Source organism: Roseivirga sp. BDSF3-8 (assembly GCF_041449215.1).
Taxonomy (GTDB): Bacteria; Bacteroidota; Bacteroidia; order Cytophagales; family Cyclobacteriaceae; genus JBGNFV01.
In genome coordinates this window covers 2,460,788-2,518,458 of the sequence record NZ_JBGNFV010000001.1, presented here as the reverse complement: position 1 = coordinate 2,518,458, position 57,671 = coordinate 2,460,788, and the positions used below count along the sequence as shown (strand labels likewise).

At 46.7% G+C, this 57,671-nt stretch carries 45 protein-coding genes and 1 tRNA gene (2 of these 46 running past the window's edge); 15 read left to right on the top strand and 31 right to left on the bottom strand.

Annotated elements, in window-relative coordinates:
• From AB9P05_RS10460 to AB9P05_RS10440, 5 genes are all read right to left on the bottom strand, one after another.
• Positions 1-1,274, bottom strand: the 5' portion of a protein-coding gene (locus tag AB9P05_RS10460) for a geranylgeranyl reductase family protein (RefSeq protein ID WP_371911346.1). It extends 67 nt beyond the left edge of the window; 1,274 of the gene's 1,341 nt are visible here — the first part of the coding sequence; it begins with the start codon at positions 1,272-1,274; the stop codon falls past the left edge of the window.
• Complete coding sequence (locus tag AB9P05_RS10455) at positions 1,237-1,737, bottom strand: O-acetyl-ADP-ribose deacetylase (protein ID WP_371908773.1); 501 nt, start codon at positions 1,735-1,737, stop codon at positions 1,237-1,239. The genes AB9P05_RS10460 and AB9P05_RS10455 overlap by 38 nt, the downstream gene beginning before the upstream one ends.
• 29 nt (positions 1,738-1,766) lie before the next feature.
• The gene (locus AB9P05_RS10450; RefSeq protein ID WP_371908772.1) at positions 1,767-2,333 is read right to left on the bottom strand and encodes a GNAT family N-acetyltransferase; all 567 of its coding nucleotides are present in this window, start codon (positions 2,331-2,333) and stop codon (positions 1,767-1,769) included.
• Positions 2,334-2,502: 169 nt separating this feature from the next.
• Positions 2,503-3,411 (bottom strand): alpha/beta fold hydrolase, encoded by a 909-nt coding sequence (locus tag AB9P05_RS10445; protein ID WP_371908771.1) that lies wholly within the window; start codon positions 3,409-3,411, stop codon positions 2,503-2,505.
• 92 nt (positions 3,412-3,503) lie between these two features.
• Positions 3,504-3,827: a hypothetical protein gene (locus AB9P05_RS10440; protein ID WP_371908770.1), complete on the bottom strand. Its 324-nt coding sequence runs from the start codon at positions 3,825-3,827 to the stop codon at positions 3,504-3,506.
• A gap of 335 nt (positions 3,828-4,162) precedes the next feature.
• Here AB9P05_RS10440 and AB9P05_RS10435 point away from each other — a divergent pair, with 335 nt between their 5' ends.
• Both AB9P05_RS10435 and AB9P05_RS10430 read left to right on the top strand, forming a co-directional pair.
• Positions 4,163-5,971 (top strand): hypothetical protein, encoded by a 1,809-nt coding sequence (locus AB9P05_RS10435; protein WP_371908769.1) that lies wholly within the window; start codon positions 4,163-4,165, stop codon positions 5,969-5,971.
• Positions 5,972-6,114: 143 nt separating this feature from the next.
• On the top strand, positions 6,115-6,492 hold the full coding sequence (locus AB9P05_RS10430) for a hypothetical protein (protein WP_371908768.1): 378 nt from the start codon (positions 6,115-6,117) through the stop codon (positions 6,490-6,492).
• Positions 6,493-6,651: 159 nt separating this feature from the next.
• Here the strand turns inward: AB9P05_RS10430 and AB9P05_RS10425 are convergent, their stop codons facing one another.
• The 5 genes from AB9P05_RS10425 to AB9P05_RS10405 form a co-directional block, all read right to left on the bottom strand.
• Positions 6,652-7,170 carry a hypothetical protein gene (locus AB9P05_RS10425; protein WP_371908767.1) on the bottom strand — a complete coding sequence of 173 codons (519 nt, stop codon included), beginning with the start codon at positions 7,168-7,170 and terminating at the stop codon, positions 6,652-6,654.
• Positions 7,171-7,631: 461 nt separating this feature from the next.
• On the bottom strand, positions 7,632-7,799 hold the full coding sequence (locus AB9P05_RS10420; protein WP_371908766.1) for a hypothetical protein: 168 nt from the start codon (positions 7,797-7,799) through the stop codon (positions 7,632-7,634).
• A gap of 78 nt (positions 7,800-7,877) precedes the next feature.
• Complete coding sequence (gene purE / locus AB9P05_RS10415) at positions 7,878-8,435, bottom strand: 5-(carboxyamino)imidazole ribonucleotide mutase (protein ID WP_371908765.1); 558 nt, start codon at positions 8,433-8,435, stop codon at positions 7,878-7,880.
• On the bottom strand, positions 8,432-9,571 hold the full coding sequence (locus tag AB9P05_RS10410) for a 5-(carboxyamino)imidazole ribonucleotide synthase (protein WP_371908764.1): 1,140 nt from the start codon (positions 9,569-9,571) through the stop codon (positions 8,432-8,434). The genes purE and AB9P05_RS10410 overlap by 4 nt, the downstream gene beginning before the upstream one ends.
• 70 nt (positions 9,572-9,641) lie before the next feature.
• Positions 9,642-9,887 carry a DUF3253 domain-containing protein gene (locus tag AB9P05_RS10405; RefSeq protein ID WP_371908763.1) on the bottom strand — a complete coding sequence of 82 codons (246 nt, stop codon included), beginning with the start codon at positions 9,885-9,887 and terminating at the stop codon, positions 9,642-9,644.
• A 70-nt stretch (positions 9,888-9,957) separates the two neighbouring features.
• Here AB9P05_RS10405 and AB9P05_RS10400 point away from each other — a divergent pair, with 70 nt between their 5' ends.
• The 5 genes from AB9P05_RS10400 (at position 9,958) to AB9P05_RS10380 (ending at position 20,601) form a co-directional block, all read left to right on the top strand.
• Positions 9,958-11,025, top strand: a complete 1,068-nt coding sequence (locus tag AB9P05_RS10400; protein WP_371908762.1) for a PA0069 family radical SAM protein — start codon at positions 9,958-9,960, stop codon at positions 11,023-11,025.
• Between the two features lie 53 nt (positions 11,026-11,078).
• Entirely contained in the window at positions 11,079-12,641 is a 1,563-nt protein-coding gene (locus AB9P05_RS10395; RefSeq protein WP_371908761.1) for an MFS transporter, read from the top strand.
• Between the two features lie 104 nt (positions 12,642-12,745).
• The gene (locus AB9P05_RS10390; protein WP_371908760.1) at positions 12,746-17,689 is read left to right on the top strand and encodes a CheR family methyltransferase; all 4,944 of its coding nucleotides are present in this window, start codon (positions 12,746-12,748) and stop codon (positions 17,687-17,689) included.
• 96 nt (positions 17,690-17,785) lie between these two features.
• The gene (locus tag AB9P05_RS10385; RefSeq protein WP_371908759.1) at positions 17,786-18,718 is read left to right on the top strand and encodes a chemotaxis protein CheB; all 933 of its coding nucleotides are present in this window, start codon (positions 17,786-17,788) and stop codon (positions 18,716-18,718) included.
• Positions 18,719-20,136: 1,418 nt separating this feature from the next.
• The gene (locus AB9P05_RS10380; RefSeq protein WP_371908758.1) at positions 20,137-20,601 is read left to right on the top strand and encodes a chemotaxis protein; all 465 of its coding nucleotides are present in this window, start codon (positions 20,137-20,139) and stop codon (positions 20,599-20,601) included.
• A 97-nt stretch (positions 20,602-20,698) separates the two neighbouring features.
• On the opposite strand, the gene AB9P05_RS10375 is transcribed toward AB9P05_RS10380, so the two are convergent.
• From AB9P05_RS10375 to AB9P05_RS10365, 3 genes are all read right to left on the bottom strand, one after another.
• A tRNA-Val gene (locus AB9P05_RS10375) sits at positions 20,699-20,773 on the bottom strand.
• Positions 20,774-20,825: 52 nt separating this feature from the next.
• Complete coding sequence (locus tag AB9P05_RS10370) at positions 20,826-21,530, bottom strand: TetR/AcrR family transcriptional regulator (protein ID WP_371908757.1); 705 nt, start codon at positions 21,528-21,530, stop codon at positions 20,826-20,828.
• A gap of 134 nt (positions 21,531-21,664) precedes the next feature.
• Positions 21,665-21,895, bottom strand: coding sequence for a hypothetical protein (locus AB9P05_RS10365; RefSeq protein WP_371908756.1), 231 nt, complete (start codon positions 21,893-21,895; stop codon positions 21,665-21,667).
• A 221-nt stretch (positions 21,896-22,116) separates the two neighbouring features.
• Between AB9P05_RS10365 and AB9P05_RS10360 the strand changes: the two genes are divergently transcribed.
• A complete protein-coding gene (locus tag AB9P05_RS10360; protein ID WP_371908755.1) occupies positions 22,117-23,160 on the top strand; it encodes a TrkA family potassium uptake protein in 1,044 nt (347 codons plus the stop codon).
• Positions 23,161-23,476: 316 nt separating this feature from the next.
• On the opposite strand, the gene AB9P05_RS10355 is transcribed toward AB9P05_RS10360, so the two are convergent.
• The 3 genes from AB9P05_RS10355 to AB9P05_RS10345 are packed head-to-tail and all read right to left on the bottom strand — an operon-like array spanning position 23,477 to position 26,124.
• The gene (locus AB9P05_RS10355) at positions 23,477-24,175 is read right to left on the bottom strand and encodes a DUF554 domain-containing protein (RefSeq protein WP_371908754.1); all 699 of its coding nucleotides are present in this window, start codon (positions 24,173-24,175) and stop codon (positions 23,477-23,479) included.
• Between the two features lie 19 nt (positions 24,176-24,194).
• On the bottom strand, positions 24,195-25,877 hold the full coding sequence (locus tag AB9P05_RS10350; protein ID WP_371908753.1) for a FeoB small GTPase domain-containing protein: 1,683 nt from the start codon (positions 25,875-25,877) through the stop codon (positions 24,195-24,197).
• A 7-nt stretch (positions 25,878-25,884) separates the two neighbouring features.
• Positions 25,885-26,124, bottom strand: coding sequence for a ferrous iron transport protein A (locus AB9P05_RS10345; RefSeq protein WP_371908752.1), 240 nt, complete (start codon positions 26,122-26,124; stop codon positions 25,885-25,887).
• Between the two features lie 167 nt (positions 26,125-26,291).
• Between AB9P05_RS10345 and AB9P05_RS10340 the strand changes: the two genes are divergently transcribed.
• Positions 26,292-26,492 carry a hypothetical protein gene (locus AB9P05_RS10340; RefSeq protein ID WP_371908751.1) on the top strand — a complete coding sequence of 67 codons (201 nt, stop codon included), beginning with the start codon at positions 26,292-26,294 and terminating at the stop codon, positions 26,490-26,492.
• Positions 26,493-26,500: 8 nt separating this feature from the next.
• On the opposite strand, the gene AB9P05_RS10335 is transcribed toward AB9P05_RS10340, so the two are convergent.
• Together AB9P05_RS10335 and AB9P05_RS10330 are read right to left on the bottom strand one after the other, a co-directional pair.
• Positions 26,501-28,993 carry a bifunctional UDP-N-acetylmuramoyl-tripeptide:D-alanyl-D-alanine ligase/alanine racemase gene (locus tag AB9P05_RS10335; protein ID WP_371908750.1) on the bottom strand — a complete coding sequence of 831 codons (2,493 nt, stop codon included), beginning with the start codon at positions 28,991-28,993 and terminating at the stop codon, positions 26,501-26,503.
• Positions 28,994-28,997: 4 nt separating this feature from the next.
• On the bottom strand, positions 28,998-29,861 hold the full coding sequence (locus AB9P05_RS10330) for a GNAT family N-acetyltransferase (RefSeq protein WP_371908749.1): 864 nt from the start codon (positions 29,859-29,861) through the stop codon (positions 28,998-29,000).
• Positions 29,862-30,256: 395 nt separating this feature from the next.
• Here AB9P05_RS10330 and AB9P05_RS10325 point away from each other — a divergent pair, with 395 nt between their 5' ends.
• Positions 30,257-30,736, top strand: coding sequence for a hypothetical protein (locus tag AB9P05_RS10325; RefSeq protein WP_371908748.1), 480 nt, complete (start codon positions 30,257-30,259; stop codon positions 30,734-30,736).
• 146 nt (positions 30,737-30,882) lie between these two features.
• Here the strand turns inward: AB9P05_RS10325 and AB9P05_RS10320 are convergent, their stop codons facing one another.
• The 3 genes from AB9P05_RS10320 to AB9P05_RS10310 form a co-directional block, all read right to left on the bottom strand.
• Positions 30,883-31,605 (bottom strand): HisA/HisF-related TIM barrel protein, encoded by a 723-nt coding sequence (locus tag AB9P05_RS10320; protein ID WP_371908747.1) that lies wholly within the window; start codon positions 31,603-31,605, stop codon positions 30,883-30,885.
• A 179-nt stretch (positions 31,606-31,784) separates the two neighbouring features.
• Positions 31,785-32,480, bottom strand: a complete 696-nt coding sequence (locus tag AB9P05_RS10315) for a response regulator transcription factor (protein WP_371908746.1) — start codon at positions 32,478-32,480, stop codon at positions 31,785-31,787.
• The gene (locus AB9P05_RS10310) at positions 32,473-33,933 is read right to left on the bottom strand and encodes a sensor histidine kinase (protein WP_371908745.1); all 1,461 of its coding nucleotides are present in this window, start codon (positions 33,931-33,933) and stop codon (positions 32,473-32,475) included. Before AB9P05_RS10310 ends, AB9P05_RS10315 begins: the two co-directional genes overlap by 8 nt.
• A gap of 135 nt (positions 33,934-34,068) precedes the next feature.
• On the opposite strand from AB9P05_RS10310, the gene AB9P05_RS10305 reads away from it, so the two are divergent.
• Together AB9P05_RS10305 and lysA are read left to right on the top strand one after the other, a co-directional pair.
• A complete protein-coding gene (locus tag AB9P05_RS10305; RefSeq protein WP_371908744.1) occupies positions 34,069-34,884 on the top strand; it encodes a hypothetical protein in 816 nt (271 codons plus the stop codon).
• Between the two features lie 112 nt (positions 34,885-34,996).
• Positions 34,997-36,229: a diaminopimelate decarboxylase gene (gene lysA / locus AB9P05_RS10300; protein WP_371908743.1), complete on the top strand. Its 1,233-nt coding sequence runs from the start codon at positions 34,997-34,999 to the stop codon at positions 36,227-36,229.
• Here the strand turns inward: lysA and AB9P05_RS10295 are convergent.
• The 3 genes from AB9P05_RS10295 to AB9P05_RS10285 form a co-directional block, all read right to left on the bottom strand.
• Positions 36,208-37,614, bottom strand: a complete 1,407-nt coding sequence (locus AB9P05_RS10295) for an exonuclease domain-containing protein (RefSeq protein ID WP_371908742.1) — start codon at positions 37,612-37,614, stop codon at positions 36,208-36,210. The genes lysA and AB9P05_RS10295 overlap by 22 nt on opposite strands.
• A gap of 48 nt (positions 37,615-37,662) precedes the next feature.
• Complete coding sequence (locus AB9P05_RS10290) at positions 37,663-39,180, bottom strand: ATP-binding protein (protein ID WP_371908741.1); 1,518 nt, start codon at positions 39,178-39,180, stop codon at positions 37,663-37,665.
• Between the two features lie 221 nt (positions 39,181-39,401).
• On the bottom strand, positions 39,402-42,311 hold the full coding sequence (locus AB9P05_RS10285) for a UPF0182 family protein (protein ID WP_371908740.1): 2,910 nt from the start codon (positions 42,309-42,311) through the stop codon (positions 39,402-39,404).
• A 555-nt stretch (positions 42,312-42,866) separates the two neighbouring features.
• On the opposite strand from AB9P05_RS10285, the gene AB9P05_RS10280 reads away from it, so the two are divergent.
• On the top strand, positions 42,867-46,097 hold the full coding sequence (locus AB9P05_RS10280; protein WP_371908739.1) for a PKD domain-containing protein: 3,231 nt from the start codon (positions 42,867-42,869) through the stop codon (positions 46,095-46,097).
• A 114-nt stretch (positions 46,098-46,211) separates the two neighbouring features.
• On the opposite strand, the gene AB9P05_RS10275 is transcribed toward AB9P05_RS10280, so the two are convergent.
• A complete protein-coding gene (locus AB9P05_RS10275; protein WP_371911331.1) occupies positions 46,212-47,735 on the bottom strand; it encodes an IS1182 family transposase in 1,524 nt (507 codons plus the stop codon).
• A 144-nt stretch (positions 47,736-47,879) separates the two neighbouring features.
• Positions 47,880-48,767: a DUF4382 domain-containing protein gene (locus AB9P05_RS10270; RefSeq protein ID WP_371908738.1), complete on the bottom strand. Its 888-nt coding sequence runs from the start codon at positions 48,765-48,767 to the stop codon at positions 47,880-47,882.
• Positions 48,768-49,020: 253 nt separating this feature from the next.
• Between AB9P05_RS10270 and AB9P05_RS10265 the strand changes: the two genes are divergently transcribed.
• Complete coding sequence (locus tag AB9P05_RS10265) at positions 49,021-49,623, top strand: hypothetical protein (protein WP_371908737.1); 603 nt, start codon at positions 49,021-49,023, stop codon at positions 49,621-49,623.
• A gap of 51 nt (positions 49,624-49,674) precedes the next feature.
• On the opposite strand, the gene AB9P05_RS10260 is transcribed toward AB9P05_RS10265, so the two are convergent.
• Positions 49,675-50,718 (bottom strand): T9SS type A sorting domain-containing protein, encoded by a 1,044-nt coding sequence (locus tag AB9P05_RS10260; RefSeq protein ID WP_371908736.1) that lies wholly within the window; start codon positions 50,716-50,718, stop codon positions 49,675-49,677.
• A gap of 1,187 nt (positions 50,719-51,905) precedes the next feature.
• On the opposite strand from AB9P05_RS10260, the gene AB9P05_RS10255 reads away from it, so the two are divergent.
• Positions 51,906-52,967 (top strand): methyltransferase, encoded by a 1,062-nt coding sequence (locus tag AB9P05_RS10255; protein ID WP_371908735.1) that lies wholly within the window; start codon positions 51,906-51,908, stop codon positions 52,965-52,967.
• A gap of 98 nt (positions 52,968-53,065) precedes the next feature.
• Here AB9P05_RS10255 and secDF read toward each other — a convergent pair whose 3' ends face one another.
• The 4 genes from secDF to AB9P05_RS10235 form a co-directional block, all read right to left on the bottom strand.
• On the bottom strand, positions 53,066-56,152 hold the full coding sequence (gene secDF / locus AB9P05_RS10250) for a protein translocase subunit SecDF (RefSeq protein WP_371908734.1): 3,087 nt from the start codon (positions 56,150-56,152) through the stop codon (positions 53,066-53,068).
• Between the two features lie 110 nt (positions 56,153-56,262).
• Complete coding sequence (locus AB9P05_RS10245) at positions 56,263-56,649, bottom strand: hypothetical protein (protein ID WP_371908733.1); 387 nt, start codon at positions 56,647-56,649, stop codon at positions 56,263-56,265.
• A 46-nt stretch (positions 56,650-56,695) separates the two neighbouring features.
• Entirely contained in the window at positions 56,696-57,388 is a 693-nt protein-coding gene (locus tag AB9P05_RS10240) for a TrkA family potassium uptake protein (protein ID WP_371908732.1), read from the bottom strand.
• Positions 57,385-57,671, bottom strand: the end of a protein-coding gene (locus tag AB9P05_RS10235) for a uridine kinase (RefSeq protein WP_371908731.1). 343 nt of this gene lie beyond the right edge of the window; only the last 287 of its 630 coding nucleotides appear in the window; the start codon falls outside the window, past its right edge — the gene reads right to left on this strand; the stop codon is at positions 57,385-57,387. Before AB9P05_RS10235 ends, AB9P05_RS10240 begins: the two co-directional genes overlap by 4 nt.

The following is a 57,671-nucleotide window of genomic DNA, read 5'->3' as shown; positions in this document are numbered from 1 at the left end:
ATGTCCATGTCGGTCAACATAGCCGTAATGAGAGAGCGGAGGGCAGGATTGCGGGCTGCCTTTTTGACGACCAGGTCAAAGAGAAAAGGAAAACGGAGCATCTGCTGCATTCGCCGGCTCAGCGCCAGTTCTTTGCCCATACGGCGATAAATTTCCTTATCGTAACTCTTAAGAGCAGCGGCGCCGAATTGCTGAGTATCGAAAGTTTGCCGGATAGTATCTGCGGCTACCCTTCCGCTACGAATGGCATTACCGATGCCCTCTCCGGTGAAGGGGTCAATAAGGGATGCGGCATCCCCACATACGACATACCTGTAGCCGCTCAGTGGGCGTTTTTTACTACCCACCGGCAAGCCCCAGCCTTTGGGTGTCTCTAAAGCCCGTGCCCGGGAAAAGCGATGTGCCACCCCGGGATGTTCTTTGATAATATGATCGAGCAGTTGACGCAGGTTGACCTTGTTCTTTCTAACGGCAGCACTCAGCATGCCCAAACCTACATTAGCGCGGCCATTAGGCATAGGAAAAATCCAGAAGTAGCCCGGCAATACATCATGAAGAAAGTGAAGCTCAATAAAGGGCCGGGTAGCAGGAAAAGTAACTCCCTCCCAATACTGCCTGATCCCTGCACAATAATGGTCATGCTCTACTTTCATGCCTGCCACTGAGCGGGCCAGGCGGGACTGTGCGCCATCTGCCAGTACAAGAAAGCGGGTGTGTATCACTCCTCTGTTGGTCGTAATTGCAAAACCATCCGCAGTTTGCCCGGCTTCAAGGGCCTCAGTACCCTCTTTTACCTCTATTTCAGTCTGCTCTTTTACCTGGCGCAGGAGAAAGTTGTCAAAATGTTGCCGGGCCATGACGTAGCCGGGTGCGCTAAGCACATCCCCTGCTTTATGAGGCACCTTGACGGGAACCTCCAGACGGTGTCCTGCTGGCGAGACAAAGGTTATGCCGTGCATACCGGTTTTGCGGGTAGCCTGGCTAAAGGGAAGTGTGAGCCCCTCCTCTCGTTCTGAAAGTAATCTTAGCTGATTAATAACATCAGGGCTAAGGGCATCACCACATATCTTATCCCGGGGAAAAGTAGCTTTATCAATGAGGCCTACCTGCAGGCCGCTATTCTTCAGACTGAGCGCACAGGATGTACCCGCAGGGCCGGCACCACTGATTAGTACGTCGTAAGTAATATCCTCCATCAGGAAGGGGGCTATAAATGAAACAGGGTCAGAAAAAAAATCAGATGAGCTGGCGATAAATGGACTCGTTTTCCTCATCAAAGCAGACAAATACGACCTGTTCCGGCAGTTCATGCTGGCTGAGGTATTCTTTTACGGTACTTACGGCTATTTCTGCTGCCTGCTCTTTGGGGTAGCCATATATGCCGGTACTGATATTAGGGAATGCTACAGTCCGGGCCTTTTTCTCACGGGCACGTTCCAGGCTGTTAAAATACGCTGCCCGCAGCAAATCAGGTTCGTCCTTGGTACCTCCGTTCCATACCGGGCCCACCGTATGTATAACCATGTCAGCGGGGAGGTTACCTGCAGTGGTAACGACTGCCTCACCGGTTTTACAGCCATTGATCATCCGACATTCTTGCAGTATAGCGGGGCCTCCGGCACGATGAATGGCCCCATCTACTCCACCCCCGCCAAGCAGGGAAGTGTTTGCTGCGTTGACGATGGCATCGGTTTTTACTTTGGTGATGTCTCCCTTGAGTATACTGATCTTGCCCATGCCGTAATTTGCGACATTATCAGCATAAACTAAAATATATACTTCATGTAATGCCGTATAGAGGGGTCATGGGGGTAGCCCTGGCGAGGTGAAGCGGGCATTTTGTAAAATCCATAGTTTTCCACCAGGCGGACGGCATCTTCAAGGTGTGCACTAAGCTCGAGGTAACACCGGCGATACCCTGACTCTCTTGCGCCATTGATGGTATGATCCAGCAGTTGCTGTCCGTAGCCTTTGCCGCGAAGGTTTGCCCTGAGAAACAGGGGCTGTAACTGGCATACCTCACCGAAGCCTATCTCCAGCGGAGTAAAGCCGACCAGCCCGACCACCTCATTGCAGAGGTCAAATAAATAAAAACCGGCCCTGGCGTAGCCGTCTTCCAGCCAGTAGCGCACGGTACGCCCTATATTCAGTTTGCTTGCATGCTGGATAGGCAGCTCATCTTCTGCCTCGCGAATGATCTTTTCTACAGCCACCCTATCGGTCATGCGATAGAGCCGTATGCTACCCGGTTTTTCATGTTTGTGGTTCGGTAGCGACACGTGAGAGCCGGAGAGGCCCGACGTGTGATTTAGTGGTAGTTCCGGGGAAAACATTGTCTCGTACTTTTCAAGCCCTACATATCAGTCTTTTGGTAGCCAGTTACGTTTTATAATAGCCATAGCAGATAGTAACCTGCTGCACAATAAATATTTACGCACAGAATGACATGGGGTAAAATAATTTCTATACGGGGCTGCAGGAGGTGATGACTGGTAGTAAGGATCAGCCTGAATGCCTCCTGAGCCACTCTTCAACTTCCGGAAAGTGATCATGGGCCGCATCCGGGTGGGTGAGCATATTGATGTGGTCGTAATCGTGCCGGTTGCCATTGTCACGGGACAGCAGCATAAACTCGTGGGGGTGTGGGCCTACCTCTTCCACCAGTCGCCGCACATCGTGTGGGTGGCCGAGGTATTCGTCATTTATGGCGGCTATGTGCATGATGGGGGGTAGTGACACCTTACGTATGGCGGCAGTATAGTCAAAGCCGTCGTCAAAATCGACCCAGGGGCCCTGCACCCAGCGACGGGTCTCCCGGTGCAGTTTACTGCTTTCATTATCGCTACCGAATTTCATCTTCCTGGCAGGCAGGTACCCGTACCAACGCTTGACCAGGGCGGCTCCTATAGTATACAGAATGTCTACATGAAAGAATTTCTTCCAACTAAAGATCTTAATCTGTCTTTTGGTACCAAAAAACACAGCCGAAGCAGGCTTAATATCAGAAAACCGTGCCATAAGGGATAGTAGCATCACGCCACCCCAGCTATGGGCTACCCAATGCACAGGCGACAGCGGACGCTGGGTATTTATGTAATCCAGCAGGGCAGGTACCTCTTGCTTTATGGCATCCATAAGCCCGTAGGGCGATCCTCTGCGTGTGGGTGGGGTGCTGTTCCCTTTGCCACGAAGATCACACACAAACACATCAAAGCCGCGCTTTGCCAGCCAGGGGGCAAGGCCTTTACCGCTTTTGCTATAAAATATCCGGCCGTTTTCAATACTGCCATGTAACATGAAAAGGACGGGGCCTGCCGGGCTGCCTTTGAAACGGCGCATATATAGGGTGTCTGTTCCCAGTGTTAGGTAGTGATCTTCCAGTTGAGGGGAGGCCGTGTCTTGTGCATCCATGGCCTTAAAGATAGCGGACTGCAGAGGATATCAGAGACAGGGCATAAAAAAAGGCACGCTTAGGTGCCTTTTTGAGATAAGATTCGAGAAATCTACTGCTGGTAATAGGTAGTGATGTTAAGGGTTTGGTCGCTGCCGATATAGCCGGTAAAGGCGGTGGCACTACGGGCGTAAACTCCCTCGGCCGAAATCCGGTAGTTGCCAGGTTGCAGTTCCAATGTCCGGTCCCGGGTATCGGTAATAACTTCGCCGGTATCAAGATTTTCGGCTGTGATATACAACTGCTCGTTTACCGGTTCACCACTATAGTAGTCGGATACATTTACCTGAACGGTAACTTCGCTGGTACCTGCCATTAGGGGGGTGATGGCTAATAGCATGAAGAGGGAAAGGGTGATAGAAATAATCTGTCTCATGGGTTTTACTTTTACTGGTTAAACAACATCCCGGATGAAGGCAGAAGGTGGGACAACACCGTCGTACTTAAAAAACCATTCCGTGAATGGTATCACGCTTCTACCGGAAAGCCCGGGCTTCAGATATATGTACCGATAATAACGCGGCCGGGTTTGGGGGGCTTGAAGGGCCTGAACCGAAGATTATGCAGGTTTCCGGTAGTGTGCGCTCCTATTCCTATGTTTGTTAACAGATGAAGAGGGGTATTTAATAAAAGCGTAATTTGGCAGCCGGTGTAAATCATCCGGCTTGCCTGGCTTAGAAGGCTGGCGATCACTGAATAAGCTGCGACATAATGACACAGAGCGAAATAAATAAGGACAGTATAACCTACTTCACCGGGAACCAGAAGGCTTATAACGAAGTAGCGGACAAGCTAAACCGGCAATACAATCAACTAAGTATTGCCCGGGCACTATTTTTTTTGGTAATGATGGTAGGGTTCATCTACCTGGTGGATACGGGGCAGGTACTGCTCTTATTGGGGACCCTGGTGGCTTATTTCTTTGCCTTCGGGGCGCTGATCAACTGGCACCACAAAGTGCGCTTCCGCCGGGATCATGCCCGCGCCAAAGCGGAGATATGCGGACAGGAGCTACAGCGCCTGGACCTACGATTTGAGGGGTTGGACGAGGGCATGGAGTATCTGGATCAGGGGCATGCGTATGCTTATGACCTGGATGTATTCGGACGAAAATCACTATTTCAATGGCTAAACCGCACGGTGACCAAAATGGGGCGCGACGGCCTGGCCGGGGCGCTGCTTACCCCATCAGGCCGGAAAGAGGTGGCCCTGAGACAGGAGGCTGCCCGCGAACTGGCAGAGATGCCTGAATGGAGGCTTGAATTCGGGGCCTTTGGCTGGCCTTACAGGCGGGAGGTGCAGGATACGGCACCCTTTCTGCAGTGGATGCAGGAAGAGGATGAGCCACTGCCGGGATGGATACGGGTAGTGAGTTATGTACTGCCCTTACTGACGCTTTCGGCTATCATCGGTTTTTTCACAGGTATCTTACCTGCTTTTGTACCCCTACTATTCCTTGTGCTATCCGGAGGGCTTATCAAAAGGGGCCTGAAGCAGGTACAGGACACAGAGGAATACACGGTGGCAAGCCTAAAGGCGATGGAGGGCTATGAAAAACTGATCCATCATACATTGCAGGCGGAGTATAGTAGCGAACGCCTCCGGGTAGCTGTCGCAAAGCTGCAGGCAGGGGATGGGGCTGGTCCTGCGATACATAAGTTAAAACGCCTGTTCAGCTACATGGAGAGCAGACGAAACTTCTTCTATCAGCTATTAAATGCGGTGTTTCTGGTGGACATCCATTTGTTGCAGGGATTCAGAGGGTGGAAAAGGCAGCACCGTTCCTATATAGGCGGGTGGCTGGAGGCCATAGGCACTTTTGACTTTCTCTCTTCTCTGGGAGGGGCGTCCTTTGCCCAGCCGGAGCTAACATGGCCGGAGGTGGCTGACCGGGAGTATGTAACGGAGGGCAGGCAACTGGGACACCCGCTGATTGCTGCAGAGGCGCGGGTGAACAATGATTTCAGCTTTAGCGGACAGGGCTCAGTGCTGCTGGTGACAGGTAGTAACATGAGTGGTAAGAGCACCTTCCTGCGTACGGTGGGGCTTAATGTGGTGCTGGCCCTCGCAGGAGCGCCGGTATGTGCCTCAAGTTTGCACACTGGGGAGATACAGGTATTTACCAGCATGCGTACCCAGGATAACCTGGAGGAGAGCGTATCGGGCTTTTATGCAGAACTGAAGCGGCTACGCCAGTTGCTGGACTTGCTGAAGGAGACGGACAGGCCGGTGCTGTTCCTGCTGGATGAGATACTTAAAGGCACAAATTCCGAAGACAGGCATAAGGGGAGCGAAGGCCTTATCCGTCAGCTTAGCCGTATGCAGGGCTTTGGGATGGTGAGCACACATGACCTGACTCTGGGGCACCTGGAGGAGAGTATGCCTAACCTGAAAAATGTGAGTTTTAACAGCCGGATAGAAAATGGCAAACTGATTTTTGACTATACGCTGACACCGGGTCTGTGCCGCAGCTTTAATGCGAGTAAATTAATGGAAGATATAGGGATTGAAGTGGCTTAAGCTTACATTATTTTATATATCAGAGTATTAATACATCCTAATAACTCATCCTAGCAATTTTTTTCACATTTAAATTGTATTAATGAATGGGTTTTCACATTTTATAAAAAGAAAAACTTATTAAAAAACAAACCACTGTAAAGATGAAAAAGACTTTATTTGCTTTTCTTTTTATTATCTCAGGCATTTGCTTTACCTCCGAAGCATACAGCCAGGGAATCCTACAATACAGATACTCAATTAAGCATATCGGTGACGCCTGTGTAGATAGGTTTTACATATATGATGGTGCACAGCAACAGGAAGCCACAGGGCTAAGTTATGTTAGCTGGTCCATTTCTGATTATGGTTATAGTAGCTACCCTCATAGTCCTAATAAAACGCGTACCGACTTCTACATCCCAAGAGAAGACATGGAGGGTAGAGATGCCGTTATTAGAGTCACCTTTAAAGACTCTAATAACGTTAGTTACTCCCTATCCTACAATTACTATATCCGCGCTTACTTTGCTTGCCCGTAATATAGACATTTATAATAGGTGACTAAAGGCTGCCTTGTTACGCACAAGGCAGCCTTTCCTGCTTAATGATTTAGACAAGGCAATGATTATGAATACAAGCAGAAAGCTGGAGCTGATACTGCAGGTACATCCCAAAGCGGCAATAGTAAGGCTCCTATGCTAATCCTTACGAGGGGCCTTATTAAAGCGCTTATACATTTCCATATCGAAAAACCCTACTGAAACAAGGTTACTGATGTCTATGACAAGGTCGGATCGTATATCACTAATATTCATGATCCTGCCTTCCATCAAATACTCTGAATAAACTGAAAGGTACTGTGTGGTGAAAATAAGGCGTTTGGTTTTCTCGTTTCTGTAGCCGCTAAAGGCAGGGATAATACGGGTATAGTTGGACACATTAGGAACAGGCAGCTCTTTTACCCATCCGATATAAAACTTACCATTGTCCAATGTAAACTGAAGTAGTTCTTCATCCGAAAAAGAGGTTTCCAGCATAAGCTCCAGCTCATTTCCATTGAATTTGATGGCTTTTTTTATGGCATCTTTTTCAGACAAAAGGAGGTTGGCTATTTCAGAAAAGACCACGGCTATTACTAAAGAAGCAGTAGCTGTACCGATAAACTTTTCTTTTACAGGGAGTAATCCGTATACGTTATTTATTAGCTCAGGAGCCATATGCTTTGTAGCATAGCGCAAAACAAAAGCTATTATAAGGCACAATAGTCCGAGCAGGACACTATTGAATAACAGCTTTTGCCGGTCTAGTCTCTGATGCAAAAAACGCAGGTATTTATAACGGACGAGTATATAATATCCGCCAACTAAGCATAGCCGTCAAGTTAAGGGTGTAAATGGCTTGAAAATAGCACATTAGCAATTTTCCACACTCGGGGAGCCTAGCCCACAAATTAAGAGAGGAGTACACTGAAGTGATTACTCTCTTGCCACTTACTGCATGTACCACCGGAATGCCGGACCACCCCGAAAGTCGGACCTCTCCTATTACCACAGGAGGGGAATTGGTGCTTAGCTTGACGGCTATGGCCAACTAAGGGAAGAATCAATAAGTTGTAATACAATGAGCCGGTTGAATATGAGCGGATTTTACTTTAAAGAAAAATAGAGTAAAAACAGGCTTAATGGGCAGCCGCCTGCTGATCTCTGATAATATCTTTATAGATATCGGATTCCATTAATTCACGAATGGTTTCCTGTATCTTTCTCTGACTGAAAAAGTCCTCTGTCGTCTTATACAATCTGCCACCCGCCGTACTGCGCTCGATACTTTTCTTCTTATCAGACATACGCATATTTTATTAAATAAACGAAGGAGCCATACAATATGTTACTAACATAATTAGCTACGGCAATAAATACAAGCGCTATACATTACCGCTTCCTATAAACCCGATCTTGCGGCCTTTGTAGCCATTTTCCTCAATCTGGCCGGCACTTTCAAGTACCTTATCGCGCATCTTATCTTTAAAGTTCTGCAGGTTATCAGCTACGGTCTTATCTGTAGCCCCTACTATCTGGGCGGCGAGTATACCGGCGTTCTTGGCTCCGTTCAGTGCGACGGTAGCTACGGGTACTCCGGCGGGCATCTGTAGGATTGACAGCACGGAATCCCAGCCGTCGATGGAGTTACGGCTTTTGACCGGAACGCCTATTACGGGCAGGGTGGTGAGGGAAGCCACCATGCCTGGCAGGTGGGCGGCCCCTCCGGCTCCTGCGACAATAGCCTGCAGACCGCGTCCCCGTGCCTGCTCTGCATACTCAAGCATGCGGTGGGGGGTACGGTGAGCTGATACGATAGATACTTCAAAGCTAACGCCGAGCTCTTCGAGCACTTTGGCGGCCTCGGTCATGACGGGCATATCGGACTGGCTGCCCATGATGATGCCTACTTTGGGCTGTTGGTCTTTGGATGGCTTACTCATGCGATTATGCGTATTAGATCTTTTACTTTACGTGCGGTTTTGCGAAGGTTTGCCTCATCTGTATCTACCACGGTCACGTGGCCCATTTTCCGAAAAGGCTTGGTGGTCTTTTTACCATAAAGGTGTACGTATACGCCAGGTATGGCCAGGGCTTCTTCCAGTCCCTCTACGCGTGCCATACCGGTGTGGCCGTCTTCCCCAAGCAGATTTACCATAGCGGAAGGTACGCGGCTGGCGGTATGACCGAGGGGCAAGCCGAGTATGGAGCGCAGATGCTGATGGTACTGGCTGGTGATATTAGCTTCGATGGTCTGGTGGCCGCTGTTGTGAGGACGTGGGGCGACTTCGTTTACCAGCACCTGGCCGTCTTTGGTCACGAACATCTCTACGGCAAGGAGGCCGACCATATCCAGCTCCGTAATTACTTTTTTGGCTATTTCAGAGGCCTGATTGGCTATGGTATCTTCAATTTGGGCAGGGGAGAAAAGGAACTCGACCAGGTTGGCGGTAGGATGAAAGGCCATCTCTACTGCCGGAAATGTGCTTACTTCGCGGTGTTCGTTTCGCGCGACGATCACCGATATTTCCTTATCAAAATCAATGAGGTCTTCCAGGATGCCGGGATCATCGAACCCTTTGGCCAGATCTTCCTCAGTGCGAAGTACCTGAACGCCGCGGCCATCGTATCCGGCGCGGCCCAGCTTATTTACAGTTGGAAGGCGGTAACTGTGCTTTCGCACATCATCAGCATTTTCTACAAGTACAAAGGGAGCAGTAGGGATACCTTTTTCTAGGTAAAACTGCTTCTGCAGCCTTTTATCCTGTATAAGGGAAATGACTTTGGGCTGAGGAAATACCTTTACGCCTTCGTCACTCAGCTTTTGCAGGGCCTGGGTATTAACATTCTCTATCTCAATTGTGATGAGATCACATTTTTTACCGAATTCATATACGGTATCAAAATCTGTAAGGGCTCCCTGGGTAAATTCCTTAGCAAGGTGAGCGCAGGGGGCATTCTCTGCAGGGTCGAGGATGTGAATATCTACATTCCAGTCGGTAGCGGCCTGTATGAGCATGCGGCCAAGCTGACCACCCCCTAATATGCCTACTGTGAAGTCCTGATAAAAACCAGCCATAAATACTAAAAAAACGGGTTAAGTGTCCGGCTGGTAAAACTACGTAATTACGTGAGATAAAGAAACGCATTCAGGGAGCCTTTCTGAGCCTGATGGGGCCGGAGGCCTGAGCCGGATCTACCTGCTTTCCTTTTTGCCAGACCTGCAGCTTCCCCTCTGCTTCGAGTATGAATGCTTCCTGCCGAACCGCCGGCATGAGTTCCCGCCAATCCTGAGGGGACAGGGCGCGGGCTACTTCACTGGGACAAAAAGTACTGTCATCCCCTCTGGCCACTGCCATGGTGCGGATGGCAGCACGGATCTTTTCGGTATTCATATGCACAAAAACCCGTTGAGTCTCATTAAGTTATTGCTATTTATTTTAGCTTTTGCTAAATTTGTTGCTTATGGAGACAGGGGATTATGTAAAAGGCAGAGGTGCCCAGTTCAACCCGGCTAACCCGTTTAGCCGGCATGCCTATGTAACGGAGCACGAGGAATGCCTTGACGAACCTCTGCAGCAAGCTCCCAAGAGGGAGGTATTCCTTGAAAATGCCAAGAAGGTGGTGAATAAAGTTACCAGCCCGGATCTATCTATGATGTACTCGATAAATCCCTACCAGGGATGTGAGCATGGGTGTATTTACTGTTATGCACGCAACAGCCATCAATACTGGGGATTTAGTGCGGGCCTGGACTTTGAAAGTAAGCTTGTGGCTAAAAAAAATGCGCCTGAGCTCCTGGAAAAGTTTTTACAAAACCCAAGATGGAAGCCCTCTCCTGTATCTCTCTCGGGCAACACGGACTGCTATCAACCACTGGAACGTGAGATGCGGCTTACACGGGGCTGCCTGGAAGTGCTGCTGAAGCATCGCCACCCGGTAGGCATGATCACAAAAAATGCCCTGATACTACGGGACCTGGACTTGCTAAAGGAGCTGGCAGCCCAAAATCTGGTACACGTTTACATCAGTATCACTACGCTGGATGAGGCCATCCGGCAGAAAATGGAACCCCGAACGGCAAGGGCGGGCAAACGGCTGGAAGTCCTGCGTAAACTCACTGAGGCAGGGGTGCCTTGTGGCGTTATGGCTGCCCCGATCATTCCGGGGCTAAACAATGCCGAAATACCGGCCATACTGGAGGAGGCTGCTAAGGCGGGGGCTCTTACGGCTGGCTATACAATTGTACGGCTGAATGGCAGCGTAGGTCCTATCTTCAAAGACTGGCTTGAAAAGAACTTTCCTGACCGGGCGCAGAAAGTCTGGAACCAGATATGTGCCATGCACGGGGGTAATGTGAACGATAGCCAATGGCGCCGCAGGATGCATGGGGAGGGGCATTTCGCCGAGCTAACGGCCAGCATGTTTCGCCACGCAAAGGCGCGCTATATGAAAGAACGACACATGCCGGACTACAACACCGGCGCGTTCATCCGGCCGGGAAAGGCTGACGGCCAACTTTCTCTCTTCTAATCTTGGTATTCGCGATTAAAAGGCGAACTTAAGTCTTTACTCAACCCTGTATCATGAGCAATTCCCCCACTTCCGGCCACAGGCCTGTTAGCCGGGAGGAGGAAAAGTATGTGCTGATAGCCACTATTCTGGCTTCAAGCATGGCTTTTATCGATTATTCAGCCCTTAATGTGGCCCTTCCCTCTCTGCAGCGTGAGCTGAACGTGGGTGGTAAGGAATTGCTATGGATTGTGAATGCCTATGCCTTATTTTTATCTTCTCTGCTTCTCGCAGGTGGGGCTATGGGTGACCTTCTTGGTCGAAAGAAAATCCTGATAGCCGGCATAATTACCTTTGTGATCGCCTCGATTTTGTGTGGCCTGGCTCCGGATGCTACTTTCCTGATAATAACGAGAGGCATACAGGGGGTAGGTGCGGCTCTGATGGTGCCTGGCAGCCTGTCTATCATTTCTGCGGTAATTCAAAGGGAGCGGCGAGGGCAGGCATACGGGACCTGGTCCATGTTCAGTGCGCTTACCACAGTAGCGGGCCCGGTGCTAGGCGGATGGCTGGCAGGGGCAGGCCTGTGGCGGGCGATTTTTTTCATAAACGTACCCCTGGGCATACTGGCCGCTTTCATTCTCTGGAAAAAAATACCGGAAACATCTGATCCGAATGCAAAAGCCCCGGATATAAAAGGGAGCCTTATGGCAACTCTGGGGTTATGCGGACTAACCTATTCATTTATAGAAGCACCGCAACGTGGATGGGAAAGCCTTTGGATAATCGGGGCTCTGGCTACAGGCCTAACTGGCTTAGTCTTATTTATCAGGCAGGAGCTACTCTGTCCCCATCCCATGGTGCCTCCCTCCTTATTTAAGAGCAGGACATTTAATGGCGCCAATGTACTCACCTTTTGTGTATACGGTGCCTTAAGCGTAGTGATGTTCTTCCTGCCGCTGAACCTGATCCAGGTACAGGGATATCCTGAAAAGATGGCCGGGCTGGCGATTCTTCCTTTTGCCTTATGCATTGCTTTTACTTCCCGATGGGCGGGCGGGCATACGGACCGCACGGGGCCTCGTATATTCCTGACCCTGGGTCCGCTGGTAGCAGGGGCAGGATATGTATGGCTGTCCTTTGCGGGCCTTACCAAAGGACCGGAGGCCTACTGGACTCACTTTTTCGGGCCTGTAGTACTTATGGGTACGGGCATGGGACTGACGGTGGCCCCGCTTACCACTACGGTGATGACAGCAGCTGATGATGCCGTAGCCGGTGCTGCCTCAGGGGTAAATAATGCGGTTAGTCGCACGGCTGGGGTACTGGCCATCTCGATACTGGGGGCACTGGCGCTGGTTCAATTTGAGAATATACTGATGGCCCGGTTACAGCCTCTTGCTCTGAGCGACTCCCTGATGATGGCAATGAAGGGGGAGGCTTCTGAACTGGCAGAAGCCAGGGTACCAGAAGGCATTAATGAGGATCTGGCCAGTAAGATCCGCCTGGAGGTAAGCAGCGCATTTGCCCGTACGTTTTCCACGATCATGCTTATATCAGCAGGCATGGCTACCTCTGGCAGCCTCATAGCATTTATAAGCATACAAAATGGCAAGAAGCCGCGCTCAGGCCCATAAGCATACTTAGTGCAAATGTAAGGTAAACTGAGCCTTGTTTACTTTCCTTTATGCATTATTTATCTTTACACTACCTTAGAATAAAAATTTGACAAGTTTTTTCCATGGAAAATAATGAACCATTTATTGTCGGCATTGGCGCATCTGCCGGGGGCTTAAAGGCCCTGGAGAAGCTAGTGTCCGGCTTACCCGTTAAAAGGGATAATATTGCTATTGTAATAGCGCAGCACTTAAGCCCGGATTATGAAAGCAAAATGGTTCACCTGCTGCAATCACATGCTAAATGGCCAATAGTTAAGGCGGAGAATGATCAGCCACTGGAAGGAGGTAAAATATTTGTTTGCCCTTCTGATCGCGAAATATCAGTGGTAGGTAACACGCTGTGCCTTACGAATGAACACGAACCGCGGCAACCCCGCCCTTCAATAAACAGGCTGTTTCATTCCATTGCGGTGACTGCGGGAAAAAGGGGATTAGGTGTATTGCTAAGCGGAACGGGCAGAGACGGTACTGAGGGGTTTAAACACATAAAGGAAAGCGGCGGATATACCATCATACAGAACCCGGAAGAAGCCGCTTATGGCCAGATGCCTTCCAGTGCCAATGATGCTGGCTATGTGGATGTAGTGACCGATGCGAAGGGAATAGGGAATGAAATACATAAGTATGTAACCAATTATAAAACTGTAACCCAAAACGGGGATGAGGAAAAAGACCAGAACCTTAAAAGTATACTGAGGCTACTGGCAAACAAGACGGGGACAGATTTTGAAAGATATAAGAGCAGTACTATAAACCGCCGTATCTTGAAGCGCCTGGATGCACTGGCAATACCCGATATCGAAAAGTACCTCATGTATATACGGAAAAATCCGGCGGAACTGGATTTGTTATATGAGACGGTATTAATCGGGGTAACAGAGTTTTACCGTGACCGGGAAGCGTTTGATGACCTGGAAAAGTATCTTAAAAAGGCGCTTGATCAAAAGCCTGCGGAGGCTAATGTGAGAATATGGTCGGTAGGTTGCGCTACCGGAGAAGAGGCATATAGCGTAGCTATCATGCTGCACGAGCTATTGGGCGATGACTTACATGGTAAAAAGGTCCAGATTTTTGCGACAGACATAGACGAGCATGCCCTTGCCTTCGGCAGGCGAGGCATCTTTGATAAGAACCAGGTAGCCAACTTTAGCCAGGAGCTGCTCGAAAGGTACTTTAACCTTGATAGTGGTAAATATGAGGTGAAAAAGCGGATAAGGCAGATGGTGCTGTTCTCTAAACATGACATCACGGTAGACCCGCCCTTTGTACGCCTGGACCTGATCACCTGCCGCAATTTACTGATCTACTTTAAGGATGAGTTGCAGCGTGAAGTAATGTCTTTATTTCACTATGCGCTTAATGAAAAGGGCCTGCTGCTGCTGGGAAAATCGGAAAGCATATCTCAGCTTACAAACCTTTTTGGTGTAGAAGAAAAGAAACAGAAGATCTTCCGTAAGAAATCGGATGTGCAGATCAATACCTTAAGCCTTAATGCATTCAAAAAGGCGGGTAAGCGAAAGGAAAGCCGGAGCACTAAGGCAAATCATGAGATGTCTCTGGAGGAGATCGCTCAGCAAACGCTGATTCATACCTACGAACACCCTTACATCATACTCGATGAATCTATGGAGGTGGTCTATATAAAGGGCAAAATGCAGCCTTACGTGGACCTGAGCGAAGGGGCGTTGAATGCCAATGCGCTTAAGGTCATCCAAAAAGACCTGCATATAGAACTAAGGGCTGTTTACAACAAATCGAAACGGGATAAAAAAACGAAAAAAACGAAGGTTTTCCGTTTTCAGGCGATGCAGGGTGAGATCCTGGTGAGACTTACTGCCAAGCCCCTGATTTACCCTAAAAATGAGAAGGACTACTTTATGGTGATCTTTGAAGAGATAGACCAGGAAGCACGCTATCCTTTCTCACTGGATAAGGTAGAGCAGGATGAAAACATCAATGCTATCCGGGTGATCGAACTGGAGCAGGAACTTGAGGCGACGAAGGAGCACCTGCAGACTTTTACAGAAGAGCTGGAAACGAGTAACGAGGAGCTGCAGTCACTGAATGAAGAACTGCAGTCTACAAACGAAGAACTGAAGTCTTCAAACGAAGAGCTGGAAACAAGTAATGAGGAATTACAATCAGCCAATGAGGAGCTTCAAACGGCTAATACAGAGCTAGGCCTGACGAATGAAACTCTGATAGAAAAAGAAGCCGCCCTGTCTGAAGCAAAACAGGAACTGGAGACCATAAAAGAACGCTTTGAGGTAGCTCTTCAAAATTCTGACATATTTATTGCCTATCAGGATAAGGACCTACGCTATGAGTGGATTCATAATAAGTCTACAAAGTTTGCGAACGTGGAAGTAATCGGGCAGACTGACCAGTCGCTGATTGAAGAGAATGCAGAAATCATTCAGTTCAAGCGTGAGGTAATGGAAAGGGGTAAGACGAATAGGCAGACATTTCACTCAAACGACTCCTATTGGGACACTACCTCAAATCCTGTATTTGAAAACGGAAATGTAATAGGCATACGAACAGTGGCCATTAATATAACCAAGCAGATAAAAAGCCGACAGATGCTTGAGCGCCAGGATAGTATTACAAAAAGTATAGCAAAAGAGAACAATGAGAGCATACTGGCGATAGACCCTGACTATAATATCCTGATCGCAAACGCTTCATTCAAACTTCTGGTAGAAGCCACCATCAACCACTCTATTAGATCTAATGACAATGCCCGGCAATTTTTGGAACACTTTCCGGACCCGTCCACAAAGACGACAGGCTTATTCAGGGAGGCGTTTGAGGGTAAAAAGATATTAATTGAAAGCAAAGCCTTACGCCTGATTAATGGTGAAGAACATTACTATGACATCAGGATAGCCCCTGTAAAGGACCCGATGGGTAAAATCATAGGGGGCGCAATGGTATGCCATGATGTGACGGGGCGAGTACAGATGGACATACAGGTAAGGGAGGTATTGCAGCGAAGTGCGAACCTGACCGGGGATGAATTCTTTAAAGACCTGACGAGTCAGCTATGCCATATTTTTAAAGTGAAGTATGCCTACGTGGGCATCATGGACAAAAAAAATAATGATATAACAACGAAAGCACTTCGGGTGAATGGTAAACTGGCCCAGAACTTTACGTATGCATTACCTGCCTCACCGTGTGAACGTGTCTCCATCAATGAACATGGTAAGTATATAGATGGGGTGAGGGAAAAATTTCCGGAGGACCCTAAACTACAGCGATGGAACGCCCAAAGCTATATGGGTGTGCCTATAAACAGCCCGCTTACGGGTGAAATACTGGCTATCCTGGTAATGATAGATGACAAGCCGTTTACCTCTCCCTTTCACTACGACCATATACTACGGATATTAACCTTGCGGGCGGGGGCAGAGCTGGAAAGGCAAAATAATGAGAACCGGATACGAAGCAAAGACAAGCAACTACAGCGAATAACGGAAAATGTGCCTGAAGTAATTTATGAATATGAGGCACATGATGTGGATCACGCTAAAAGTAAATTCACTTATCTGAGCCCCTCTATTAACTGGATATTTGAGACAACCGCGGAGGAAATATTAAAAGATTCACAAAAATTCTGGAACAGGCTGCATGAAGAGGATGTACAATCGCTAAAAGATACTATCCGGGAAAGCGAAAAAAGCCAGACCTCCTTTAGCTGGGAGGGCCGTGTGGTAAGGAGGGAAACCAAAGATATACGCTGGATAAAGGTGGTTTCACAACCGGAAAAGGAGCGGGACTCTACTATGTACCGCAAATGGCACGGAATCATAGAGGATATAACGGAGCTAAAAAATACACAACTGGACCTGATAGAGGCGAGGGAAAAAGCACTCTCTGCTATCCGGGCGAAAGAGGAGTTTTTGGCCACGATGAGTCACGAGATAAGGTCTCCGCTACATGCTATACTGGGGCTGTCGGGTATATTGCTTAAGGAAGAGCCCAGGCCGGAACAGGAGGAGAACCTGAGGGCACTGAAATTTTCATCGGAAAGTCTGATGCACCTGATAAATGACATCCTGGACTACAGCCAGATAGAAGCAGGTAAAGCGAAGCTGGAGGTGGGGCCTTTTTCTCTAAGACAACTGGTAGAGAGCCTGGAACAGGCACACTTGCCGGTGGCAAAAGAGCTAGGAAATACGATAACCACGGATGTAGGTGAAGATGTGCCGGACATAGTCCGGGGCGACCAAATGAAGCTGGCCCAGGTGCTAAACAACCTGGTGAGCAATGCAGTAAAGTTTACCAATGAGGGCCGCGTAGAGGTAGTCATAAGCCTGAAGAAGAAAGAAAAGGAACGCGTTTATCTGCTATTCCGGGTCGTGGATACGGGTATCGGGATACCCAAAGAGTTACAATCAGAGGTATTCGAAAAATTCAGCCGTGTATCTACACCAGGTAAGAAGGTAAAAGGGACTGGTCTGGGCCTGACTATCACTAAAAAGCTGCTATCGATGATGGATAGCACTATCCACCTGAAAAGCGAGCCGGGTAAGGGCTCGGAGTTTTTCTTTACCGTGCCGCTGGAACTGGAAGACAAAACCCAAGGGGCGTTGGATGAACCTGCCGATACGCCCTCACTAGAAGGCCAGAACATGTCTATACTGGTGGTGGAGGACATGGAGATAAACCGCATGGTACTTATCCAATTTATGAAGAAGTTCTGGGGCGTGGAGGCAGATGAGGCTGAAAATGGAAAGATAGCCCTGGAGATGATCCGCAATAAGGACTATGATGTGGTACTGCTGGATGTACGCATGCCGGTGATGGATGGCTATGAATGTGCCGAGGCAGTAAGGGAAATGGGGGGTAAATATGCTGACCTGCCTATAATAGCTCTTACGGCTGACTCACAGGACCGGGTAACCTTGCTGGATAAAGGAAACTTTACGGACATACTTACTAAACCTTATGCCCCCGAAGACCTTTATAATAAATTGACCGCTTTTCACAAAAAGAAGTAGTAAAGGCATGGGTATAGCAGAGGGTCCCCCTTACATTATAAAGAGGGTGCCGGCTCCCCTGAGCCTTATTAGGCCAAAAGCACAAACATACATTCTATGTCAACTGAGCAAATCCAAGAGCGTAATCGGGCCACAGAAAACCATAAGATCATTGTGGTAGGGGCCTCTATGGGAGGGCTTAATGCCTTTAAAGGCCTGCTTAAACAAGTGGATGCATCCTGGCCAGTCAGCTTATTTTTCGTGCAGCACATACACCCGGACCATAAGAGCATACTGCAGGAGCTCATGTCAAAATTCACAAAGCTGAAGGTGGTGCAGGTGACTGATAAGGCGGTGATAAGGCCGCACTGTCTCTATCTTCCTGTCCCGGATAAGCACCTCTTTATCTACGATGGTCACGTATACTCAGTAAGTGCTCCCAAAGAAAATAGCGCCAGGCCCAGTGTAAACATACTCTTCAGGTCGGCGGCAGTAGCTTACAGGGAAAGAACGATAGGGATACTGCTGAGCGGGCTACTGACAGACGGAACGCTGGGAATGAAAGCGATACAGGATTGCGGTGGCCTGACCATGGCCCAGCACCCGGAAGAGGCGGAATTTCCTGAAATGCCGCTGAACGCCATCAAAGAAGGATATGCGAGCCATAGCCAGGAGATAGCGAGTATCAATAAAGTACTGAAAAAGCTGATATTTGAGCCGGTGGATATACTGGGGAACAGGAAGATTCCGGAAATACTGGTACGACAGGTAGAGGCAGTAGCAAACTTTTCCAGCCAGGTTAATGAACCACAGGAGGAGCCTGCCATCACGCTAGAATCGCCAGATACGGTGGAGTATTCGCTACTGAACGTAATTACACTTATGCAGGAGCGTACTAACATGCTTTATAATCTTGCCGAAAAGGAAAAAATGACCGGGCGTCAGCAAATGGCTAAACACTACCTGAGTAAGGCTAAAGAGAGTAGTTTCCATACGGAAAACCTGAGGAGGCATGTGGAAGCCATGACAAGCACCAAAAAGACGGCCTGACTGAAGGGGAAGAGTAAGATGGGTGCCTTTTTAATGGGTGAATTTTGAATGAGTGATTGAGTGAATTATTGAGTAATAGAATAATTGAATTATAGAATAATATAGACGGAGGTGCTGGTCGGAAGATGGGTGCCTTTTTTAATGGGTGAATTTTGAATGATTGATTGAGCGAATGATTGAGTAATAGAATAATTGAATTATAGAATAATATAGACGGAGGTGCTGGTCGGAAGATGGGTGCCTTTTTTAATGGGTGAATTTTGAATGATTGATTGAGCGAATTATTGAGTAATAGAATAATTGAATCATAGAATAATATAGGCGGGGGTGCTGGTCGGAAGATGGGTGCCTTTTTTAATGGGGGAATTTTGAATGATTGATTGAGTGAATTATTGAGTAATAGAATAATTGAATTATAGGATAATATAGACGGAGGTGCTGGTCGGAAGATGGGTGCCTTTTTTAATGGGGGAATTTTGAATGATTGATTGAGTGAATTATTGAGTAATAGAATAATTGAATTATAGAATAATATAGACGGAGGTGCTGGTCGGAAGATGGGTGCCTTTTTTAATGGGTGAATTTTGAATGATTGATTGAGTGAATTATGAGGGGCTTGGCAATGTTGATGGCGGGGATATAGGAATAGTTCAATTCAGGGACCTTGAAGGAGAAGGAGCGAAGGCAGGGCGAAGGAAGGATAGACTGAAGTAAGACTCATAGCGAAGGAGAAGCGAAGCAGAAGCGTGGGATAAGCGAAGCAGAAGCGAAGAATAATAAGAGGAAATAATGCGGATTTTCTTGAGAAGAAGGGATTGATAGATTCTTTCGGTACGGTAAAAGTGCAAAAATAGTTGATGATTTACAATGACAGGAAGAGCTTGAATGACGTGGTAAAGCAGGAGTCCACGGAATGATAGAATGATTGAATTGACGAGTACATAGAGTTTTGAGTGGTGAGTGTTTAGTTATGAGTTGAGAGGTATGGTGTGTACCGGTAGAGGGCGATTAATCGCGGCTTGCGGCGCATAGCAGGGGGGGACAATGAGTGAATTACAGGGTAAGAATAATAAATAGTTGGTGGTCTGCTTGAGGGAGGGACTCGCGTAAGAGAGGAACAATAAGGGGGTATATGATATAAGTCTGTGGTTTAATTACAGGATTTTAAAATACACTATTGAACATACTGTCGGTGGCTTAAAAAATATAAATATGTAATTGGGTTTACTAAATGCTTTCTATTACGTACGTATCTGTAGAACATTTAAAGAAAAATTGTCATATAAAAAATTGGGCTTATGAGGGTTTTCACTAAAATAAGATGGGCGGTAAGTATCTTATTAGTTTTTCTTATAGTACTTATGACCAATCTGATTGATAGAGATAACTTTAATCGCCTGAGTTACTCGGTTACGACCATGTATGAAGACAGGATCGTGGCCAGCGATATTTTATTTGATATATCCAGGATAATTCAGGAAAAAGAAATCGCTTACACATGCCTGGAAGAAGACTCTCAGAAAAGCCAAAACAGCAAACAGAACGAGAAGCTCCGTGCTCTAATAGAAAAGTACAGTCTAACCAAGCTAACTGAAAAAGAGACGTTTGCATTTAATTTACTTCAGGAAAAATTGATGTCACTTGAACAAATGGAAGATTCTGATGATGCTTCAAAAGAAAGTATTCTTGAAATCATTGAAAAGATAGACGAACATTTACACGACTTATCTAAGATACAATTACAGGAAGGAAGGCGCCAGGTTTTTATCAGCAAGGAGGCTAAAGACACTATTAACTTATTCACGCAGGCTGAAATCATTTTTTTAATAGTGATGGGTATAATGATTCAGATAATCATTCTGTATAAGCCAAAGGGCTGGTAAGATTATGCATCTCTCAATTAACAGGCGTTGGAGTGTCTTGATCTGATGAGGTAATAGCTAACAAAAAACCCCGGTTTGGGACGACCGGGGTTTGATGTGGGGTTTAAGGGATTCGAACCCATGACCTCTGCCCTGTCAAGGCAGCGCTCTAAACCAACTGAGCTAAAACCCCTGGAATTTTGGAAACAATAGACTGCAAAAGTAATCAGGTATAGGAAATTACCTTAGTCTTTGCCCTCTTTTTTTTCTACAGAAAGCAGATTAAATACCATATATTCGAGGTATCCGGCTACGGCCTCGTTCCCTTCGGTGTCTACCTTAAGCTCGGTGAGGGAGGGTAAATGATGGGAGAAAAAGATTTGCTGATGGGCGGACTCGATCATGGTGCTGGTCATGGCCCGCGGATAAGCAAAATCTGGATTTACCTCTGAAACAATCGCAGAAAGTTTATTACACAAAGACTTATAGCTCTTGAAAAAACCTTCTTTATTATCCTGATCAACTTCTTTGGTAAGGTAGCTCTTGCTGCTTTCGGAAACTACGATACGGTGCAGGGCTGTCTCGTCAATATGTGAGAACTGAGGGTCAAAGCTGCTACTTTCAGCCAGTACACGCAGGGCTATCTTTAATCTGCGGGCCGGGTCTTCGATATTGTGAGTCTGATAATCCACCTGATACTCGAGCCAGCTCCAGTACCAACTGACAAGATAGGTGAGTAGCTTGTGCTTATTTTCAAAATAGCGGTATACTGAAGCCTCGGTGCTGGATATCTCCCGGGCGAGCTTTTTGAAAGTGAACTGTTCGAACCCAATACGATCTATGAGTTTGATCCCATGGTCCACGATGCGCCGCCCCAGTTCGGTATCTTCCGGATTTTTGAGGTAAAGTTTTTCATTTACCCTGATCTGGATCATGGCGAATCCATTCATTGCTTCTCAGGTTTATGTATAGTAAAGATATTCCATTACAAAAGTAATGCTATTATTTTAACGTACGCAGAGAAGAAACGTTTGGTTCGGAAAAAAGAACAGGAATAAAAAAAGCGGCTGCTGAGCCGCTGTGTTTAGTATGAAAAGTTTTCTGTTTCCTCACGGGTGAGAACTGAGCCTCCCGAACCACCTGGCCCTGGCCAGCAGACCCCGGGGGGTAAGTCTATTTTAGGGGTATTTTCTACTTCAAGGCCCCCATCGTCACCGTCATCGGGAGGCAGCTTTATGTTTTTCTTCTTTAGCAACTTTACCATCAGGTATACCATGATCACATAAACGACCCCGCATAAAAAAATATTTAACATATAATTCTCCATGGTTTGATACCGAAAAAATTCCTGTACTGGATTAACGGGCTCACGCGGCTGAATGTTTTACAGGCTGATGGGCCTGTGACCATTGGCTACTGAGTATGTGGCAGGGACACTTGCCTGGGAGACCGGAAGCCACCTATACATAGGCAAATTGAGTGCATATTTTTGCCAATTTATCCCTATTATAGACCCCCGAAAACAGTACCGGCACCTTGCTTAAAGAATTTTTTTACAATAAAAACTTCAGGCGACTGATCTACGCAATCCTATTGCTCTTTTTGAGCCTTCTGGTAGGGTGTGCGGGATATTGTTTTATAGAAGGGTACTCGCTGCTGGAGGCATTTTACATGTCGATGCTGACGATGTCTACGGTGGGCTTTAACGAAGTGCGGCAACTGAGCCAGGCCGGACAGCTGTTTACCAGCCTGTATATACTGGCAAACATTATCATATTTGCTTACGCGGTGTCTGTTATCGCAACCTTTATTTTTGAGGGAGAGCTTCAAAAAATCTTTAAAACGATAATAAGTGACAAAAAGGTGAGAGAACTGGAAAACCACATCATTGTATGCGGCCTTGGGCGTAATGGACTCAAAGCCTGCGAAGAATTGCGCAGGAGCGACCAGCCTTTTGTCATAATTGAAAATGATGAGGACATAGTAGACCGTGTGGCTGTACCTGAGAACTTTCCGTGCGTGCCGGGAGATGCCACTTCGGATGAGGTACTTAAGTCTGCAGGTATAGAGAAGGCCAAATGCATAATTACGACTCTGAGTAAGGATGCAGACAATGTCTTCATTTCACTGACGGCACGTGAGCTCAACCCATCGATATACATCATATCACGTTCATCGGAAGAAAGCTCTGAAAAGAAACTTCTTCGGGCCGGGGCTGATCGGGTAGTAATGCCTGACGCACTGGGAGGCCTTCATATGGCTCAACTGGTGACGAAACCTTACGTAATTGAATTTCTGGACCTGCTGAGTGGCGTAGGGGGCTATACAGAAAAACTGATGCTGGAAGAGGTAGGGTACCATAACGTGCTGCATAGCTACCGTGATAAATCTATCAGTGAGCTGGATGTAAGAAAGAACACGGGGGCCACTATCATAGCCATCACTGACCGAAGCCGTAACGGATTTCAGTTTAATCCTTCCGGAAGTACGAGAATCACAGAAGGGGTGGTGCTTATTATTCTGGGAAAGAAGGGGGAGATCGACGGTTTTCGGAAACACTATACAAACATAAGTGTTTGAATTCTCATTTTGCTATAGATTTATTCAGCATTTTATCATTTTGATACGACCCTGAGGAGTGCAATTGCCCCCTATGGGCCTGAAAGGGGGTTTTTCAATTGTGGCACGGGATGTGTTAATAGTATAGGCGAATAGCGAAGGTATTTTTTAAACGTTATCGTTACTTATTTTTTAAACTGACTGTTTTTATTTTTTAACAGGATATAGTCCGGGTAGCGAGATTTTTTAGCAGTTAACCAACCTTCGGATTTTTTGTATGAGTTCGGTTATTTCAGAATGAACTAGGGAGTGTGCAGGTCGCACCTCCCTATTTTTTTTATCTCAAAATAAGGTGTGACAACCCTACAATGATCACCAGTGCAGGCAGCATATTAGTAACCTTTATATCCTTGATTTCCAACAGGTTTAGCCCTAACCCTAAAATCATTATCCCCCCAGCAGCTGATATCTGGTTAATGACCTGTTCGGGCAATAGCGGCTCCATAAAACCGGCAGAAAGGGTAAGTGCTCCCTGAAATACAAACAGTGGTAAGGCTGACACGAGTACACCTACTCCATAGCTGGATGCCAGCACTATGGAGGTGAAGCCGTCCAGTACAGATTTGGTATAAAGCAGGCTGCGGTCCTCATTTAGCCCCTCTTCCAGGGCCCCCAGTATGGTAAGGGACCCTGCACAATACAGCAGAAAGGCGGTTACCAGGCCATCAGTGAAATACTCCGCCTTACTTTTGGTCTTGGCCTTAAGGTAGTCGCCGAGTGTCCGGAGACGTTCATCGAGCCTGGCCCACTCACCTAACCAGGCACCTGTAAGCATGCTGATAATCAAAATGAGAATATCCTCTGCCTTGAATGCCATCTGTGCCCCGATAAGCAGGGTACATAGGCCTATTGCCTGAAAAGCTATGCGGCGGTAACGCTCGGGAAATTTACCATGTAATACCAGACCGGCCAGGCTCCCCCCTATTACGGCAAGCATATTTATAAAAGAGCCTAAAGGCAAAACGATATTATCCATAAAAAAAGGAAGGATTCTATTACAGGGAAAAATAGGAAAGGATACCCGCCAGCAGGTCAGCGTCGTTTACTTTAGCAGCGGCAGTGCTAACGGGGGTCATGTCTCCGCCAAACAGGGCATTGTACATCACCAGACAAATGAGAAAAAGGAGGATGAGACGACCTGCCTCAAGGCCAAAGTGTCTGAATTTCTCATACATGCCCACGCCTACACTGTGTCTGTTAGGCATGCTGTACACAGGTAGTTCCATCATAAATAAGCTGTGAATACCCTGGGTATTGAGGAAAATGCGTACCAGGTATGAGACGCCTATGCTGACCACAATGCCGGCAAGGTAAAGGGCCATGAGTACAATACCTTGCAGGTTGAGGTAGGTAAGTACAGGTATGGTAGGCACAAAAAGCGCCACAAGTAGCATGTACAAGGGTATACGGGCCGAGTGGTGAAGTAAAAAGGCCATGAAACGCCCCCGGCGGCCTGTACTTCGGCAGACTTCGGCAGACTCAAAGGAGACACCGGATAACAGGGGCATAAGGCACTTGCCGCTCATGCCGAAGCGGCGCATTATCTTGTCTGTAAGGAAAGCCACCCGGGCCATGTAGCCGGACTCCTCCAGCAGGGTAAGGCAGAGGAACAGTATGGCAAGCTGTGGCAGTACTACAAGTAAGAGCTCGGTGGCTGGCAGGAGGCCTTTAATCAGCAGACTTGTACCTACGGATGGATTAAGATTGCCGGCCAGATAGCTTGCCAGGCTATCGGCACCCTGGCGTATGAAACTGCCAGGTATAGCTGTCCAGATGTATATAGACTGAAAGACAATGAAGAACAGAGCAAACAGCAACCCAAACCCCCAATACCGGTGGGTGGCGTAGCGGTCTATCATATCTGTAAACTGCTCCCGCCTCTTTTTTCGGCGGTGTAAGGTTACAACTGACTCAATGACCTTATCAATAAAAGTGTATCGGCCAATGGTATCGCGGCCCTGAGTAGTGGTACTGTCAAAAGCACAGTCGTCCCGTAGCTGGCTAATAAACTCACGGTCTTCATCTCCGCACCATTTTATGCTCTCAAAGTGGCAGGCCATCTGGTAGCACCGGTAAGAACTGCACCAGCCATAGTTTTTTCTCATGCGGCCGATAAGCTCAGGGGCCAGTTCGGTCACATCGTAATAGGGAGCGACCTTTTTCATCTGGGGGTTGGAGAGCAGGTATTTAAGGTCCTCTATGCCCTCACCAGACTGGGTGTTAACTGCCTTGATCTGCATACCGAGTTGTTCTTTCAGTGATCGCAGATCGATCTCTATGCCCTGTTGTGCAGCAGCATCTACCTTCGTAAGCGCGGCAAGGACCGGGAAGCCCAGGTCTCTGACTTCTGTAAGTAACAGCAGGCTGCGCTTAAGGTGGCAGGCATCCAGCACAACCAGCAGAATATCGGGGTAGTCCGGCGAGCTTGTACAGCCCAGCAGGTCAGATACAATCTGTTCGTCCTGTGAATGCGGGTAAATGCTATATGCTCCCGGAAGGTCAATAACGCGGGCCTCCATGTGCTCATTTAGCTTACTGTAGCCCACCTTTTTGTCTACCGTAACACCGGTAAAGTTTCCTGTACGCTGGTGCTGCCGGGTAAGGTGATTGAACAGGGAGGTTTTCCCACAGTTAGGATTGCCCAGTAATGCTAAACGGGGGTTCGCTTTTAATGACATTAAATCCTCAGGATTCCAGGATAATGATTTGAGCCTCATCTATCCTAAGGGACAGATTGTAACCGGCTACCTTGATACAGATAGGGTCTCCAAGGGGCGCTGCATAGTTCATCCTGACTTCGGTGCCTGGGAGGCAGCCCATTTCCAGGAGTTTCAGGCTCAGGTGGGAATCGGTGAATCCACTGATTACTCCCCTTTCACCTGGTTTAAGATCGGCAACACTTTTATATTTTATATCCGTGACCATACAATTACATGATCCAGTTCAGCACAAATTTAAGTCAGATTCGTATAGCTTACAAAACTATACCGCTCTGGAGAACCATTTTCTACCCGGAGAAGGTTCCTTTTCCGTAAGGTTTTACAGACTGCCACGCAGGCGGGCGATGTACTATTTGATAAACAAAAACAGCCATGCAAACGAATGAAAAGGGAAATAGCCGAAGTGATAAGGATGAATACCCGTCTAATAAAGGGGATTCGGAAGGCGGGGGCACGGTGTCGAGAAAAGAAGAAAAATTAAAGGAAAATTTATCTGAAGACACGGAGGAAAATGACTACGGCGGCCTACCGGATACGGGTAATTTCAAGAAATTCCTTGGCTGCGGCGGGTAGGCTCTGTCCTATTCTTTGGTAAAGACGCGCTTGACCCGCTCACTGATATTGGTGAGTATCTCGTAAGAAATAGTATCTATTTTACGGGCCAGTTCCGTCACGGGCATACCCGGACCGAATATTAGCACCTCATCTCCCTCTTCGGCTCCAAGGCCGGTTACGTCTACCATGGTCATGTCCATGCATACGCGGCCTGTAACGGGCGCACGCCTCCCTCTGATGATGACCTCCCCTACTCCATTGCTGAAGCCCCTATCGTAGCCATCAGCATACCCCACGGCAATGGTGGCAATGTCCATATCGTGCGAGGCAGTCTCTGACCGCCCATAGCCTATGGTTTCCCCCTGACGGATATGCTTCACCTGGCTTATGGTGGTTTTGAATGTGCTAATGGGCTGTATCCGGTCCTGCTGTTCGCGATTAGACTCTATGCCATACAGGCCTATGCCCAGGCGCACCATATCCATATGATACTCAGGGTAGCGCAGGATACCCGCGGAGTTGACAAGATGACGCAGGGGATTCAGGCCGGCCTCAAGGAAGCGTTCGCATGCTTTGATAAACTGCCCGGCCTGCCGATGGCTAAAGTCTTCGTGCCTGTCTTCATCGGCGCCGGCCAGGTGGCTCATGGCGCCGGCCACCTGTATTTGATCATACTTCTCCAGCAGGGTAAGCAGCGGGGGTATCTCATCGGGCTCGAAGCCTAATCTGCGCATTCCGGTATCTATTTTAAGATGGACCTTGATGCTACGCGCCGCATTACTCAGGTAGCGTCCGAGTTGTTCGAGCATCTTCATGCTGTATATTTCAGGCTCCAGGTTAGCGGAAAGCAGTTTGTCAAAGCTGTCCGGAGAGGGATTCATGACCATGATGGGCAGGTGTATGCCGTGTTCACGTAAAAATACACCCTCATCGGCATAGGCCACTGCCAGGTAGTCTACCCTATGAAACTGCAACAGGTGGGCGATTTCTTTGAGGCTGCTTCCGTAGGCAAAGGCTTTTACCATCACCATGAGTTTAGTGCCCTGCCTCAAATGACTGCGGTAGAAATTCAGGTTGCTGGTGAGGGCATCCAGGTCGATCTCCAGTACAGTGCCATGAATCTTCTGCTGTAGCCGCTGTACGATACGCTCAAAGCTAAAAGCACGTGCACCTTTGACCAAGATCAGTTCCTGATGAAAGTGCAGGCCATCCAGACTTTTCAGTAAGGCCTCGGTCCCTGGGTAGGCTTCTACCTGTAGCTGGTGCTCAAGGTCAAATGCATAGCGGTGGGCTAGGGTATCCGGCCCAACGACAATAAGCCGCGAAACACCTGAGCCACCAAGTATCTGGCCCACTTTACGGTAAAGTGCCGGCTTGTCTACACCGGATTCAAGAATATCTGAGAGGATAACGGTGCGCCGCAGGGGATAGGGCTGCTGCTGCATAAACTCGAGTGCCTTATGCAGTCCGGCGAGGTCATTATTATAGGAATCGTCTATGATATAGGTATCATGAATGCCTTGCTTCATTTCCAGGCGCATATGGACGCCCTGCAGGGTGTTGACTAATTGCTGTATTTCTGCATGGCTATACTGCAGGTGAAGAAGGTATAATACGCAATGGAGGGCATTTTCTACAGATGCCTCGTCAGCAAAGGGGAGGTCCAGTGCAAAACTGTGCGAATGGTAGGTAAGCCGGAGACTTGCGGACCGGTGGCTGCGCTCCATTACCCGGACGAAGAGGTCTGCCGCCTCATGATGCATAGACCAGCTTTGCAATTGCCTGTCTGGATAGGTATGGCGGATGGCAGCGGCTACTTCCTGGTGATCCTCGCAGAAAAAGATGACTTCACTGTGCCTGAAAAGCTTTAGCTTCTCCGAAAGTTTTTCTTTCCTATCGGCAAAGCCTTGATCATGGGCAGGTCCGAGGGTGGTAAAAATACCGTGCCGTGGTTTAATGATACGTTCCAACCGCTCCATCTCTCCTGGTTTTGAGATTCCTGCCTCAAAAATGCCCAGCTCATGGTGCTGGTCTAGTTGCCAAACGGAGAGGGGTACCCCTATCTGGCTATTGTAGCTGCCAGGGCTACGGGCAATAGTAAATCTGGCAGAGAGCATCTGCCCCAACCATTCTTTAACTATTGTCTTACCATTACTTCCGGTGATGCCCAGCACAGGAATGCTAAAGCGGCTGCGGTGATACATGGCAATGCTTTGCAAGGCATCTTTAGCGGAATGAACCAACAGGACATTGCTATCCTTAAGCTCCAGGAGGCCATCCGGCTGGTGCTCCACAATGAACTGCCGTATGCCACTGCGGTAACACTCGTGAATAAAGCGGTGCCCATCGTGCAGGTCACCTGTGATCGCTACAAACACGGCCCCGGGGGATATCCTTAGTTTCCGGCTATCGGTAAGGAGGTCTGTAACAGGAAGGTCAGCCCCCTGCCGTATGAGTGAGCCGCCAGTAATATCTGGTAGCCTGCTAAAGGTTATCGTATAAATCGATTGTGGATCCATGCAACTAAATGGAGCGTATCATCTCATACTGATCAAAGCGATTTTCGAAGGTCATTCTGCGGAAATACCCGATGAGCTCAGAAGCTCCCTCGTCGATATTAACTGCGGCTATAACGGGCGAATAACTCATAGAGGCCATTTTATGTAACATACTGGTAGCAATACCCAGCCTACGGTAGGCCTCTGCCACACACAAATAGGCGACTCGGCCTGTAATCCGATCAAACATGAGGCAACCTACCGCCTCATTTTCTATACGGGCCTCCACAACAGTATAAAGAGCGGCATTACGTTTAAGCTGGTGGATGCTCTCTTCAAAAGCGGGCATACCCTGCCCCAGTTTCGCCAATAAGTGCCAGTCGGGAGCAGAGGGCAGTGTCATGTTTACTTTTTGAGCCAGACGAATGTTTGGCAGAAAGTCCTTTTCCAGAAAAAAACAGTGAAATAAACGGGTAATGGTAAAGTCACAGGCTTTATAGACCCTGACGGCAGGTGCATTGTTAGTGAGACACTCCAATAAGAACCGGCAGGCGCCGGAATTGGCGCAGTGTTGTTCCACATAAGCGTACATTTGCCGGGTCAGGTCTCTGCCACGATAGTCCTGAAGTACGCCTGTACCTCCATTATATGCCACGAGGTCTTCGTGGTGCCAGCCAAGGGTCTGAAATAAAAAGCCTACCAGCCTTTCTCCATCAAATACTCCTGCAGAAGCTTGCCGGTCCAGATTAAGTTTGGTGATGAATTTCCTCTCGAAGTCCGCAAGACTCAGATCAAAGGAAATAGGGTACTTTTTAAATGCCGCGCTAAAAGCGGTATACATTTCGGATAACTTTGCCTGTGTGAGGGAAGTGATGTATGTCATGCTCATTCACCTGAAGGGGCGTAAATTACGCAAATATCCTTAGGTACTCATAAGGGAAAAAGGCTGCAAACAATGCCATAATAACAAAAGCAGCCTGCCGGGTTTGGCAGACTGCTTAATAAAATCGCATCGTAAAGGGTTCAATTTCTGTAAAATGCAATTCTGTGGAAACGGACTTCTACTTATTTAGCTAATTGACTACAATTGTAAACTGTAGCAGAAAAATAAAATAGTAAAAATCCCCCACTTATCAAAAGAAAACCTTTTGATAATATTGCTTTTTCAGGAGTTAATTATGGAACCATCAGAAGATTTGACCCGTAGATAAAAAAGGTTTATAATTTTTTATTATTTTTACTTTACTATTGACCGGCCTACTCGTTACATTCCAAACCAATAGTATGAAACAAGTATTGCTAACGTTTTTTCTAAGCAGCTTTCTCGCCATACCCTATGCTATGGCAGGGGGTGGTCAATGTGAACATAGCAGTAAGAAGGCTGAAACGCAGGAGGATGCTCCGGTAGAGGAGGCATACGAAAGCGAAGATGAGAGCCACAAGGTTAATCCCTTAAATGGGTCTGAAAAAGAGGTGTCCCGCTCATGGATCACCACATTAGAATCACCCGAGGCGAAGGTAAAAAAAGAAACCTCTGACAAGGGAGAAGAAAAGCAGAAGGAGTACACTTACTCTAATTACAGCTTTTTATTTCAGTTATTTTACAAATACAGCCTCTCGGATTTCTTTGAAGCACCAAGTTTTCGTGATGAAAAGAAAAACAGCTATCAGGGCTGGGAGTTAGACCTTACCAGTCAAAAGCAGCAAGCTTCAGAATGGCTGAATTACTGGGGCCGCAAACTAACACAGAATCTTAAGCAGTAGTACGCGGGGTTTTCCCCTATAAAATATTTTGCAAAGCAGCTCCGCCCCTGGGCTGCTTTTTTACTTGGTACTGCCTAACGAACAACGCGAACACAAAAAAGGCCACTTCTGAGAAGCGGCCTGTATTAATGATTTATCTGGGGAGGTTATACAAGGAATTTCTTGAGATCACTTAGCTTGATCTGAGCCTCATAGTATGCGCGACCAAAAATGGCGGCGAATATACCCATATCGTTTAATCGCTCAATATCATCGATATTACGAACACCCCCGCTGGCCAGCAGTTTGATATCGGGGAAACGCTTTAGTATTTTTTCATAAAGATTAAAAGCAGGCCCCTGCAGCACCCCATCCAGGGCTATGTCGGTAGTCTTTACATACTTGAGCCCTCTATCGTAAAAATACTCTATGTGTTCAAAAAGACTGATATTGGTATTCTTCTGCCAGCCTTTGATGGCAATAAGCTCATCCTTGGCATCTGCACCAAGCGTCACCTTTTCCCGTCCGTAGCTGACTATCCAGCTTGCAAACTGCTCGGGACGGTTTACTGCCACACTGGCAGCGGTGATGTAATTGGCTCCATACTCAAAAGCCTTACTGATATCTCCGTCTGTATGGATCCCCCCGGTAAAGTCGATCTCCAGGTTAGTATGCCCGGCGATAGCCTCAAGTATGTGGTAGTTTACCGGAGTGCCTTTTTTAGCCCCATCCAGGTCTACCAGGTGAAGTATCTTTATGCCATGATCCTCCAGTTCCCTGGCTACATCTACCGGGCTATCGTGATACTTCTTTTCTGTAGAGAAGTCACCCTGTTTAATGCGCACCACTTTGCCGTCAATAACGGTAATCGAGGGAATTATCTGAATCATAAACTCGTCTAATTTTTACACTTGAAAAATCTGAATACCCGGATGGATACGGAAGAGTAGCGGGTTAATTTTTTGTTAAAAACAAAGCCCAGCCTGTGCAAATATAAAAAAAGAAACGGCTTTTCATTAATCAGAAATTCAGCAATAAGCGGAATAGACAAAAAATTATCTAATACTGCTCAGTCTTTTACCAAAAGCCTGAAGCCCTCTCCATGCACGGTTACAATTTCAGCCCGTGGTTCGAATCTGAGCAGTTTTCGTAGCTTGGTGACATACACATCCATGGTCCGGGCATTGAAGTAGCTGTCATCATTCCATATTTCCTTCAGGGCATAGCTTCTCGGCAGGGTCTGGTTCTTATGCAAGCACAGGAGCCTGAGTAAGTCAGCCTCCCGGGTGGTTACTTTCATGACCTCACCATCGCTTTTAAGTATCTTTTGCTCGGGGTGAATAAAACGAAGGTCGCCAATAGTAAACTCGGTCTGCTGCGTCTCCTCCTCTTTTGATCCGCTTCTTCTCAGTATGGCTTTTATACGCATAAGCAGCTCTTCCATACTAAAGGGCTTTGACATATAATCATCTGCCCCTGCTTTAAAGCCTTCCAGCGTATCCTGCTGCTGGCCGCGGGCGGTAAGAAAGAGCAGTGGCGTGCGGGTATCACCTTCACGTATCTCCCGGGCCAGGGTGAAGCCGTCCTTTTTGGGCAGCATCACATCCAGAATACACAAATCAAACTCTCCCTGGCGGTAGGCCTGCATACCTGCTTCTCCATCCTGGGCCAGGGTGGCATCAAAGCCTTTCACTTCCAGATACTCGCGGAGTATCTGCCCGAGGTTGGGATCATCCTCTACTACTAACAGCCTGATCTTACTCATGTGTCTGGGGTAATATAATCTCAAATGTACTTCCCTGGCCTGGCTGGCTCTCTACATTAATGGTACCGCCGTGAGCCTCCACCATTGTTTTTACGTATGCCAGCCCCAGGCCGAAACCTTTCACATCATGCACATTGCCTGTGGGTACCCGGTAAAATTTTTCGAATATACGCCTCAGGGCATCGCGGTTCATACCTATTCCTTTATCGGAAACTTTCAGGCTCAGGCCTGCCGGGGTATTGCTGGTTTCTAACCGGATCTCAACATTTTCCGGAGAGTACTTATTGGCGTTGTCCAGCAGATTAAACACGATATTCGTGAGGTGGGTCTCATCAGCTTCCACGCGTGCCTCTTCTGCATTCAACAGGACCTCAAGTGCTCCACCACGGCTTTCTACCTGCATGGCTATTCGGGGTATGGCCTTCTCGATAATCTCATGAAGGTCGAGGGGCTCTTTCTTAAGCCGAAGTTCTTTTTTATCCAGGGTAGCTATCTGCAGTACTTTTTCTACCTGCCTGCCTATACGTGAATTCTCCTCTCTGATAATCCCCAGGTAGCGGTCAAGAATAGATGGATGCTGTCGCATTTCCTTATCGTTCAGTGCCTCACATGCCAGTGCAATGGTGGATACGGGGGTTTTAAACTCATGGGTCATGTTATTGATAAAGTCGTTCTTTATCTCCCCTATCTTTTTTTGTCTTAGCAAGGCCACTATGGCATAGCCAAAACAAAATACGATTACAAGTACCAGTAAGGCGCTGCTTACCAGAGGCAGCCAGATTTTGCCTAGCAGGTAGCTGTTTTCATTTGGAAAAGTGAGTGACAGCACATTAAAATTATTGGCCAGATCATTAGGAAACAGGCCCGCCTGATAGGTACTTCTTTTAAAGCCTGGCTTGTCTGTATTAACTGCGCGCTGAAAAACGAGAGAGTCACGAAGCCGGTCGTAAATACCAAACTCATAATCTGCCGTAATGCCAACCTGGCGCAGCTCGCGGCTCAGCAAACTGTCTACATTATCGGGTTCTATACGCTGGTGAATATTAGGGTGGGTCCCGAAAAGTTCTGAAAGCACAGTCTCCACCATTTCGGTCTTTCGTATAACGCGGTTACTGTCTGACTGCGGCTCCATCAGTGCAGACTTGCTGCTTCTTTCGGCAATAATCACATCTCCGGCGGGCTCACCATACGGTGGTGTGGGGGAAACTATGACCTGGTATGAGCCACTGCGGGTGGTCACATGGCCGGCATTGACCTTTAATTGCCGATAGGTAATATTGATGACCTCCTGCTGCTCCAGCCTGAGCACCACACGGGCGATGGCCTGGTGCACATCGCGGTTAAATTTCTGGCGATTTACCATCATGGCGTTATCAATCCAGTAAAGCTGAAAAGCTACCAGACCTATCAGGGCCATGGCCATAAGGCCGATGATGATTTGTATCCTGCGCATACTCATGGTTGTAAAACTACATTATCGATTGAAAACTTGTTTCGGCTTAACATTTATTAACATTCTTTAACCGGCCATTAACGCGCTGGAATAGGTTCTCTTGCTACCTTACCACCATCAAACCACTCAAACTCCATGAAAACAACAACACACCTACTCTTGACTATTATACTGACCGGCTCAGTAGCCCTGCCTGCCGCAGCACAGGAAGCAAGCCGCGAAAGAATGGAAACGCACATTAAGATTAACGTTTCTAAAGATGGCAAAACCCTGTCGCGCTCTTACTCTTCTGAAGAGGAAATGAATGAGGATAAGGAACTGCAGGAATTTATGGGAGAAGACGGTGTGATTGTAATCCATACTGACAAGGAAGAGATGATTACCGGTAACGGGAATATGAGGCAGGTACGTGTCATACGTGCAGGTGATGAGAAGAAAAAGGAGGAAATCATTATCCACGGGGATAAGGATAAAGACAGTAAGTCGCAAGTAATTGAGTATGGCAATAAGGTCATAATGGTAGAAAAGGGAGAAGGTAAAACGGTAGAGGTTTACCGTTTTTCAGATGAGGATGAACTGCCGGAGGATATTCGCCAAATGATAGAGGAAAGGAATGTAGCGGTAATTATGGGTGAAAAAGCGGACAGGAACGAAATTGTAAAAAGGGGAAAGAGAATTTATCCCGAACCAGGGGGCTTCCTGTCAGCACTGGACTATGATGTGGATCTGAAAAGCAATGAACTAAGCCTGAGCTTTGAGGCAGAAGCAGTGCCAACGGATATAAAAGTCACTGACGATAAGGGAAAAGAATTATTTAAGGAAACCCTCAAAAACTTTGATGGCTCCTACCAAAAGAAGATACAGCTAAAAAGACTGAAAAGCCCTACTCTATTGCTGTTAATAGAACAGAATGGGGAGGTGCGAGAAGAAAAGATTGATTTGGATTATTGAATTAGTTAGTAATGGTTAAGTGCCTATAAAAAGGCGCTCTGATGCGGAGGGTAACGGGATCGTTGTCCTCTGCTTTTTTTTTGACCATATTTGCAGGGCAATACCTTAGGATATGGAACTTACGAAAAAGCGATATACGATACAGGGAGTTGACCTCCTGGAACTTACCGAAAAATTCGGAACCCCCGTTTATGTTTATGATGCCGATAAGATCATAAGCCAGACTGAAAAGCTTCGAAAGGCTTTTGGCTCTATGCCGGTAAGGATTAAGTATGCAGCCAAATCTCTCACCAATATTTCTGTACTAAAGCTCCTGCGTAAAGCAGGTACGGGTATGGATGCTGTTTCTATACAGGAAGTTCACCTGGGGCTCAAGGCAGGCTTTACACCGGAGGAGATTTTATTTACACCTAACTGTGTGTCTATTGATGAGATTAGAGAAGGGGTGAAACTGGGTGTTACGATCAATATTGACAATATATCCATCCTGGAGCAATTCGGACACGAATTTGGTAATAAAGTGCCCGTATGCATTAGGCTGAACCCTCATATCATGGCGGGTGGCAACACAAAGATATCTACCGGCCATATCGACAGTAAGTTTGGCATATCCATACTGCAGATGAGGCACTTGCTAAGGGTAGTGGCCACTAATGATATTAACGTAACGGGTCTGCATATGCATACGGGTTCGGACATTCTGGACAGTGAGGTATTCATAAGGGGAGCCCAGATTTTACTGGACGCAGCAAAGGACTTTCCTGATCTTGAGTTCCTGGACTTTGGCAGCGGCTTTAAAGTAGCCTACCGTGAAGGGGACGTGACGACGGATATTAATGCCCTTGGCAAAAGGCTTTCGGAAACGATAGCCAATTTCAGTAAAGAATACGGACGGAAGCTGGAAGTATGGTTTGAGCCTGGCAAGTTTCTGGTTAGTGAAGCTGGTTACTTCCTCGTAAAGACGAATGTGATCAAAACCACGCCAGCCACTGTATTTGCGGGGGTGGATTCTGGCATGAATCATTTGCTGAGGCCGATGATGTATGACTCTTACCACGATATGGTCAATATTTCAAATCCCGAAAGTACTTTCAGGGTGTATACTGTGGTAGGGTATATCTGCGAAACGGACACATTGGGCTATGACCGCAAGCTCAGCGAACTACGCGAGGGGGACATCATTGCCATAAAAAATGCAGGTGCTTACGGGTTTAGTATGGCTTCTAACTATAATAGCCGATTCAGGCCTGCGGAAGTAATGATTCATCAGGGTGAGGCTAAGCTGATACGCCGCCGCGAAACGATGGAGGATCTGTTAAGAAATCAGGTGGAGATCGATATCTGATCTGATTTGAAGAGAATGGTCCTCTCTACCTTTTCTTCCCTTAGAAAAGAATTGATCACACGCCGTACGTACCTGCAATCTGTCACAGGCTGCATGTCTATGCCTGCGAGATAAGATAAATGGTCCAACTTACCGGCATCGGCAAAGCCGTAGCCGGTACAGCGGCCATTTTCTATTCTGATGATGGCTCTCTCCCGGGCACTTCGCCCTTCGTCTACGATGTACATGTCTTCGGCCGGGATCATAAAAGCCCTGAGCGCCTCCTCAGCCCGGGCATTATAGGTATCCGGCTTCTCCTTATCGCAGCATGCCCCGAGACACCATCCGAGTGTATGGTGAAAACAGGGACCTTTCGTCTTTTCCAGCCCACATAGGTTCATGCAAAGATTGTGCTCCTGCACCAGTGCGGTGAGCATCTTTTTAGCCTTGGCTTCCGTAGCAAATGCAGCTACTACCTGCTCATTTCCCTTAAGCCTTTTTAGTTCCATGCGGATGTAACCATCAATCCGGACATCCACGGCCAGACCAATGGCAAACTCGCCTCTTTTCTGCATAACATTGTAAAAGGGTTTATGCTTTTTGATCAGGTCGGATTCGTGAAGCAGGGCCACGAGTTCGCTGCCGGTCTCCAGGGTATCTATTTGCTTCACCATACGCGCCATGGCGGCAGCTTTACGCCCCCCCTTGCCTGCCAGGTGCGTAAGTACGCGCTGGCGCATATCGGTGCTTTTACCAATATACAGTATGACGCCATTTTCATCTTTAAGCTGGTACACGCCAGTGGTGGAAGGAAGCTTCCGGAGGGTAGCTTCCGGCAGATCGGTTAATAGCTTTCGGGCAGTAGTTTTTTTACGCTTACCCCCTTTCGTATAGTCAGAAAGCAGATTATGTGAGCTATTGCTTACCAGATGGTGCAATAGCAGTGCTGTAGCCTCCGCATCTCCGGCTGCCCGGTGACGGTTATACAATGGAATTTTGAGAGCATGGCAGAGCTTACCGAGGCTGTATGAACGGTGGCCTGGCAGTATACGTCTGCTGGCCTGTACGGTACAGAGCCTTTCCTTATCAAATGGAAACCCGAGGGCAGCAAAAGATTCCCGCAGGAATCCGTAATCAAAGTTCACGTTATGAGCCACAAAGACTCTGCCTTCCAGCAGCTCTACTATAGTCTTGGCCACCTCATGAAAAGCCGGCGCATCGGCCACCATGTGGTTATCAATACCAGTAATGCGGGTAATATGAGCGGGAATAGGGCAACCGGGATTGACAAGACTGCTCCATGATTTCACAATCTTCTTACCATCAGTAATATAGATGGCTACTTCAGTGATTTTATCATGACGGCAGCTACCTCCGGTAGTCTCCAGATCGACAACGGCATACATTTTCCAAAGTTAAAAAATTTAGCCGTTTTAGCCGAATTCCTAAGTAAGTTAGTATTCTTTAAGGTAAAGCTGAAAGGTAGTTCCCTCTCCTACGGTACTGTTCACCTCAATTCGCCCGCCGTTTTTCTCTACCATGGTCTTTATGATGTGGAGGCCTATGCCTTTGCCTTCGCTTTGCTTAGTAAAGCGCCTGAAAGGCTTAAACAGATCTTTTCCGATATTTTCGAGGTCTATTCCTATCCCATTATCCTCTACTTCGAGAATGACGAACTCTCCCATACGGTAGGTGCTTACCCTGATCCTTAACGGACGGCTGGGTTCGCGGTATTTCATGATATTGGATAGCAGGTTAGACAGTATGCTCACCATATAGGCCTCGATGTATTTAATCTCTTTTACATCCAGGTGCTTGTGAATGGTATAGGGGGTGAAGTCCGGACGGTTCTCCAGATCTGCCTGTATATCGCGAATGATGTTTTCAAGCTTGCAGGTGGCAATCTTACTTTCAAGGTTTGCCATACTTTCTATAAGGCCAATGAGCCCGTTAAGCCGGTTATCCAGTCTGCCGAAAGTATCCTCCAGCTTATTCATGATGTCCTGCCGGGCTTTGTCATCACTTTCCAGCTTATACAGCCACAGAAGGCTTTTCAAATTACCCACAGGGCCACGCAGGTCGTGCGCAATGGTATATATGAAGTTATCAAGATAGGTATTGAGCGAACGCAGGTCTTCATTATCTTTTCTGAGCTGCGATTCGGTGTTTTTTAGATCGGTGACCTCTCGGGTTATCGCAAGGATATGCTCTACAGACCCGGCAGACCCTTTCTCAGGAACTATTACTGAATGAAAATGCCTGGATTTCCCGTTGAATATGACCTCAAAGGTAATGTCATCTGTCTCCCCTTCTTTAAAGGTTGCCTTAAGCTTTTTATTCCATGACTCCAGCCCCTCTTCGCTTACCAGCCCCAGATCTTCCTTCTTTTTTCCTACAAGTTCCTCTGAGTCTATACCAAAAAACTTCTGGCAAGCCTCATTAGCATAGATTATACGATGCTCTTTATCGTATCGACAAACCAGGTCAGGATAATTTTTCACCAGGCGGTCATAGTTAGCCGCGTAGGTTTTAGCCTTATTACCAACCGCTCCTATATTGCGTCCAACGACCCAATAGGTTAGGGAGTTGCTGTTTCCGTTTTCTGCATATAGCCTGGTATGATACTGACAGGATTCACTCCCGTCTGTGGACGTGGAGCTAAAGGTAAAGTCATACTTGCCACCATTGGCCGTAAGTTGCCTGCGTAATTCGGCTCTGTCAGCCACACCGGTTTCCTGCCTGGAAAATGGGGTATCTTCCCAAGCCATGCCCTTAACGTCGTTATTAGAAAGATGAAAGGTGGATTGAAATGCCTCGTTTACAAAAAGCACCCTCAAATCCTCATTCAGATGCATAAGGATATCGGGACAACTTCTGATAAAGCCTGCACTATAATCGTAGGAAGTTTTGTCCTTATTTTTACTTTCGGACGCGTATGGCATACAATCTACCTCAGTAGGGTCGGTTCCCATAATGCAATGTTGAAAAAATTTCAGGGAATCGCTAAAAAGTTATAATTCAAAAAGTTAGTGCTAAATATAAGCCTTTTCCATAGTTTAAAAAATAGCCAAGGCCGTATCCGCTAATTCCTGTAAGTTACAGGAATTATTTACTCAAGTGAGGCAATTATTTATTTCCTCAATAATAATACCTGATTTGGTTATGTTTTGTTCTCTTAAATTAAGGTATTTTCTTACTCATTGTTCCCGGAGGCGGCGGTTGTGTCTCCAATTACTATATTCTCAGTGGATTTTTCGTTTGAATTTCCGTTAAGACTTTTCAGATGCTGCTCCAGTTCCTGAAGTGCCTGTCCAGCTTCTTCGTACCTTCGCTGAGAGGTATATCTTACATATTCTTCAAAAGCCCGGTTGGCCTCTTCGATAAGCCTCACCTGACTTTCGCTTCCAGCCGGCTGGGTGGGCCGGTCACTTACTGGCAGCGATGGTCCCCGGCCATCTTCCGCTCGTCGGTTAAAGAGTCCCTCCAGGGCTTCACCGAATGATTCGGCGTAGCTTAGTTCATCACCATGCATTACTGCCACAAGCCTGAGCTCAGGGTAAGCTGCCGTTTCAGCCTGCAGGTATATTGGCTCTACATAGATAAGGGTGTTGCCTATAGGAATGGCAAGTACATTACCTCTGATCACATTTGAGCCCCTCTGGTCCCACAAACTTAGCTGACCTGATAAGTGACTGTCCTGGTCTATTTTGGTTTCTACCTGCTGGGGTCCCAGCACACGGGTATCTTTAGGAAAATTATAGCTGATAAATTTACCATAATTATCGCCATCGCATAATCCGGCCACCCAGCCTATCAACACGCGGCGGTTTTTAGGGGTAAAGGGTAATATTAGGCTGAATTGTAATTCAGGGTTACCTTCCTGCTTCCATAATATATAGTAAGGCTCCACAGCCTGTACGCTTTCACGATATTTTTCAGTAGCTCTGATCCAAAGATCTTCCTGATTGTAAAATACTGTGGGATCGCTCATATGGTACTTGGCATACACCAGCCCCTGTACCAGTAGCATGTCCAGGGGGTAGCGTACATGGCTGCGTAAATCATCCGGCATTTCGCTTGATGGCCTGAACAGCCCTTCAAAGACATTACTCCAGGTACGGATAAGCGGGTCTTCCTCATCAAACACATAAAATTGCACTGAACCGTCGTATGCGTCCACTACTGCCTTTACTGAGTTTCGCAGATAGTTTACTCCGGCAAAGCCGGGTTGCGTGGTTTGCGTGTTCTGACGGTCCTGCTCGCTATCACCGAAAGAAATGCTCTCGCGTTCGTTATAGGGTTCTGAATAAGGGTAATGCCTGCTGGTAGTATAGGCATCGATTATCCAGTATAATCTACCCCCGGACAATACGATATAAGGGTCTTTATCATATGTGAGAAAGGGGGCCAGCTTTTTCACGCGCTGGCGTACCTGGCGATGGTACATCATACGGCTGCTGTCTGTAGGATAGCTGCTAAACAGAAAACGGGTACCGTCAAATCTGTAACCATATACAAAACGTCTCCACCAGTTAGTCAGAGGCACGCCTCCCTCTCCTTCGTACCGGTTATATATGTTTTCTTCACCGCTGGGGTAATCAAATTCAGGTTCATTACTATTTACAATTACCGGGTTAGATTCTACCTCACCGTAGTAGATGCGTGGCTCTGTCACCTCCAGCGAAGGATAGACTGATTTGGGAGGTATGTCCTTAATAAGCATTTCAGGCAGGCCTTCCCTTGTAAAATTGGACACAGGCGTAAGGGTAATTCCGAACCCATGCGTGTATTTGAAGCGCTGGTTTACGAACGTTTTACTCTGATCGGGAAGGTTATTTACGTTCATTTCCCTGGCCGAAACCATCACCTGGCGGTATTTGCCGTCTATCATGTAGCGATCAATGTCCACATCCCTGAACTCGTAGTACAGGCGTATCTCCTGAAATTGTCTGAACACCTCATCCAGTGCCCGGTAATCCCATAGACGTATATTTTCAAACAAGTCGGGGTTATCCTCAACCGTAGAGGCTGTAAAATCTCCATCTGCCGTAAATTCGCGTTCCTCAGCATTATGGAGGTTAAAGGCCCGGCGGGTGAAATCAATATTATGTAGGATGTAGGGCTTTTCAAGGGTGATTTCGTTAGGTTCCACCCTCAGGAACTGAAAAGCCCCTGGTACAAGGGAAAGGGCTGTTACCCAAAGCAATGCGACACTTATAGCTGCCATTATCAAAGCTATAGGGTGATTTGTATGTGCTTCGCCGCGTAGCTTTCTGGCCATATTCTGCCATATACGCCTGCCTGGCGTAAGTAATAAAGATAGGCCTGCCATCAGGGTAAGTACGCTAACCACCCAATAGGCAGGTAATCTGATTTGCACATCGGTCCAGCCAGGGCCTGCCACTGCCCCCCAGTCACTATACATAAGGTTAAACCGGTCTATGTATTTCTGTATAGCCAGCACGACCAGCAGAATACCCCCGGTAAAGTAAACCGGAAAGAATAGCCTGCGCATAGTGGGGGCATCACCCATAGGCTGGTAAAATTCGAGCACCCCATTTCGGTTAGGGTGAAGATATGCACCAGCCAGCGATACGATAAGTGCAAGTACTGACAACCATATGAGCAGGGTAAGCAGGCTTTTTATAATAGGTAACGTAAAGAGGTAGAAGCCAACTGTCTGGCCAAGAATAGGGTCCTGCAGACTGGTAGAGACCTGGTTAGTAAACAAAAGAAAGCTCTCCCATGAGCTAAGGCCCCAAAAACCTCCTGTTATGGCAGCCAATGCTATGGAGAGATACCTTATACGCTGCTTATAGGGCGAGAGATATAAGGTAAGCAGAGTCATGAGAAACGCACTTCCTATAGCTCCTCCGGCTATAAAGCTGACCCTGGTGAGTTCAAGCGTCCAGAAGCGATCGTCATATCCCAGGTTTTCAAACCAGAGCAATTCTGAATAGAAGACCAAAAAGCGGAAAAACAGGATTGTGAAGATGGCTATCCCGGCACCGAGAACCACCATGTTTCTCTTTTTGACATACAGCCCTCTGAAAAAGAAGTAAAGAGCCAGACCATAGAGTACAATTGACAGCGCGATGTACATAAAAAAATTCTTTGTGAACCGGTTTTAAAAAATGAAAGGTAAGAAAATTGAAATAATACTTCTCATCGTACCTGTTTTCTTATAGATCATTAACTACCATCTCAGATTGACACCCATTTTATCATAATGAGACATGAAAATTTCTGATATTCAGTGGTTTTATCATAATGATAAACAGTAATTAGGTAAAATCCTCCCAAACGGCGTTATAACGCGATTTTTCATTTTTGGCACGGGGTTGGTATTAAAGAGAGCGAATAGGTTGAGTAAGCGGAAGCACTTTTGACAGCATATTCGCATTTAAATTTTTTAAACTGCCTAGAGCAATATTTTTTTAACGAAGCTATACGCTTTAATAAATGCGAAAATCTTTTTGGACTTAGGCAAGCTTCCGTAATTTTTTAAAGATACATTCCATACGGCGTGGTTTAGTGAATGAGTAGATGAATAAAAGGTTGTCGCTATCAAGCGGCAACCTTTTTTGTGTTTTCCCCCTACCAGTCTGCTTTAAATCTCCTCCATATTTGCTACTTTGTCACAAATGCCTCATAGCAAATGACCCTACGTCTCGTCTTTTTCATTATCTCTCTATTATTAATTCCCACTATCTGTCAGTGCCAGGTACCCGGGCTTTTTATCGAAAACAAGGGTCAGTGGCCTGGAAGTGTAGCTTTTCGTACTCAACTGCCGGGGGGTGCCATGTACCTTACCGATAAAGGCATTACGTACGGGTTTTATTCTCAGGAAAAGGTGGCCACATTTCACAGCCACATTACCCCGCCGGAACCCGCCCTGCGCAGTGCCAGTAGCTTACCTGATCCGGACAGGGTGCCTATGCATAGCTTTGATATGACCTTTGAAGGCGCCAAACTGTCGGAATACAATGGAGAAGATGGACATAAAGCTAATTTCAATTTCTATAAGGGAAATGATCCTACTCATTGGGGTAAAGGAGCAAAAGGATACAAGCGTGTGGCCCTCTCTGAAATATATCCGGGTATTGGTGCCAGGTTTTATAGCGTGGGTACTGGCGAGATACCCCAGGATCTTAAGTATGATTTGCTGATAGCCCCCGGAGCCGATCCCAACATTATCAAAATGAAATACAGGGGCGCCTCTTCAGTCAAGCTGGCGGGCGGGCAGTTGATCATTGAAACATCAGTGAACAGAATGGTGGAGTCCAGGCCAATAGCCTATCAGGTGGCAGGTACTGACACGCTATTCATCCGCTGCAGATTTACGATAAGTGATAATCAGGTCGGCTTCAGCTTTCCCTCAGGCTATAACCCTGATTTACCTATGGTCATAGATCCTATTCTGATATTCTCTACATTTAGCGGCTCCAACGCAGATAACTGGGGATTCACTGCCACTTATGACGATAACAGTAACTTTTATTCCGGCGGTATCGTGTTTGACCCGGGCTTTCCTTCAACCATCGGTGCTTATGATATTTCCTTTAATGGCGGTATAGATATTGGCATACTGAAGTATGACAGCCTGGGCAGTAGCCTGGATTATGCGACTTACCTGGGCGCAAGTAATACAGAAACGCCCCATAGCCTGATCGTAGATAATGCAGGCAATCTGGTCATACTGGGAGCTACAGGTTCTCCGGATTTTCCTACAACAGCTGGTGCATACAAAAACACCTTTGAGGGCGGCCCTAATCTGGAGGTGATAGATGGTATTACCTTCGACCAGGGAGCGGATATGTACATTGCTAAGCTATCTAATGATGGCAGCGAACTGTTAGGCTCTACCCTACTGGGCGGACAGGGGCTGGACTGCCTTATGAGTTCCTTCAATCCATTGTCAAAAAATTATGGTGATGAGTTCAGGGGGGAAATCTACATAGATGAAAACGACTTCATTTATGCAGCTACCTCTACAGAATCGGCGGATTTTTTTGGGAGTTACACGCCTATGAAGGCACATGCGGGGGCTTATGACGGGGTTATCGTAAAGATGAGTCCGGACTTATCTAACCTGGAATGGGGTACGTTTTTTGGTGGAAGCAATCATGATGGGGCTTATGCTATCCGTACGGATGCGAACGGGTACATCTACGCTGCCGGAGGGACAAGCAGTTCCGATATACCGCTAAGCAGTATGGATAGCCTTTATGGCGGAAGCATAGATGGGTGGATAGCCCGCTTTGACCCGGCCACTAATACCCAGCTAGGCGGCACATACCTAGGAACTTCAGCTTATGATCAGGCCTATCTTCTGGATCAGGACGCCGATGATAATATTTTTATACTGGGACAAACAAAAGGTAATTACCCCATTCAGGGAACTACCTACAGGAACAGTAACGCCGGGCAGTTTCTTCACAAACTGACACCGGCACTTGACAGCACACTGTTTTCTACTACGCTAGGTCAGATAAATGCTTCAGGAGCCGTTAATCCGGATATAAGACCCACAGCCTTTTTGGTAAATGATTGCGATATCATTTTCATCAGTGGCTGGGGTGGACCGGGTATCAATAACAGGGTATCGAACTATGTTCTGAACGGACGTGAAATAGACCAGCTCCCTCTTACTTCAGACGCTTTTCAGTCCACTACGGATAATAACGATTTTTATCTGATGGTATTAGGCCCGCAGGCAAACAGGCTTCTCTACGCTACATACTTCGGAGGAAAGGAGCAAAATGACCATGTAGACGGTGGTACGAGTCGATTTGACAAGCGGGGCATCGTATACCAAAGTGTGTGTGCAGGCTGCGGCGGTACTAACAACTTTCCCACTACAGCAGGAGCCTGGTCCAGGATTAACAGCAGCTTTAACTGCAACAATGCAGCCTTCAAGTTTGACCTGGCTACGCTGGATGCTCGTTTTGAAGCGGAACCTCAAACAGGCTGTGCTCCTTTAACAGTCAATTTTATCAACCTAAGTGTAGGCGGAAAGAACTTTATCTGGGACTTTGGGAATGGAGAAACTTTTAACGGTAAGAACCCACCCCCTGTCACTTATCCGAACGCAGGGCAGTATACCGTTTCCTTACTTATCAATGACGAACAAACCTGTGCCATTACCAGCCGGGCACAAAAGGTGATCAGTGTTTTTGAAGGCCAGTTTTTCATGCCTGCTGATGTGAACATTTGCCAGGGTGACCAGACGGTACTGCAGGCAGGGGGGGCAGATATATACAGTTGGATGCCTGAAGAGGGACTTTCCGATCCCACTATAGCCAGCCCGACTGCCTCGCCGGACTCAACGACTATGTATGTACTAACGGCGGTAGACGCTAATGGCTGTACCTTTACTGACTCTGTAATGGTTAGCGTCACCCCCCAGCCTGACACAGGCTTTGAAATGAAGCGAACGGCAATGTGCGAAGGCATTATGGCGGTGGACTTCTCTTTTGATGGAGAAATATATGAAGAGTTAAACTGGAACTTCGGTGATGGAACTACTTCCGCGGATAGTGCTTCTTTACAACATGAATACGATGAGCCAGGCGCCTATACCGTTACACTGACTACCCGTAATGGTATCTGTGAGCAAACCTTTACCCGCAAGATAAATGTAGAAAGATTCAGGGTGGGCAATGTAATTACCCCGGATGCGAAGGATGGTAAAAATGACACCTTTACTATCATTAGCCCGGAGCCGGTTGATGTAGTAATTAGTAACCGATGGGGCAAAGTAATGCATGAAGCCAAAAATTATGGTAATGACTGGAACGGGGCCGACCTGGCGGCGGGCGTTTATTATTTTGAAATACTCCTGCCAAACGGTGAGTCCTGCACAGGTTGGCTTCAGTTACTGAAATAGAAAAAGGAGGCTGTCTCAAAAGTGTTGAGGCAGCCTTTACTTTTTTCTTTCCAGGCTCATCTGCTGTAAATGCTATTGATGATCTGTTTTCTTTTGGCGAAGAAAACAGGCTCTCTATGAAGCCTTTTTGAGCAGGTTATGTGCAATAGCCAGTAGTCCGGCTTCTATTTCGACTTTCTCTGTTCCCCGCATCATAAATCTGCGGAAGCCCCGGTTGTGTTTGATGGCTGCGAACACAGTTTCTACATCTGCCGGTCGCTGCTTGCGATGAGCTATTCCCTGGTCACTCATAAGCATATCCCGCACTTTTTGCTTGTGAGTTCTAAGGTTATGATTGATCTCAACTATCCGGTTGCCTTTTGCTTTAAAACAACCGCTCCTTAATGGACACTCCAGGCAGTTTCTGGCCTGATATTGTGCATAAGTTTGTTCATAACCCGACTTAGTTTTTGTTTTTCGCTTTCCTATATGATCCATTGGCTGGCCTGCCGGGCAATAGACCTTATCCTGCTCTTCGTTGTAATGCAGGTTCTGAGATTTAGATATGTCTTGCTTCCATTTTCTGGTTTGCTCCTTATGGAAGTAATTATACTTTACATAGGCCTTCTCTACTTTATCTTTCAGATAGTCATAGTTCTCTTCGCTACCATATCCTGCATCAGCGCATATAGTGTCAGGCAGGGTGTTATATAACTGCTGATAGTTCTTAAGATGGGGTTGTAACGTTAGGGTGTCGGTAGGATTTTGATGGATCGTGTAGTTTACCAAGTATTGATTGGAGGTGCTGATCTGAAGGTTATAGCCCGGCTTGAGCTGTCCATTTCGCATATGGTCTTCCTTCATCATCATAAAGGTTGCATCGTGGTCAGTCTTTGAATAGCTGTTTCGTTGTCCCAGTATAGCTTGCTTCTGCTGGTATTCAGCCAGCTTCCCAGGCCAGTTTTTTCGTGCATAGGTAAGCTTCTGCCTCTTCCCTTTTGCTATCTTCTTGCCCGTGAGTGCCTGGTCAATCCTATCAATAGTATCACTAACCTTTCGAGCATCGATTTTGCTAAAATCAGGCTTTTCCTGATATAACTCGTCTTCTGCCACCCGCTGGGTATAGTCCCACAACTCTTCAAGCTGTTGGCTTATCTTTTCGGTATTGGTCTTAATAGACCTGCCCCACACAAACGTGTAGCGATTAGCCTGGGCTTCTATCTTGGTGCCGTCGGTGTAAACTGTCTTTAAGTCCAGTAGGCCCTCATCAACTAAGAACATTACAATCTGAGCAAAGATCACCTTCAGGCTATCTTTCAACCGATCGCATCGAAAACGGGCAATAGTGTTATGGTCAGGCTTGTTCATACCTGCCAACCACATGAAGTGAACGTTTTGACCAATAGCTGCCTCCAACTTGCGGGTAGAGTAGATATTACTCATATACCCGTAAATCAATATTTTAAGCAGCATCCTTGGATGATATACTGATGTACCGCCAGGCTTATAACCAGTCAATAGAGGGGCAATATCAAGACGATCGACCACTTCGTTGACCACCCGAACTGGATGGTCTGCCTCTATTAACTCCTCCAGGCTCGGAGGTAAAAGCATAATTTGCTTGGGGTTGTAGTCTTTAAAAACTATCTTTTCGCTTATTGACACAACTCAAGATATCACATCTTGGAAAGCGGGGGTAGTAATGCCCTCGCTTTTTTTATGGCCAACTCCAAAAAAAAAGAGGCTGCCTTTTGAGACAGCCTCCTCTTCCTAAAATTATATCGCTTAGCTTATTATCCTTGCTCAATTAGCAAGTGAATCAGCATATACTGTCAGGTCCACAATGGTTCCAGGAATTACATCCACATCCTGGCGGGTGCCAATCACTTCTTCCACACCATCCAGGGTTCTTACAAAATACAAGTCATAGATTCCGCTACTCATAAAAGCCAACCTGAAATCTCCGGCTTCGTCCAGCAGGTCAGAATTTACAGAGTTGGGGAAAGCATTTTCCTCCAGATCGGCCGTAAGTTCGGCTTCAGTAAAGGTATCATCATCATAGCTATACACTACCAGCGACCCCCCAATGCTATCTGCATCCACAAGCGTACCGTCTATCATGCCGGCGTCTTCGTTTACAATTAGTCTCACAACTGGTTTTAGAAGATATTTTTCACTGGCTCCGGCTATTACCACACTCTTTCTCAGGTTAAAGTCCAGGGTTACATTGGTTACGCCATCAGGCTGTAGGAAAAACTCGCCTTTAATTTTGAAACCTGACTGAGAACCACTGGGAACGAAAAGAGGCTCTACTGTACCATCAGTCATTTTCAGGTATGAACCGGGGTTGGCCGCATCACCACCATCACGTTCAGGGGCTGAAAGCTTTAGCCTGAACTCACTGTAATTTCCTGCAGGCAACTCTTCTTCTGTTATGAAATACCCGTCACCTTCCTGGTAGTCGAGCAGATTAATCGACAAAGGCTCTTCAAATTGGGCTACTGTTTCCCAACCTTCGGGTCCGTTTACCTCCACTTGAGTAAATGAAATAACAGCCTCTTCCACAAGGTCGGCATCAATGGGCGCATCAGTAATAGACAAACTTAATGTACCGGTACTGCCTTCGTCATCGCTACACGATGCAAAAAATACGGCTGAAGCCAAGGCAAGACCCTGAAATAACTTATTCATCTTCATATCATAATTATTTTATGCTATAATGTACGATATGACTAATTAATGGATTCATAAATGTAATTTTTTAATGACACTGACTACACAGATACTTAAAATACCACCATTTAAAACCAGTATTTTTCATTTCACCTTCTAATTTTACTAAAAAATAATAGCTACCATTACCAGCACAATAAACCAATTAACTTTACAAAGACAGGCTTGTTTTATTCTTATAACAAGTACCCTAAAAGACTACATTAATTTCATGAAAGCATCCTATCCTGTGGCAGGAGTAGACTTTGGCAGCAAACTTTCGGGACATACGGTTATCGCCTGGGTCGAAGCAGACAGCCTGACTGTCAATTGGAAAAGATCATTAAAAGGAAAGTCTGCTGATGATTTCCTTCTTAACCTGATTCAGGATTTAAAACCTTACATTCTGGGTATTGATGCCCCCCTATCATTACCAGGTATATACCGGTGGCCCACTGATTATGATGATTATTTCTACCGGATATCTGACCGTACCGCAGGAGCTATGTCTCCAATGTTTATAGGTGGCCTTACAGCAAGAGCCATAAAGCTTAAAACTGCCGTGGAAAATTCAGTGTCTAGCCAGGTAGTAGAAGTTTACCCAAAATTAATGGCTCGCCAGTGGAGCCTGGATGGAGCGGGGTATAAAAAGAGCGGGGGAAATATGCACTTAGCCTGTGACATCATTACCCAACATACAGCATGGGAGATCCCTGATGGTGAGATCAGCTGGCATCATATAGACGCTCTCCTGGCGCTGGCATCATCCATGCGGGTTAGCAATGGAATAGCAAATACAATAGGAGACCCCAGGGAGGGTGCTATTACGTATTAAATAAAAAAGGGCCCGGAGGCCCTTAGTCTTACTTTTCCTTTGACTAACTAATTAGTTTACAAGCAATCTTTTTACGTATACAAGATTGTCTAAAAGTATATGTACCTCATATAATCCTTTTTCAAGGTTAATGTCTTTTCCTAGTTCCACACGGCTACCTATTGGCTCAGTTACCTCTTCTTTATAGACTACTCTGCCTGTAGCATCCATATAAGTTACCTTCAGGCTATTTACCTCAGGGTGGTAATACTCCAGTGAGATGCTCCCGCCAACGGAGGGGTTGGGGAAAATCTTTACACCGGCATTAATAAATGAGGAATGAATAGCCACTGTCCTGGAAATTTCAGTACTTCCATCCAGATCCACCTGAACCAGGCGGTAATATGACACGCCACTAATGGGTGACCTGTCCGTAAAGCTGTAATTCAACAGCACATCACTATCGCCGACACCTTCTATCCTGCCAGCTTCGGAGAATTGGAGGTTGGCTCCTGCTTTCTCGATAATGAAGTGACTGTTATTATATTCCGATGTGGTAGCCCAACGTAATTGCACGTTGTTACCTATAAGATTTGCATCGAAAAACAGCAAATCTACGGGTAGCGGATCGTTAGGGTTGGAGTTTTCATCCATAGTTCCCGGGCCTGTAAGAACACCATTAGTACACCCTTCGGCCTCACAATCTCTTCCCCATACACCGTTTCCACCAATCTCAATCAGGGTCGATCTGCTGTTGTTAGCGGCATAAATCTCAGCGCCCTCCTCCAATACAACCTGAGAGCCTGAGGGTAACCTCAATTGAGAATTTGATCTAAACACGAGTGTACTACCAGAAGTGATGGTAAGTTTGGACATGGTACTGCTAAAGCTCATGTTGATTACATCGTTATTACCAATGTAAATATCATGGTTAATGATGAGCTCTACGCCATTCCAGGTTCCTACTGGCGGATTCCTCACGCCACCGGTACAGCTCCATGTGCTGGCATCTGACCAGTCACCGTTAGCAATAGTTGTACATGTCTGAGCGTGCAGTGTTTCAACCGTAAAAGCGAAACCCACACACAAACAAAGGAAAAGCTTATTGAACTTCATGCCACTTATTATGAATAATTCGAATACAAAATTAGAGGATTCGACGTGAAAATTTGGTGGATTTCGTACCGAACCTTACGCATAGAAGTTTGCTGCAAAACAGCCGACATCTCCCAAATAGTAAAAAAACCTGTTTTTAATGTCTGGAATCCGACTTTTTTTGAGCCTAAAAGCTTGTCAGTCCAATAATTAAAAATCAAAATCACTATTTTTCTGAAAGAGCCAGTCAGAGACATACAATAATTTACGCCTACCTATCACAAAGCCGGTTTCGTCGAATTAAAATTGTCTTCGGATGTGGTTTTATGCATGCCCATGCTATTAAATTGAACTTCACCCTCTTACTTCTTAATAGGGGATATCTGACCATGAGGCCTTTTATCGAAAAACCATTAGCCCAAGGGAGAAATAATCTATTACAACTTTTCAGTAATAAGCTTTGAGGAGAATATGGCAATTTCCTCTCAGAGGGCCACAATGAGGGAGTAAGATTAATGGTTTATGCTATTTTAAGTCAAATTCTATTCAATGATGAGTTTATTCCTTACTTCAACCCGCTCGTTCTAATCAGACCGCCACTATTCTCTCACTAACAGAATAGCATGGCTACCTCCACCACTATAATGCCCCAGAGTATTGGGAAATAGGGCCTCTACCTCCCACCAAAAAACGAAGAGAAGCGGACCCCATTCAGGCTGGTCACGTAGCTGCCCATCAGCTTAAAACCTCCTTATTAATTTGCCTTCTATTTTTAAGTACCCCCTGAAATCCACCCCATTAAAGCAGTTAAAAAACTCTTAACCAGACCACTATTTTTTGATGAATTTTATCCTTAGCCTTTTTAAAAATTGATATAGGTCAATTTTATATAAAATCAGACCTATAAAATTATTTACCAATACAGATATAATATTGACTAATTATCAGAAACAGATAAAACCAATATACGGTTAGGAACCTTTATTTATTGCATAATTTGAAGGCTATAAGCAAAGAACTTCTCTATTTCCCATGTTCAACAAAGATTAATCAAACAATTCATGTTGCAACAATTAAATAATTAATTAAAAAATTCCATGAATTTTATGGGTTACTTTACAAATTATTTCCAATTAATATTGAACTCATTCTAAAATAACTATTTTGGAATATATTGTTATACCAGTTTATTCATCAACCGGTTTTTAATGGAACATTTTGCTAACTTACCTAACCTGACTTCTCAGGCGAAGCAGGCAGATCCTACACAAATAATGCAGGTAGGCCTGGGCTTTTGGGCATCAAAAACACTTCTATCAGCTATTAAACTTGATCTCTTCTCATTTTTAGGAGAGAAAAAGGAGACAGGACCTACCATTGGTAAAGGCCTTGGTATTCACCCATCACACCTTTATGACTGGCTTGACGCTCTGGCGTCTATGGGCTTCCTGCACAGAGAAGGTACCGGCGAAACGGCCCTGTACTTCAATACACTGGATACGCGTACTTTCCTTATTAAAAGCAGTCCCCAGTATATCGGCGGTTTCCTTAGCATGGCTAATGACCGGGAGTATCGCTTCTGGGCGGACCTTGAAGAGGGCTTACAAACTGGAGAGGCTCAAAACGAGATTAAATATACTGGCAAAGAATCCTTCGAGGCGATCTATGAAGACAAAGACACATTAAAGTCCTTTACAGATGCCATGGGGAGCATACAGATGGGCAACTTTATGGCCATTGCAGAAAAGTATGACTTCAGCCCTTATAAGAAGGTGGTAGACATAGGTGGTTCAGGCGGTGTACTAGCGTCTGTACTGGCTATGAAGCATGAGCACCTGGAGCTTGCTTCGTTTGACCTTCCGGCCCTTACTCCGCTTGTAGAGGATACCATTAAGCAGTATGGTGTAGAAGGTCGCGTGAAGATTCATGAGGGTAACTTCTGGTTTGAGAAATTTCCTCAGGCAGATGTATACACCATGGGTAATATCCTTCATAGCTTCAGCATGAAAAATAAGAGGCGCCTGATCAGAAAGGCCTACGAAGGCTTGCCCGAAGGTGGCGCACTGATCATCATCGAGATGATCCTGGATGACAACCGTATAGAGAACTCATTCGGACTTCTTATGTCGCTTAACATGCTTATCGAGTCTGACGGTGGGTTTAACTATACCTTCAGTGAGTTTGATACGTGGGTAAAAGAGGCAGGATTCAAGCGCACAGAGTTTTTCCCTCTCACAGGGCCTGTTAGTGCAGCTATCGCCTACAAGTAAGTAATAGATGTCGGACTCAGGCTGACTTAAGATCAGAACAAAAAAAGCCCTCCGCTGAAATCAGCGGAGGGCTTTTTGATGATAGCCTTACTTATCTATCAGGCCTGTACTTTTTTCCTGGCCTCAGACCTCTCGTACAGATCCACTACAGTAGGAGCGGCAATAAATATGGAAGAGTAAGTACCTACGAGTATACCTACAAACAGGGCAAAGCTGAACCCTCTGAGTACCTCACCACCGAAGATCAATAGGATAAGCACCACAATAAGGGTGGTTACTGATGTGATCACGGTACGGTTGAGGGTACTGTTGATGGCAATATTAAAGGTAGACTTGGTGTTATTGCCTACACGCTCGCCGAGGTATTCACGAATACGGTCAAACACTACCACGGTATCGTTGATGGAATAACCGATGATGGTAAGAATGGCGGCTATAAATATCTGATCTACTTCATAGCTGAATCCCAGCAGGCCGGCTATGGCAAAAGCAGAAAGCGTAAACAGCACATCGTGGAACAGGGCTACGATGGCACCCAGTCCAAACTGCCACTTATGGAACCTCACGTAGATGTAGAAGAAGATGGCTACCAGTGCAAGCAGGCCAGACTCCCAGCTACTGCGTTTGATATCGGAGGCGATAGTAGCCCCTACTTTGCTTGAGCTTGATATGGTAAATGAATTGGCTGCATCATCAAGAGCATTTCCATTGGGAACGAAGGTCATCCCTGTAGCCTCGGTAATACCGGCCACGAGGCGGTCTTCTACCAAACCATCTGCCTCCTCACGCTCATCATCGATAAGGTAACTTGTGGTTACTTTCAGCACATTGCTGCTGCCGAACGTTTTCACCTCCACACTCTTATTCTCAAAATCATCTGTGAGGTCTACTTTCAGTTCAGAAGGAACCACAGGCTGCGTAAAGCTAACCACGTAAGAGCGACCTCCTGTAAAGTCAACGCCGAGGTTAAGACCAAAAACACCCAGTACGATCATACCAATAAGGATGAATGCACCTGAGAACATGTAAGCCTTCTTTCTTATACCGATGAACTCGATATTAAGACCTGCCAGCAGTGATTTGCTGAACGGAGTGGCAAAAGAAATTTTGCTGTCATCACCTTTCTTCGTCATCCATGTAACTATCACCCGGGTGATAAATACGGCTGAGAAGAATGAACAGAAGATACCGATCATCAGGGTAACGGCGAAACCTTTAACAGGTCCCTGGCCAAGTACAAACAGGATGATGGCAATGATAAGGGTAGTCACGTTGGCATCTATGATAGAGCTGAATGCCTTCTCATAACCAAGCTGGATAGCCCGCATCTTATTTACGCCATTTCGCAGTTCTTCACGGATACGCTCGAAAATGAGAACGTTGGCATCTATCGACATACCGATAGTAAGTACGATACCGGCAATACCCGGCAGGGTAAGTGATGTACCGAGTGAAGGCTGAGCAAGGATACCGAGTATAAAGAGTACGTTGAACAGCAGGGCCACATTAGCAATGATACCTCCTTTGCTATAGTAGGCGATCATGAACAGGATCACGATACCAAGTCCGGCAAGAATAGAGATCACGCCCTGAGCCTGAGCCTGCTTGCCGAGTGTAGGTCCTACGACGGCTTCTTCTACAATACGTGTAGGAGCAGGGAGTGAACCGGCCTTCAGTACATTGGCAAGGTCTTCAGCTTCTTCTATGGTGAAGTCACCTGTAATCTGGCTGCTGCCACCGGTGATTTCACTCTGTACTACAGGAGCAGAGTAAACGTAGTTGTCAAGCACGATAGCAACGGCTCTGCCGATATTGGAAGCAGTAAGGCGCGCCCAGTCTCTAGTACCGGCAGGGTTCATACGCATGCTGATGCCCGGATTACCTGTGCTGAAGTCGATGCTGGCATTTGATACGGCATCACCTGTAAGAGGGGCTTTGCCACCACGCTCTGTTTTGATCGCGTACAAGCGGAGGGCTTCCATTTGGTCCTCGTCGCCTTCAGCCCCCATCTCGATTGGCTTAACCGCCCAGAGAAACTTGATATTACGGGGAATAAGAGACTTTATTTCATCTCTTTTCAGTATTCTGTTGATCTTGCTGGTGTCCTTCACTTCGTAGTAAAGGCTCATCTGATCAGAATAAACAAGGTTACGGAAGAGGGCTGACGTATTCTGATTCAATGCACTATCAGCAGCCACGCTGTCTGCCTGGGCAAGCTGGGACTCTAGGTCTTCCTCACTAAGCTCAGATGTATCTCCCTCCGTGAGAGCTTCTTCTTCTGCGCCGGCTTCGGTAAGCTCTGCCTGAGGCTGATCCTGGAGCATTTCCTGGATGTCTTCTTCGTTTACTTCAGGGGCGTCAGTTTCTTGCGTTTCACCTGTGGCTCTGGCAAGCTTCTCTTCCTGCAGCAGCTTCTGGTTTATTGAAGAAAGCACAGCACTCACTTCGTTCATATTCTGTACCTCGAAGAATTCGAGCTTGGCCACTCCCTGGAGGAGCTTACGGATACGCTCTTTATCTTCCACACCGGGTAGTTCCACCTGGATACGGTCGCTGTTAGGCAGGCGCTGTATGTTTGGCTGGGTAGTACCGGCACGGTCAATACGTGTACGCAGGATCTGGAATGAGCGGTCAATAGCCCCTTCTATCTCCTCGTTAATAACAGAAAGGATCTCCTGGTCGGTAGACTGGAAGCTAAAGCGGTCGCGGTTGGCGGCGTTGGCAAATACTTCTGCGAGTCTGCCGTCGGGCTTCTCTTCCTTATAAGCTTCGTAGAATAGTTCGGTGAATGGCTCCTCACTGGTGCGGGACATTTCACGGGCACGCTCGATAGCGGCATTGAAAGCAGGATTCTGCGAGTTATTGGCCAGGCCACGCACGATCTCTATGGGGGATACCTCAAGTGTTACGTGCATACCACCCTTAAGGTCAAGCCCCAGGTTTAACTGGTTATTCTCAATATCCTCAAAGGTATAGCCTGCACCAAGGAAGTTATACACTTCTGTACGGCGGAGGCTGTCCAGGTAAGCCTGTCTTTTTTGATAATCAATACTGCCTGATTCTGTAGTGGCATATTCTGTAGCCTCGTCAATAAATGAGCGGGCGACAAAGGTAAAATGCAAATAGAATAGGCAAAGGGCCGTAATAATTACGGTCAGCGTTACAATTATGCCTTTATTACGCATTGGGTATACGTTTTAAATAAATAGATGAGTAATGTTATTGTAAGATGTATAGCCCGTGAGCTACACGATAGAAGGTACCGCTATCTGAAAAGAGAACGGAAAGGATGCTACTAGGGCGCGTTGGGGGAAATGATGCGCCTGAATAAGGTTTTAAAATAGACCTGTGTGGCCGGTGCCACCATACGGGGCAGGGGCGGCATGGAAAATTCTATTCGGGGAAGGTTAGCCACAGCCAGTGCGGGGAGCACATTAATGTGGAAAGGAGCTACCGGCAGGGTAGCATGCAGGGCAGAAATAACTTCCTGCTCTTCTCTATCCTCAGAGAATGGCTGTTTGTCGTCAGCAGAATGATCCTCCTGCGTGCTGACAGAAGATACCACACCGACCTGATCACCGAAGCCCTGCAGGGCGGTGAAGGAAGGACCTGCACCGGTGATGAACACCAGCATAAGGGCGGCTACCTGCCAGACGATGGATATGGAAAATTGTTTCCGCATAGTTGAAGTCGCGAAATTAGGGAATTAATAACAATATTCCACTTAATTACTTATTGACTTCTATAAACTTGTTTACATCCTGTACTTTACCAAGGATGATTATGATGTCAGTTTCATAAAGCACGGTATCTCCTTTGGGAACACCAATGATGTGCTCTACCTTGACTACCTCACCTTCTTTTTCTTCTTCGTAAATACGCTTGATGGTGATCAGGTTGAGGTTATACTTTTCACGTAAACCAACTTCGCTTACTGTTTGGTTCACTACACGGCCAGGGGTGTTGATCTCGACAATCTCGTAATCATCAGGCAGAGGCAGAAAAGAATGCATATTTGGGTGCAATAGCATCTCGGCCACTGTTTTACCTACCGTATCCTCGGGGCTTAATATTTCCTTGACACCTACCTTTTCCAGGATCATCCGTTGCTGCGCATTGGCCGCCCTTGCAATGAGCCGATTAATACCCAGTTCCATGAGGCGTACTGTAGTAAGTAAGAGGCCTTCGAAGTTTTCTCCTATGGCCACAACCACGGCATCCATGTCCATGATATTCTGGGCCTGCAGGGCCTTAACATCTGTGCTATCCAGGGCCACGGCATAGGCTACATCATCCTTCATGGCTTCTACTTTATCCAGATGGATATCGATAGCCAGGACTTCTGCGCCCCGACCGGCGAGTGTCCGGGCGATGGAGGTGCCAAACTGGCCCAATCCTATTACTGCGAATTTATTGGTCATATCCTGGAGCGTAAAAAGGTCACGAGCATATCGAGCGAACGGTCGAAGGCATCGTCGCGGTTATTGGGCAGGATAACATCTGCCTCGTACTTAAATGGCTTAATATATTTATCAAATGTAGGCGCCACATGTTTCTCGTAGCGATAGAGCACGTCCTCAAGGTCATAGCCTCTTTCGTCCCGGTCACGGATGATCCTTCTCTTAAGCTTTATGTAGTCACGAGCATCAATAAACACCTTAAGGTCAAGTAACTCTGATACCTCCGGATAGTAGAATACGAAGA

Excerpts from the sequence above, each read along its gene's own strand:
- AB9P05_RS10450 (WP_371908772.1), bottom strand. The coding sequence starts at position 2,333 with ATGTTTTCCCCGGAACTACCACTAAATCACACGTCGGGCCTCTCCGGC.
- AB9P05_RS10420 (WP_371908766.1), bottom strand. The coding sequence starts at position 7,799 with ATGTCTGATAAGAAGAAAAGTATCGAGCGCAGTACGGCGGGTGGCAGA.
- AB9P05_RS10315 (WP_371908746.1), bottom strand. The coding sequence starts at position 32,480 with ATGAGTAAGATCAGGCTGTTAGTAGTAGAGGATGATCCCAACCTCGGG.
- AB9P05_RS10325 (WP_371908748.1), top strand. The coding sequence starts at position 30,257 with ATGAAACAAGTATTGCTAACGTTTTTTCTAAGCAGCTTTCTCGCCATA.
- AB9P05_RS10260 (WP_371908736.1), bottom strand. The coding sequence starts at position 50,718 with ATGAAGTTCAATAAGCTTTTCCTTTGTTTGTGTGTGGGTTTCGCTTTT.
- AB9P05_RS10395 (WP_371908761.1), top strand. The coding sequence starts at position 11,079 with ATGAGCAATTCCCCCACTTCCGGCCACAGGCCTGTTAGCCGGGAGGAG.
- AB9P05_RS10265 (WP_371908737.1), top strand. The coding sequence starts at position 49,021 with ATGAAAGCATCCTATCCTGTGGCAGGAGTAGACTTTGGCAGCAAACTT.
- secDF (WP_371908734.1), bottom strand. The coding sequence starts at position 56,152 with ATGCGTAATAAAGGCATAATTGTAACGCTGACCGTAATTATTACGGCC.
- AB9P05_RS10270 (WP_371908738.1), bottom strand. The coding sequence starts at position 48,767 with ATGAATAAGTTATTTCAGGGTCTTGCCTTGGCTTCAGCCGTATTTTTT.
- AB9P05_RS10290 (WP_371908741.1), bottom strand. The coding sequence starts at position 39,180 with ATGGGAACCGACCCTACTGAGGTAGATTGTATGCCATACGCGTCCGAA.
- AB9P05_RS10310 (WP_371908745.1), bottom strand. The coding sequence starts at position 33,933 with ATGCGCAGGATACAAATCATCATCGGCCTTATGGCCATGGCCCTGATA.
- AB9P05_RS10255 (WP_371908735.1), top strand. The coding sequence starts at position 51,906 with ATGGAACATTTTGCTAACTTACCTAACCTGACTTCTCAGGCGAAGCAG.
- AB9P05_RS10280 (WP_371908739.1), top strand. The coding sequence starts at position 42,867 with ATGACCCTACGTCTCGTCTTTTTCATTATCTCTCTATTATTAATTCCC.
- AB9P05_RS10385 (WP_371908759.1), top strand. The coding sequence starts at position 17,786 with ATGTCAACTGAGCAAATCCAAGAGCGTAATCGGGCCACAGAAAACCAT.
- AB9P05_RS10440 (WP_371908770.1), bottom strand. The coding sequence starts at position 3,827 with ATGAGACAGATTATTTCTATCACCCTTTCCCTCTTCATGCTATTAGCC.
- AB9P05_RS10340 (WP_371908751.1), top strand. The coding sequence starts at position 26,292 with ATGCAAACGAATGAAAAGGGAAATAGCCGAAGTGATAAGGATGAATAC.
- AB9P05_RS10455 (WP_371908773.1), bottom strand. The coding sequence starts at position 1,737 with ATGGGCAAGATCAGTATACTCAAGGGAGACATCACCAAAGTAAAAACC.
- lysA (WP_371908743.1), top strand. The coding sequence starts at position 34,997 with ATGGAACTTACGAAAAAGCGATATACGATACAGGGAGTTGACCTCCTG.
- AB9P05_RS10285 (WP_371908740.1), bottom strand. The coding sequence starts at position 42,311 with ATGTACATCGCGCTGTCAATTGTACTCTATGGTCTGGCTCTTTACTTC.
- AB9P05_RS10295 (WP_371908742.1), bottom strand. The coding sequence starts at position 37,614 with ATGTATGCCGTTGTCGATCTGGAGACTACCGGAGGTAGCTGCCGTCAT.
- AB9P05_RS10365 (WP_371908756.1), bottom strand. The coding sequence starts at position 21,895 with ATGTTAAATATTTTTTTATGCGGGGTCGTTTATGTGATCATGGTATAC.
- AB9P05_RS10350 (WP_371908753.1), bottom strand. The coding sequence starts at position 25,877 with ATGTCATTAAAAGCGAACCCCCGTTTAGCATTACTGGGCAATCCTAAC.
- AB9P05_RS10305 (WP_371908744.1), top strand. The coding sequence starts at position 34,069 with ATGAAAACAACAACACACCTACTCTTGACTATTATACTGACCGGCTCA.
- AB9P05_RS10400 (WP_371908762.1), top strand. The coding sequence starts at position 9,958 with ATGGAGACAGGGGATTATGTAAAAGGCAGAGGTGCCCAGTTCAACCCG.
- AB9P05_RS10390 (WP_371908760.1), top strand. The coding sequence starts at position 12,746 with ATGGAAAATAATGAACCATTTATTGTCGGCATTGGCGCATCTGCCGGG.
- AB9P05_RS10240 (WP_371908732.1), bottom strand. The coding sequence starts at position 57,388 with ATGACCAATAAATTCGCAGTAATAGGATTGGGCCAGTTTGGCACCTCC.
- AB9P05_RS10435 (WP_371908769.1), top strand. The coding sequence starts at position 4,163 with ATGACACAGAGCGAAATAAATAAGGACAGTATAACCTACTTCACCGGG.
- AB9P05_RS10370 (WP_371908757.1), bottom strand. The coding sequence starts at position 21,530 with ATGAATGGATTCGCCATGATCCAGATCAGGGTAAATGAAAAACTTTAC.
- AB9P05_RS10330 (WP_371908749.1), bottom strand. The coding sequence starts at position 29,861 with ATGAGCATGACATACATCACTTCCCTCACACAGGCAAAGTTATCCGAA.
- AB9P05_RS10445 (WP_371908771.1), bottom strand. The coding sequence starts at position 3,411 with ATGGATGCACAAGACACGGCCTCCCCTCAACTGGAAGATCACTACCTA.
- AB9P05_RS10320 (WP_371908747.1), bottom strand. The coding sequence starts at position 31,605 with ATGATTCAGATAATTCCCTCGATTACCGTTATTGACGGCAAAGTGGTG.
- AB9P05_RS10380 (WP_371908758.1), top strand. The coding sequence starts at position 20,137 with ATGTATGAAGACAGGATCGTGGCCAGCGATATTTTATTTGATATATCC.
- AB9P05_RS10430 (WP_371908768.1), top strand. The coding sequence starts at position 6,115 with ATGAAAAAGACTTTATTTGCTTTTCTTTTTATTATCTCAGGCATTTGC.
- AB9P05_RS10410 (WP_371908764.1), bottom strand. The coding sequence starts at position 9,571 with ATGGCTGGTTTTTATCAGGACTTCACAGTAGGCATATTAGGGGGTGGT.
- AB9P05_RS10335 (WP_371908750.1), bottom strand. The coding sequence starts at position 28,993 with ATGGATCCACAATCGATTTATACGATAACCTTTAGCAGGCTACCAGAT.
- AB9P05_RS10425 (WP_371908767.1), bottom strand. The coding sequence starts at position 7,170 with ATGGCTCCTGAGCTAATAAATAACGTATACGGATTACTCCCTGTAAAA.
- AB9P05_RS10245 (WP_371908733.1), bottom strand. The coding sequence starts at position 56,649 with ATGCGGAAACAATTTTCCATATCCATCGTCTGGCAGGTAGCCGCCCTT.
- AB9P05_RS10405 (WP_371908763.1), bottom strand. The coding sequence starts at position 9,887 with ATGAATACCGAAAAGATCCGTGCTGCCATCCGCACCATGGCAGTGGCC.
- purE (WP_371908765.1), bottom strand. The coding sequence starts at position 8,435 with ATGAGTAAGCCATCCAAAGACCAACAGCCCAAAGTAGGCATCATCATG.
- AB9P05_RS10345 (WP_371908752.1), bottom strand. The coding sequence starts at position 26,124 with ATGGTCACGGATATAAAATATAAAAGTGTTGCCGATCTTAAACCAGGT.
- AB9P05_RS10355 (WP_371908754.1), bottom strand. The coding sequence starts at position 24,175 with ATGGATAATATCGTTTTGCCTTTAGGCTCTTTTATAAATATGCTTGCC.